Genomic DNA, 55318 nt, shown 5'->3' on the forward strand with positions numbered 1-55318 from the left:
TATCGACACGCAGGGTTCCGTATGAGATCCGGGCCGGAAGCGGGAACAGACGGCGGGGGCCGACCGTTCTTGCTGACAATGCCGTGTGCACTGGCGATGAGGGGGAGGGGGCGTTCATGACCCAAGTGTCCCGCCTGTGCGCCCTGGTCCTCGCCCCGTACCGCCAGGTGCACCTGTACACCCGGGCCCATATCGACCTCCAGCGCGTGGCCGGCGCGCTCTGTTGTTCCTGACCGGATTCTTCGCCGTCGCACCCTCCGCCTGAGGGTCGCTCATCTCGTACGGTCGATCAGGAAGGCACCCTTTCGTGTCCTCGTCTTCTTTGCTGCCCTCTTCAAACTCCGCACTGCACCTCGCCGTTGCCCTCGACGGCGCAGGCTGGCACCCGGCCGCCTGGCGCGAGCAGGTGTCCCGGCCCCGGGAGCTGTTCACCGCCCGCTACTGGACCGACCTCGTCCAGGAGGCCGAGCGCGGGCTGCTCGACTTCGTGACGATCGAGGACGGACTCGGGCCGCAGTCCGCGCACTTCACGGAACCCGACGCCCGCACCGACCAGGTCCGCGGGCGCCTCGACGCCGTGCTCATCGCCGCCCGCGTCGCCCCGCTGACCCGGCACATAGGCCTCGTGCCGACCGTGGTCGCCACACACACGGAGCCGTTCCACATATCCAAGGCGATCGCCACGCTCGACTATGTGAGCTCCGGCCGCGCCGGTCTACGCGTACAGGTGTCGGCACGCCGGAACGAGGCCGCGCACTTCGGACGCCGTACGTTCCCCGCACTGCGCATCGAGGACCTGGACAGCCCGGAGGCGAAAGAGCTGACGGGCGACCTGTTCGACGAGGCCTCCGACTACGTCGAAGCAGTGCGCCGGCTGTGGGACAGCTGGGAGGACGACGCCGAGATCAGGGACGTCGCCACCGGCCGCTTCATCGACCGCGACAAGCTGCACTACATCAACTTCGAGGGCAGGCGCTTCAGCGTCAAGGGCCCCTCGATCACGCCACGTCCGCCCCAGGGACAGCCGGTCGTCAGCGCCCTGGCCCACCGGAGCGTGCCGTTCCAACTCGTCGCACGCTCCACCGACATCGGATACGTGACCCCGCACGACGCGGACCAGGCGCGTGCCATCGTCGACGAGATCCGTACGGCACAGGCCGCGGCCGGACGCTCGGACGAGCCCGTCCATGTCTTCGGAGACCTCGTGGTCTTCCTGGACGACGACCCGGCCGCGGCGGCGACACGGCGCGAACGCCTCGACGGCCTGGCGGGCTACACGTACGCCGGCGACGCACGGATCTTCACGGGCACCCCCGTGCAACTCGCCGATCTGCTCCAGGAGTTGCAGCAGTCTGGCCTCACCGGCTTCCGGCTTCGTCCCGCCGTCGTCGGCCACGATCTACCCGCGATCACCCAGGGACTCGTCCCCGAGCTGCAGCGGCGCGGAGCGTTCCGGAGCGCGTACGAGGCCGACACCCTGCGCGGACTCCTCGGGCTCGCGCGCCCCGCCAACCGCTACGCCACCGCCACCGCCTGAGCCGGAGGGAACACAGACCATGCCCCGCAAGCAGATCCACCTCGCGGCCCACTTCCCGGGCGTCAACAACACCACCGTATGGAGCGACCCCAAGGCCGGCAGCCACGTCGAGTTCAGCTCCTTCGCCCACTTCGCGCAGACGGCCGAGCGGGCCAAGTTCGACTTTCTGTTCCTGGCCGAAGGGCTGCGCCTGCGTGAACAGGCCGGGGAAATCTACGACTTGGACGTCGTGGGGCGGCCCGACACCTTCACGATCCTCACCGCGCTCGCCGCGGTCACCGAGCGCCTCGGCCTGACCGGCACCATCAACTCCACCTTCAACGAGCCCTACGAGGTCGCCCGCCAGTTCGCCAGCCTCGACCACCTCTCGGACGGGCGTGCCGCGTGGAACGTCGTCACCTCCTGGGACGCGTTCACCGGCGAGAACTTCCGGCGCGGCGGGTTCCTGCCGCAGGACGAGCGGTACTCGCGGGCCAAGGAGTTCCTGACCACCGCGAGCGAGCTGTTCGACTCGTGGCACGGCGACGAGATCGTCGCCGACCAGGCGAGCGGCACCTTCCTGCGCGACGCCCAGGCCGGAGCCTTCGTCCACCAGGGACAGCACTTCGACATCAGCGGGCAGTTCAACGTCCCCCGCAGCCCCCAGGGCCGCCCGGTGATCTTCCAGGCAGGCGACTCCGACGAGGGGCGGGAGTTCGCCGCGTCGAGCGCCGACGCGATCTTCAGCCGGTACAGCACCCTCAAGGAGGGTCGGGCGTTCTACACGGACGTCAAGGGCAGACTGGCCCGCCACGGCCGTACGTCCGACCAGCTCCTGATCCTGCCCGCCGCGACGTTCGTACTCGGCGAGAGTGACGCCGAGGCGGCGGAACTGGCCCGAGAGGTACGCCGACAGCAGGTCAGCGGCGCCACCGCGATCAAGCACCTGGAGTTCGTCTGGAACCGTGACCTGTCCGGCTACGACCCGGACGGCCCGCTCCCCGAGATCGACCCCGACCTCGGCGAGCACACCATCGCGCGTGGCCGCGCCCAGGTCCGCATGTACCGCGACCCGCTGGCCACCGCCCGCGAGTGGCGGGAGCGCGCCGCCGCCAACAAGTGGTCGATCCGGGATCTCGTCATCGAGACCGGCAACCGCCAGTCGTTCGTGGGCTCCCCGGCCACGGTCGCCGAGACGATCAACGACTTCGTCCAGGCGGACGCGGCCGACGGCTTCATCCTCGTCCCGCACATCACCCCCGGCGGCCTCGACGTCTTCGCCGACACCGTCGTCCCGCTGCTCCAGGAGCGCGGGGTGTACCGCACGGAGTACGAGGGCACCACCCTGCGCGACCACTTGGGCTTGAGCGAACCGACCGCCGTGGAAGCCGGGACCCGGCGAGCGGCGTCGTAACGACCTGTCCGCCACGCGCTGTCCGCCACGCGCTGTGCGCCCTGGTCGGACCCGGCGGTGAGCTTCCCGCCGCCGGGTCCGGCGCCGCCCGATACTGTGCACCGCGTGATCAACTCATCTGCGAGTTCTGACGATTCCGTGGTCGCGACAGCCGCGGCGAGTGCCGGTGCCGACGTGGTGCGCAGCCTGTACGGGCGACGCCTCACCCGCATCGACAAGGGCGCGGGGGACTTTGCCACCGCCGCCGACGTGGAGGCCGAGAAGGCCATTGTCGACGTCATCCGAGCCGCCCGCCCCGACGACGCGGTGGTCGGTGAGGAAGGGGGGCAGCAAGGCACGGCCGATGCCGTGCGCCAATGGCTGGTGGATCCGTTGTGCGGCACGCTGAACTACGCCGTCGGCAGCATGCTCGTTGCCGTCAACGTGGCGCTGCGCGATGGAGCGGCGGCGGTGGCCGACCCGTTCAGCGGCGAGGTGTTCTTCACGGACGGGACGAGCGCGTGGGTGCGGCGCGACGGGGTGGACGAGCCGCTGGCCCCGACCTCCGCCACCTCGCTCGTGGATGTCAACCTGGACCCGCCGTTCATCGGCCGGCCCGGCTTCCGGGCCGTTGATCTGCTGGCCCATCCCGCGTTCGTCGAGCGGTTCCGGCCGCGGGTCGTGTCGACGACGCTGGCGCTGGCCTGGGTCGCGGCCGGCAAGCGCGCCGCGTACGTCACTGACGGCGGTGACCTCACCGGGAGTGTGCATTTCGCCGCGGGTATCGCACTGTGCCGGGCCGCCGGCTGCGTGGTCACCGGGATCGACGGTGCCCCAACTGGGCCTGCCGGGCGTGGACTTGTGGTGGCCGCCGACACCGAGACGCACGGGCAGCTGATGTCGATGATCCGCGGCTGAAGGTGCCGCGGCGACCGTCGCCCGCCTGTGCAGGGGCGGTTGTGTGTACGGCCGCAAGCCCGCCGCCCCGGTGACTGTGATCACCGGGGCGGCGGGCTTGCGGTGGGGAGGTGGCCCCGGATCGGGCGGGACCGTGGGCTCAGCCGCGTACGGGCTCCAGCTCCCGCTCGTCCTCGGCCGCCGGTGACGACGACGGGGCGAGGGTCTTGTGCAGCTCCTCGCCCTCGACATCCACGTTGGGCAGGATCTTGTCGAGCCAGCGGGGCAGCCACCAGGCAGACTTGCCGAGCAGGGCGAGGACCGCCGGGACGATCGCCATGCGGACGACGAAGGCGTCGAAGAACACCGCGATGGCGAGCCCGAAGCCCATCATCTTGATCATGTCGTTGTTCTCCATGATGAACCCGGAGAAGACGCTGATCATGATGATCGCCGCCGCGCCGACGACCCGGCCGCCGTGCTTGAAGCCGGTCACGACCGCCTCGGCGGGGCGCGCCCCATGGACGTACGCCTCGCGCATCCGCGTCACGAGGAACACCTCGTAGTCCATCGCCAGGCCGAACACCACGCCGATCATGAAGATCGGCATCATGGACATGATGGGGCCCGGCTGGTCGACGCCGACGATGTCCGCGAGCCAGCCCCACTGGAACACGGCGACGACGGCGCCGAGCGCCGCGGCGACCGACAGCAGGAAGCCGAGGGCCGCCTTCAGCGGGACGAGAACCGAGCGGAAGACCAGCATCAGGAGCAGGAAGGCGAGCCCGACGACGAGACCGAGGTAGGGCAGGAGCGCGTCGTTGAGGGTCTGGGAGAAGTCGATGGTCATCGCCGTCTGCCCGGTGACCAGGACGTCGGAGTCGGTGTCCGCCTCCAGGCCGCTCGCGGTGGACCTGATCGTCTTGACGAGTTCCTCGGTCTTGTGGTCGCTCGGTCCGGTGGTCGGGACGACCGTGATGATCGCCGTGTCACCGGCCGGGTTCACCGAGGCGGGGGTGACCGCCGCGACGCCGTCGACCTTGGCGAGGGACGTGCCCACCGTCTTGGCGGCGGCGGCAGCGTCCTTGGCTCCGCCCGTGTCGACGGTGACCATCAGCGGGCCGTTGAAGCCCGCCCCGAACGACTCGGACAGCATGTCGTACGCCTTGCGCTGCGTGGTGTCCGGCGCCGATGTCCCCTCGTCGGGCAGCCCGAGCTCCAGGCTCGTCGCCGGGATGGCGACCGCGCCCAGGCCGAGTACACCGATCAGCAGCACGGTGACGGGGCGGCGCAGCACGAGGCGCGCCCAGCGGGTGCCGAGGTTGGGCCTGGCGTCCTTGGCATCCCTGGCACTGTGCGCGGCGGCCGGCTTCGCGAGGTTCTTACGGTCCTTGCGGCGCAGGGCGCGCTTGCCCGCGAAACCGAGCAGCGCGGGGATCATGGTCAGCGCGATGAGTACGGCGATGGCCACCGTGGCCGCCGCTGCGAGGCCCATCTTGGTGAGCATGGGGATGTTGACGACCGACAGACCCGCGAGAGCCACGATGACGGTCAGTCCGGCGAAGACCACGGCGGAGCCCGCGGTGCCGGTGGCCCGGCCCGCCGCTTCCTCCGGTTCCCGGCCCTCGGCTATCTCGGCGCGGTAGCGGGAGACGATGAAGAGGGCGTAGTCGATCCCGACCGCGAGCCCGATCATCATCGCCAGTGTCGAGGTCGTGCCGGAGAGGTTGAGGACGCTGCCCAGGGCGGCGATGCCGGAGACACCGATTCCGACGCCGATGATGGCGGTCAGCAGCGGAAGGCCGGCGGCGATCAGCGAGCCGAAGGTGATGACGAGGACGACCGCGGAGACGGCGATGCCGATGAGCTCGGCGGAGCCGCCCATCTCCTGCTCGGCCTGGACCGCGTCACCGCCCGTCTCGACCGTGAAGCCCTCGGCGCGGGTCTTGTCGGTGGCGTCGGCCAGCGCGTCGTGCGTCTTGTCCGTGAGCTCCGTCGAGATCACCTTGTAGGTGACGGACGCGTACGCGGTGGTGCCGTCCTTGCTGACGGCGTTCGCCTTGTACGGGTCGGCCACGCCGGCGACCTGCGGCCCCTTGCCGAGCGCTGTGACGAGCTGGTGGACCTCGGCCTTCGCGGTGGGGTCGGTTATCTTCTCGCCCTCCGGCGCCCGGATGACGACGCGGGCGGTCGCGCCCTCCGCGCTGGCGGCGGGGAAGCGCTCGTCGAGCAGGTCGAAGGCCTTCTGGGAGTCCGTGCCCGGCATGGAGAACGAGTCGGCGGGCGGCGCGGGCGCGGCCGAGGACGCGTATCCGATGCCGCCCAGGAGCAGCACCCACAGGAGTGCCACATAGCGGCGCCGCCTGAAGGAGAGGCGCCCTAGTTTGTAAAGGAAGGTAGCCACGGCGAAAGAGACTCCCGTCGGGTGGAGGCGGAGGCAGGGGCGACCGCCCGGCGGTGCCATGGCACGTCAGGGAAGTCAGCAGGATTTCTCCCTCTATCGTCGCCGCATTCCGGAGCCCGGATGTCAGACTCCGGGCCGGACTCCGGCCCACGCCTGCGGTAGTCGGACTCGGTGGCCGGTCATCCCCCGGTATGACCGCAGGACCCCTTTTGTAGAGCCGTGGGTGCAGACGGGAGGTGGAGGCGGGGACCTGGGGACGAGTCCGCATCCGGCGCCGGACCCGGGCAGGGCTCAGGTGTTTGCGCAGGTCACGCGGCCCGTGGCGGTAGGTGGAGGGGGAGGTGAAGGATCATGTCCAGCGACGGCGTGCCGTCCGGTCCGGTGAAGGGGCCGACGAGCTGGAACCCGTTCTTCTCGTAGAAGCGCAGTGCTCGCGCGTTGTCGGCGAGGACGCCGCCCCACAGGATGACCCGCGTCCGCTCGAGCCGTCGTACGGCCTCCATGACGAACGGGATGACGAGCGAGCCCACCCCGCTGCCCTGATACGCGTCGGCCAGAGTGGGGCCGAAGCGGCAGTCGGTCCGCTCGGTGAGGGGGATTCCGGCGACCCGGTAGCGCGCGATGTCGGAGGCGGTGAGCGCGAGGCTCAGCTCGAACAGGCCGACGATCCGCTCCGAGGACTCGTCCTCGAGCACCAGCCGCAGCTTGTCGTAACGGGCGATCGCGTCACACAGTTCGCGGGCCGCCGCGAGGTCGTATCCGTCGAATGTGCTCAGCCGCCTCGACTCCGGGGACAGCCCCGCAAGGAAGTCGGCCAGGCGCTTCACGTCGGCGTGGACGAGAGGGCGCAGCACGGCTCGCGAACCGTCGCGCAGGCGCAGGCGGTGCGTCAGGACGAGCGGGTCCTCGGCGATGTCGGTGAGTGTGAGCATTGAGACATTGTGCTGCCGAGGGGGAGAGCTGCGGCCTGATGCGTGCGCAGGCGATCGGCAGCCGCGTCGGGCCGGTCGAAGCGCGAAGGTCAGGTGGTCGGCTGGAGCTTGCCGATCCGGCTGACGACCTCCGGGTCGCGGTGGTCGAGGAACAGGGACTGGCCTGTGTCCATGGCGTCGACGGACGCCATCTGGCTGTCGGTGAGTTCGAAGTCGAAGATGTCGAGGTTCTCCGCCATGCGGTCGGCGCGGACCGATTTGGGGATCACGACGACCTGCCGCTGAATGAGCCAGCGCAGCACGACCTGCGCAACGGACTTTCCGTGCGCGGTGCCGATCTCGGTGAGCATCGGGTCGGAGAAGAGGTTGTTGCGGCCCTCCGCGAAGGGCCCCCACGACTCGATCTGGACCCCGCGCTCCTGCATGACGTCCTGGTCGACGGTGCGTCGGTTGAACGGGTGGGTCTCGATCTGATTGACCGCCGGCGTGATCTCGTTGTGGTCGATGAAGTCCACGAGCCGGTCGGGGTAGAAGTTCGAGACGCCGATGGCCCGGACGACGCCCTCACGGTGCAGGCGCTCCATGGCACGCCAGGAGCCGTAGACGTCGCCGAAGGGCTGGTGGATCAGGTAGAGGTCGAGGTGGTCGAGGCCAAGCTTGCGCAGCGAGGTGTGGAAGGCGTGCCTGGCCTTCTCCTCGCCGGCGCTGGAGATCCACAGCTTGGTCGTGACGAACAGGTCCTCGCGCGGGATGCCGCTGGCCTTGATCGCACGGCCGACGGCCTCCTCGTTGCCGTAGGCGGCCGCGGTGTCGAGGGACCGGTAGCCGGCGGCGAGAGCGTCGCTGACAGCCTGCTCGGTCTGCTCGGGCGGGATCTGGTAGACGCCGAATCCGAGGATCGGCATCGCGACGCCGTTGTTGAGCAGGACGTTCTGCATGGGGGCGTTCCTTACGTGGGTGGTGTTCCTCTCTTGGCCATTCCCCGGCGCGGTGGGTGCTCGCGCAACCGGAGTGCGGCGCCCGGTGCCGCCCGGGCGGCACCGGACGGGCGGGTACGGCCGTGCCCACGCCGCCGTCCGGGGCGATGACTTCGACATCGAGGTGACTGTGAGTGAGTTCGGCGCGCGTGATCAGCAGAATGCGGTTCGACGGTTTCACCGCCGACCAGCTTTGCTTCCCACCGGAGGAAATTCACGCGCCTTCCCGCGCTGGCCCTGGTGGCCCTGACCGCGGTTGTCGTGCTCAGCCCGAGCGCGTCAGCCGACTCCTTCAGCGGCAGCATTTCCGCGCACCGGCTGGCCCGTATCGCGCCGGGCGGAACCCTCACCCTCTGCGGCACCTACCGGTGCGAGACGTCGTCATCCGCCCGCGCCGTCTTCGTCTCCAGCAACCTGGTCCAGGACAACAAGCGGCTCGGCTTCGGCGGCACCGAGGCCCGGTGCGGCGGACAGGAACACGAGCGGAGCAGCAGCGGGCTGGTGGACGGTCTGATGGATCTCGGCTTCCACGAAGGCCGGGCGGCCGTCGACGCGCACCTGATGACCCTGGAGTCCGACGGCGGACTGCCGAGCCGCGCGCCCCGGCAGGGCAGGAGGAGCCGGTCCGTCTTGTGGACGACCGCACCTGAGAGGCGCATGCCTGTAGGCCCGTGTGCCCGGGCCCGCCACGTACGCGGCGGGCCCGGGCACACAGGCAAACCTTCAGCGGCGATCCGCACGATCACCGAGCGGCGATCACGCAGCCTGTCCCTCCCGGGTCAGGAACTCGTGAGGAAGGATCTCGTCAGGATGACGAGCTGCTGCGTCGCCCGGGTCATCGCTACATAGCGGTCGACCGCTCCTTCGATGCCGTCGCCGAACTCCTCCGGATCGATGAGCACGACCAGATCGAATTCGAGGCCCTTCGACAGCTCCGGGGTCAGGGACCGGACGCGTGACGTCGCCCGGAACGTGGGGTCGCCGATGACGCAGGCGATCCCGTCGTCGTGCGCGGCGAGCCAGGTGCCGAGGATCGAGTCCAGGTCCGTGACCGGTCCGTGGACGACGGGGACGCCGCTGCTGCGGATGGATGTCGGCACGTTGGCGTCGGGGAGCTCGGCCCGGATAACCGGCTCGGCTTCCGTCATGACCTCTTCCGGCGTGCGGTAGTTGATGCTCAGGGAGGCCAGCTTGATCCGGTCGAGCCCGGCCCGCTCCAGGCGCTCCTCCCACGACTCCGTGAACCCGTGCCTCGCCTGAGCACGGTCCCCGACGATGGTGAAACTCCGCGACGGACAGCGAAGGAGCAGCATCTGCCACTCCGCGTCGGTGAGTTCCTGCGCCTCGTCCACGACGATGTGGGCGAACGGTCCCGCGAGCCGGTCCGGGTCGGCCGTGGGCAGCGCGCTCTCGTCGATCAGGCTGTCCTGGAGGTCCTTCCCGCGCAGCATCCGCACCGCGCCCTCGCTGTCGTCGCCGGCCGAGTTGAAGTCGGCTGCCGAGATGATGTCGTCGATGACGAGGGCCATGCGCTCGCGCTCGGCGGCGACGGCGGCGTCGTGCTGCCGCTTGCGCCGCGCCGCCTCCGGGTCACCGAGGCGCTGCCGAGCCGCGTCGAGGAGCGGCAGGTCGGACACCGTCCAGGCCTGGGGGGCGTCCTTGCGTTGCAGCTTCGCCACGTCGTCGCGGTCGAGCCAGGGGGCACACATTCGCAGGTAGGCGGGGACCGTCCAGAGGTCGGAGACGAGGTCGGCGGCCTCGAGCAGCGGCCACGCGCTGTTGAGGGCCGCGACCAGATCCCTGTCCTGCCGCAGCGACCGCAGGAACAGATCGGGCGAGACGCCGTCCTCGTCCTCGTCCATACCCTGCTTGTCCATGAGGATCGTGGCCAGTGCCTCCCAGACCTGCTCGCGCGCCTCGTTGTGCGCAGCGCCCGGACCCGGAGCCTTGAACGCTTCGGCCCAGTCGTCGGCGCTCACCCAGATGTCGGACCAGGCAGTCGTGGCGGTCATGCCCTTGGTGGGCGGCTCCTCGTAGAACCTGACGGCCTTCTCGATCGCCTGCACCATGGCCGCCGACGACTTCAGGCGGGCCACGTCCGGGTCGGTCTCGACCTCCGCCGTCGCGCCCTCGGTGACGAGGTCCTGCAGGATGCAGGTCTGCACGCCCTCCTCCCCGAGGCTCGGCAGGACATCGGCTACGTAGTCCAGGTAGGGCCGGTGCGGACCGACGAACAGCACACCGCCCCGACGGTGGCTGAGGCGCGGGTCGGAGTAGAGGAGGTACGCGGAACGGTGCAGGGCGACGACGGTCTTGCCCGTGCCGGGCCCGCCGTCGACGACGAGCGCTCCGCGCGAACCGGCGCGGATGATGGCGTCCTGGTCGGCCTGGATGGTGCCGAGGACGTCACGCATACGGGCCGAACGGTTGCTGCCCAGGCTGGCGATGAACGCGGACTGGTCGTCGAGCGCGGCCCGCTGTTCCAGGCCGTCGGCGGTGAACACCTCGTCCCAGTAGTCACTGATCCGGCCGCCGGTCCAGCGGTACCGGCGGCGGCTCGCCAGGCGCATCGGGTTGGCGTGCGTCGCCGCGAAGAACGGCTCTGCGGCGGGGGAGCGCCAGTCGACAAGCAGCCGGCGGCCCTCGCTGTCGGTGAGGCCGAGCCGCCCGATGTACAGGGGCTCGGCGTCGTCCGCGCCGACGACACGGCCCAGGCACAGGTCCAGGCCGAAGCGGCGCAGGGCGCGCAGGCGGCCGGTCAGCCGGTGGATCTCCGAGTCCCGGTCCATCGCCTCGCGGCCGATGCCACCGGGGGCCTTGCGCAGGACGTCGAGACGGTCGGAGAGCTCGGTGATCGTCTGGTCGAGGCTGCTCGCGATTGCCGCGAAGTGCTGCTCATCGCCGGCGATCAGCGTCGCATCGGCCTTGGAGGAAAGGCGCTCGGGAAGGTCGAACGCACTGGTGGTCGTGGAGGTCAATGTCATCAGCTCCGATCCGAGGTCACGCCTGCGAAGTCCGACGCGGCGCCCACCGGCACCTCGGCGCCGAGCGCCCGCACCGGCGCGACACCACCGCACGACCCATAAACCGACAGCAGCAAGTGCACTTAGTTGATCTCCCATTTCCGCAGGGTTCGGGCCTCGGCCAGCGATTGTGCGGCAAGGTGGGGGCCTTGCCGCAAGCCCCCCAGTGCGCTATAAATTAAGAGTGGCAAGGAGTGGGAAGTCCTCCTTGCCTTTCTTGCTCTCTGGGGACGGGCGCATCGTGCTCTCTCGGACGAGCACCTCCTTCAAGCGGCGGCGACGCGCCACGCAACGCTCCCACGAGACCGGCCGAAGCTCACCGCAGGGGCTCGCGTACACAGTCGGTCCGGTCCAACTGGCTTGGAACCAGCTCGACTTGATGGACGATCAGGCACAAGGGTGTTCCGGGGACGCGTGCGGTCCCGCGTCCCGCTCCTGACGGATCCCTCGCCGAAGATTGCCGGACATCGGCAGTGCGGCACAACCCACCGCTCATGCATGCTGGTGCCCGTCGGCTGAAACGGGGGGGGGCGTCAGTGGAAGCGAGTACAACCAGCAGCGTGGCGCGTGCGCGCGTGGGATCGGGACTGGCGGTGGCTGTCCTTCTGCTGCCCCTCGCCGGCTACGGACTGGCCCGGACCCGGGCAGTCCCCGAAGGCACACCGATCGTGCTCGGCCTGCTGTGCGCGATGATCGGCTTCCTCCTCCTCACCGAACTGTGCGAGGAACGAGCCCCGTTCCGGCACTCGTCGTCGCACCTGACCGCGCGCACCCTGACCGGCGAACGGTCCGTCGACCTGAACCGGATCGCCACCGTCCGCCTGCTCACGACCTTTTCGTACGGCGGCGCGCACCGCACCCTGGTGGTGTGCGACGCCCATGGTGTGCGCCTGGGCATCACGACGAAGAGATCCCGCGGGAAACTTCGCCGAGCGATCGAGAAGGCCGACGCGAACGCCGCGCGAGGAGTCCCCCGACCCCGGGTGAGCCGTGCGGCACGGGCATACCTGGGCCTTGCCCCGGGACGAGGACTCGCCGTCCACACGGCTCTCGCCTTTCTGCTCACGACGGTATCCGGGAGCCTGTACGTGATCGGCGCGCTCCGACTCGGCGGGCAATGAGTTCGGCCTGCAGCGCCGACGGCTCAGCGTCTACCCACATCCCTGACGTTCCCTACCGCCGGCCGTGCTGATGCGGCGACCGCCCGCGCCTGGTTGTCCGTCAGCGGTGTTGCGAGTCGAATCGCCGCAGGACGTGGACGACGCGCATCACTGCCAGGACGCCGCCGACCACAGTCCCCGTAGCCACCAATGAGTGCTCGACAGTGGGAGGGAGGCGCCAGACGAAGGCAGGGCCGGCGATCGTCGCGAAGACGATGCCTCCGAGGAAGCATGCGCTGAACAGCGCATAGCCGATCTCGACGGTGACCTCGTCCCGCTCGGCCTGGCTGCGCCGCAGTCTTGTCCCCATGAGGGCAGCATCGCAGCCGATCCGCCATCCGGCCACGTGCGTGCACGCACGTGGAGGGACTCCGGGAGAACTTCACCGTCCGGCCCGTGGGCGCGACGGCGGCCCGGGCGAGCCCGGTCAGGTCGGCTCCGGTGTCACGACGCCACGCCCGACCGCCAACCATGCTCGGGGACCGTGCCTACGGCGTGCTGGAAAGCCGGACCGTGACGAGGAGACCGCCGGCGGGGCGGGGGACGAGGTCGAGGGTCCCGTCGTGGGCGCGGACGATGCTGTGGACGATGGCCAGGCCGAGCCCGACGCCGGCGTGCTCGTCGGTGCGTACGCGTTCCGTTCCGCGCTGGAAGGGTTCGGTGAGGGTCGGTACCAGTTCCGGTGGGAGTCGAGGACCTGTGTTCTCGACCCGCAACACGCTCGTGTCGTCGTGCGTCTCGGTGTGGACCGTCACGGTGCCGCCGGCGGGGAGGTTGTGGACGATGGCGTTCTGGACGAGGTTCGTCACCATCCGCAGAAGGAGCTCCGCGGAGCCGCTGGTCCGGGCCGCCCCGCCGGTGACGTCGAGCGTGATGCGGCGCTGTTCGGCGAGGGGGAGCAGCGTTTCGGCGGCTTCTTCGGCGATGAGGGAGAGGTCGACGCTCTCGCGGACGAAGTTTCCGCGCTCGCCACGGCTGAGCAGCAGGAGGGCCTCGGTGAGGTCGATCGCCCGCGTATTGACGGCGTGCAGGCGTTCGATGAGTTCGTCCCGGTCCCGCGTGGGGTCCTTGCGGGCGACGTCGAGGAGCGCCCGCGAGATCGCCAGCGGGGTGCGCAGTTCGTGGGAGGCGTTCGCGGCGAACCTCTGCTGCTCGGCGACGTGGGACCCGAGTTGTTGGAGCATCGAGTCGAACGCGTCGGAGAGTTCACGGAATTCGTCCTGGCGGCCCTTCATGTGGATCCGGTGGGACAGCGACCCGCTCCCGGCCATCCGTGCCGCATCCGTGATCTGTGTGAGCGGTGCGAGCATCCGGCCGGCGAGGATCCATCCTCCGACGAGGCCGAACACGAGCAGGAAGACCATCGCCACGGCCGCGGCGGGCGCGAAGGTGTGCACAAGGAGGTAGCGGTTGGGCGAGATCCCGAGAAGGCCCTTGGGGTTGTCAGGTACGTAGCGCAGCAGGAACACCCACACCACGGCCAGCAGGAGAGCGCCGGCGACGGCGAGGAATCCGGCGTAGCTGAGGGTGAGTTTCAGTCGGGCGCTGAGCCCTGGACGCCTATCCATGCGGCGTACTGCCGGGGGCGGTGGTGTCCGGACCGGTGTCGATCCGGTAGCCGACGCCGGGCATCGTGGCGATGATCCATGGTTCGCCGAGCCGTTTGCGCAGCGCCGAGACGGTGATGCGCACGGCGTTGGTGAGGGGGTCGGCATTCTCGTCCCACGCCCGTTCAAGGAGTTCTTCGGCGCTGACGACCCCGCCCTCGGCGCCGACGAGGACTTCAAGGACGGCGAACTGTTTGCGGGTGAGCGCCACATAGCGTCCGTCGCGGAAGACCTCCCGGCGGAACGGGTCGAGCCGCAGGCCCGCGATCTCGTGGACCGGAGGCCGGGCGTACGCGCGTCTGCGGTCGAGCGCCCTCAGCCGCAGGACGAGCTCCCGCAGCTCGAACGGTTTGGTGAGGTAGTCGTCGGCGCCGAGCCCGAACCCGGAAGCCTTGTCGTCGATCCGGTCGGCGGCGGTGAGCATGAGGATCGGGATGCCGCTGCCGGAGGCGACGATGCGTCGGGCCACCTCGTCGCCGGAGGGACCGGGGATGTCGCGGTCAAGGACCGCGAGGTCGTAGGAGTTGACGCTGAGGAGTTCCAGGGCGGAGTCGCCGTCGCCGGCGATGTCGGCGGCGATCGCCTCAAGGCGTAGACCGTCACGGACGGCTTCGGCCAGGTAGGGCTCGTCCTCCACGATCAGTACGCGCATGTGCGAAGCCTAAGCAGCAGAACATATCGCCGACGTATGCAAAGACGTGTGCAAAGGCCTCTGCAAGGCCGGGCGCAAAGACGTGTGCACACCGGACACGCGGCTCACCCTGTCGGTGCCGGCGCGGGGCGGGGCTGGTCCGACGGTGCCTGCGCCGCAGTGCGCCACCACTGGCGCGACGCCAGCGCGGCCAGTACGGCGCCGGCGGCGTTGACCAGTACGTCGTCCACTGAGGACACCCGGTCAAGGCGCAGGACGTACTGTGCGGTTTCGACCAGGACCGAGCAGCCCGCCCCGAGCGCCAGGATCCGCGGCACGGACGCCAGCGCCGCGAACCGCATCGGTGCGAAGAACCCCAACGAAGCGAAGACCAGCAGGTTGCCGACGATCCCGAGCGTCCCCATTGTGACCAGGTCCCGCAGGGGTACCAGGCTCACCCGGGCGGGGACGATGCCGGCCCCGGCGCCCGGCATCATGGTCAGCCACAGGAACGGCACCGTCCCGTGGACCATGCCCACCTCGGCCAGCGACATCCGCCACGCCGATGTGACGCCGGCGGCACGCCGACGGAGCGTCAGCGCCCACGCCACCAGCGCGGCCAACGGCAGCGCGACCAACGTCATGAGCACCACACCGTTGAACGTGTCGAAGCAGCCGTGCCACCGCCCGGCCATGCACCTCGGAGCGGACATCATGAGCGGCCCGCGCACGACGAACGCGCCGCTCGCCAAGGCGACGATCGCCAGGCCGAGGAACACGATCCTGCGGGTACGGCCGGGCGGTGCCGGCAGGGATGCGTCGTGGTTCATGGCCCCCATTGGAGACGGAGGGCCGTTGCGGTGGCGTATGCGATTTTCGATACGCCCGCGATACACGGAATACCCGGCATCAAGGAACTGGCGCGAGTCGGCAGTGAGATGGTCCCGCCGCGGGTGATCGCGCCGGCGCGTCGGTCACGCTCGATCGGGTGTCCGCTCCTTCTCCTCGGCCGTGTTCACGGCATGCCGGGTGGAGGGGACGGCAGTCCAACCGGCCAGTGGTGCGCGCGCAGTGAGTCCGCCCTCAGTTCGTGGCCGCTGACGCTTCAACGCCTGACGCGGTACGGCCAGGTGCGGTCTCCTCGGATGGCTCGGGGCGTGTGTCCCACGTGGCGAGGTCCACCACCTGTCCGTCCGGGAACAGGGCGCAGGTGCGGTCCTCGGCGACGAAGACGCTGGACGGTTCGGCGCCCAGTACCGACGCGGCGACGAAGGCGCCGACGATGCGCGGGAAGTCGCACACCGCGCCGATGCGGAACAGGGACTGCGAGTCCGTCGTGACCTCGTCGCTTCCGGCGCGCAGGATGATCCGCTGGTCGGGGGCGACGGCCCGGGCCGCGACCGCGACAGCCATGTTCGCCAGACTGTCCGAGCCGACCGCGGCAAGACCGCGGGCCCGCAGGACGGAGAGGCGTTCGAGCAGGAAGCGGTCACCGCCCCGGCCGAGGACGACGGGGATGTTCAGGGAGCGGGCCAGGGGGAGGCACGCCGCCTGGGGGTTGCGCTCCACGGCGACGACCTTGATGCCGAGGTCCTTCAGCCGCGCGGACAGCCGCAGGCCCACCTGCCCGAGGCCGACGACGATGACGTGGCCGCGGCGCGGGATGGACCGGGCGCCCAGGATGCTCGTCATGCGGTGTCCCGTGAACCGGTCGACGACGCTCGCGGTGAAGATGGCCGCCAGCACCAGGACGGCGAGCATCGAGACGGCGGACAGGACCTTGTACCAGCCGGGTCCGTGCTCGGCCGCCGGCGAGGAGCCGATCGTGGTGAGCGCGCGGGCGGCGTTCCACACGGAGTCGGTCCAGTGCTCGTGCAGGACGAGGACGCCGAGCGCGATGTCCACCGAGAAGGCTACCGACAGGGCGGCCAGACTCGCGATGAGCGCCTTCGCGGACGTCCCGAGGGAACGCAGCCAGGCAGGGAAGGACGCGCGGGGGTGAACATGCGCGTGGGCCGCGAGGGCACGTCCGTTCAGATGCTCGACGGACGTGGTCCCGTCCTCCCGCCGGACCGCGATGACGCCCCCGCCGTCGGGCTGGAGCATCGCGTAGCTCGGGGCGAGGCATTCCGCCAGGAGGCTGGGCACGATGGCATCGGTCATGCTCAGGACGGTGCAGTTGGGGACCGTACGGGAGACCTCGTCGGCGACCGTGCGGTCGAAGAGGGTCACGACCAACCGGATACCCGGCTTGAGATGTTCGGCCAGCAAGGCATAGCGCAGGGCGACGATGTCATCGCGGGAGACGACGGCGACGGCGTCGACGGACTGCTCCAGGTGCTCGCGCAGGGTGTCGTCGTCGGGCCGCGGCAGGCGGTGCACCGTGCCGTACCGGCGGCCGATGTGAGCCGCTGCGGAGCGACCCAGGGCCTCGTCGTCCTCGATGATCACAATGCGCTGACCCGAGGCGGGTATGTGGGGAGGTGCCTGATCCTGAAATGTCTGCGGGTTCAAACCGTCGGCCTTTCTGCACGGGTGGGGGCTGCTCTGAGCCGCCTTTTGATCAGTGCGCCCGGCATGCCTGGTCGAGGCTCGGTGCGGGGGCTTCGGCGCGGGCCGGTCTGGCCGGCACGTCTGTCTCGTACGCCGTGTCCGATGAGTGAGGCACGGTCGGGAGGAGCCGAAGACGTGTTCTTTGTACCAGGGTTCCGGCGGTTTGTATCAGGCTCCATGGGGGCGTCGGATCCCCGGCCTGTCCGACATTGTGTACAAGAAGGCGAAGTCCCCTGTGCGGTATGGGAGTCACTGTTGCCCGCGACGGAGACCTCCTGGCGACGAGGCCGGAAACGCGGCGCGGTGGCTTCCGGCGCGGTGGTGCTCCCCAACCGTTCCGGGTCGAGAGGCCCGTGGCTTAACCACCCTTGAGGCGACCCTCAAGCCTGCCTTAAGGATCACTGATGGGTCTCTGACCTGGCTTTTTTCACCCCTCTCGACCCCTACTGTGGCCGCGTGACGACCGAGGCCGCCAGCGAATCCGAACTCTCCAGGTACCCCGCCCTGAACGCGTATCTGCGCCACGTCGAGGGCCCAGGCGCGGAGTACCCGCCCATACCTCCGCGGCCCACCCGCCGCCCCCGCATCGGCCGTCCCGCCGCTCCCCTGCGCATCTCGCCGGGCGCCCTGCGCGTGGGCATCGTCGTGGGCGGCATCGGCGTCAGCGCCCTCTGGGCCGTACAGGCCGAACCGTCGGCGCGGCTCGACGTGCTCTTCGCGACCGGCGCACACCTCACCGGACTGCTCGCCGGATACGGCATCCTCGTCATGCTCTTCCTCATGGCGCGCATCCCCGCCGTCGAGCACGGAGTCGGCGCCGACCGCCTCGCCCGCCGTCACGCCGCCGGTGGACGTCACGTCCTGGTGCTGTGCGCGGCCCATCTGGTCCTCGCCGTGTGCGGATACGCCACCCACGCCGGCACCGACCTCGTCTCCACCGTCGTGGCCCTCCTCGGATACCCGGCCGTCGTGGCCGCGTTCGCCGGTGCGGCCCTGCTCGTCGTCGTCGGTGTGAGCAGCGCTCGTGCGGTACGCCGCCGGGTCACCCACGAGACGTGGCGGGCCCTGCATCTGCTGACCTATCTGGGCGCTGCGCTGGGCTTCGTGCATCAACTCGCGGGCCCGGATGTGGCAAGCGGCGTCGTCACGCGGTGGCTCTGGGCCCTCCTGCACGCGACCGTCGCCGTACTGCTCGTCTGGTATCGGCTGGTCGTGCCCGTCCATCAGGCGCTGCGGCACAGCCTGCGCGTGGTCGCGGTCCATGGCGAGGGGCCCGGCGTCTTCTCCGTCGTCATGCAGGGCATCGGGCTCGACGGACTGCGGGCCGAGCCCGGCCAGTTCTTCCGCTGGCGATTCCTCAGGGCAGGGCTCTGGCACACGTCGCTCCCGTTCTCCCTCTCGGCGCCGGTGCGCGGCGATGAACTGCGTATCACCGTCAAGGCACTCGGCCGGCACACGCGCCGTGTCCGCAGGCTCGCGCCGGGCACGCGCGTCCTGGCCACGGGGCCCTTCGGCGCGCTCACCGCACACCGCCGCACACGGCGCAAGGTGCTGCTCCTGGCGGGCGGCGTCGGCATCACGCCCCTGCGGGCCCTGTTCGAGACGCTGCCCGGAGCGCCGGGCGACCTCACTCTCCTCTACCGCGCGGCCACGGCCGAACAACTCGTCCTGAGCGGGGAGTTGGAGGCCATCGCTCGCAGCAGGCAGGCGGCCCTGCACTATCTGCTCGGCCCGTCGGACGCCTCGTTCGACCCGCTCGCACCGCAGGCCCTGCGCAATCTCGTACCCGAACTCGCCGAGCACGACGTCTACGTGTGCGGGCCGCCCGGCATGACGGCCGCGGCCACCGCGGCGCTGGTGCGGGCAGGGGTGCCCGAAGACCACATCCACGCAGAGTGCTTCACGTTCTGAGCCGGCGCAGATGCCGTACACCACTGACAGAGAGACCCCCATGGGACGCCACCGCAAGCCCGCAGGCCCCACGCCGCTCCCCACCCTCACGGCCCGGCGCCGTCTTGCCGCCGGGCTCGCGGGGGCCAGCGCCCTCGTCGCCACGTTCCTCGTCGTCGCCGTCGACCCGGCGGCCCCGCCCGCCCCCGACCGGACCACGGCGACGGCGCCGTAGCCGCATGACCGGGGGAGGGGGGGAATCAGCTCACCTGCCCATACCGCTCACTGATTGCGGTGCGCAACGCCGGGGCCGAGGCGCCGAGTGCCGACAGTACTGACGGCACGAGGCCGGTGGTCATGGTGATGAGGCTGAGGCTGAGGTGTTCGAGGCCGATGTAACTGTCGTGCCGGGCCTGTGCCTCGCGGACCGTGTTCGCGAGGCTCTCCTTGGCGCGAGGGGAGAACCGGATGTGCCCGCCGGAGCGAGCGCCGGCGGTTTGGTACAGGCCGGTGGGAGCGGGGGCTTGTGCCGTGCGGACGGGGTGTCGGGCGGCTCGCCTCCGGCGCCAGTGGCGGGCGAGGACCGTGGGCACCACGCGACGCGGGCCGCGCCTCGGCGAGCGAGGTCCGTGGTGGACGGCGCTGTCGGCGCGCGCGAGGGCTTCCGGCCCGAAGGACTCCTCGATCCTGGCGCGTACGGCGTCGATGTCGATGCCCACGGACGCGAGGGCGTCCCGGTTGAGGGTGCCGAACAGGTGGGACGCGCCCCCGAGTCCGACCAGACGGACGATCTCCTCCTCCACCCCCTCCGGCGTCACGCCGTGCTCACGCAGTACGGCGCCCGCGGGCTGATCGGTGGAGGCGAGGGCGAGCAGGAGATGCTCGGGGCCGATGTAGTTGTGGCCGAGCCGGCGGGCGTGTTCCTGGGTGTGGACCACCACGGTGCGGGTGTCCGGTGTGAAGCGTTCGAACATCATCGACTCCCTATCAGGCGGCCGTACTTGCGGTGCACGGTCTGCTTGGTGACGCCGAGCCGCTCCGCGATGTCCTGCCAGGACCATCCCAGCTTCCGGGCGTTCTCGACCTGGAGGATCTCCAGGCGTTCGGTGAGTTCTCGTAGGGCGGCCACCGCGCGGAGCCCGGTGTCCGGGTCGCTGCTGGCGGCGCCCTCGGCGATTTCGAGTGTGCTCTCCATGGCCGTCAGCATATGCTGACGGCCGAATGGGTGTCAACATATGCTGACGCGATCCGGGGGTCCGAGAACCGATCGGAGCACCAGATCAGGCCGGGATGCCGCAGGCCTTCCTAGCATCGGCATGTGGAACACCCTGCACCGGAACAGCCGACCGCCCGGCCGCCCGCCGCGGCCTACCGCAACCTGGCCGTGGCCACCATCGGGTTCGCTCTCACGTTCTGGGCCTGGGCCCTCATCGCGCCGCTCGGCAGCGACTTCGGGGAACGCCTGAACCTGAGCTCGTTCAACCAGTCGTTCCTCGTCGCGGTGCCCGTCATCGTGGGCTCCCTCGGCCGCGTTCCCGTCGGCGCGCTGACCGACCGCTACGGCGCCAAGCTGATGTTCCCGCTGATCTCCGCCCTGACGATCATCCCGGTGCTCCTGGTCATCCCCGCCAGGGGCTCCTTCGTCGCCATGCTCGGCGTCGGATTCCTGCTCGGTATCGGCGGCACGACGTTCGCCATCGGTATCCCGCTCGTGAACTCCTGGTTCCCGCCCGCCCACCGCGGGTTCGCGCTCGGAATCTTCGGCATGGGCATGGGTGGTGTGGCCCTGTCGGGCTACTTCACGCCACGCATGGCCAAGCACAGTGAGAACCTCCCCTTCTTCGTGGTGGCCATCGCGCTGGCCGCCTACGCGCTGCTCGCTCTGCTCCTGATCACCGACCGCCCCGACCGGCCGATCCCCACCAGCCCGCTCGCCACCCGGCTCGGGCAGGCGGGACGGCTGAGGGTGACGTGGGAGCTGTCCGGTCTGTACGCGATCGGGTTCGGCGGCATCGTCGCGTTCGGCGTCTACCTGCCCACGTATCTGAAGACCTGGTACGAGCTCGACCCCACCGACGCGGGCACCAAAGCGGCCGGGTTCGCCCTGGTCACCGTCATCTTCCGGCCCATCGGCGGCTGGCTGTCCGACCGGATCCACCCGGCGACCGTCACTGCCTGCGCCTTGGGTGTCGTCGCGCTCTTCGCGATCGTCCAGGCCTTCGACCCGAAGCTGAACCCCGTGGGCACGATCTGCTTCCTGCTGATGGCCGCCGGACTCGGCACGGCCAGCGGCAGCGTCTTCGCGCTCGTCTCCCAGGTCACTCCACAGCCGCAGGTCGGCTCTGTCACCGGCATCGTCGGTGCGATGGGCGGCCTCGGTGGCTTCGTGCCACCGCTCGTCATGGGCGCGGTCTACAGCGCCAAGAGCTCGTACTCCATCGGCTTCATGCTCCTGTCCGACCTGGCTCTCGCCGGCTGCGTCTATGCGTACGGCCGCATGCGGAACATCGGGGCGGAGCGGCCGTAGGGCGTGTTTGCGGCCTCATCATCGGCCGGGCGTGCGTGCCCCGTTGCGCGCCGCCGCCGACCGACACGTCACTCGTGCGCCTTCAACAACGGGCGAAATGCATACAAAACTCCCTATCGTGGGTCGGGTGACTGAGCCACCCGCACCCCCCGCCGCCGCCTCGGACGTGGCCACCGCTCCGGACGCGCCACCGCCCACCGGCGCGGTCGGCGGGCCCCGACCGCGTTCGGTCGCAGGGCGGGCCACGCTCGCCGGCACCATCGTGTCCCTCCTGCTGATCCTGGCCATCGTGTTCGGCAGCCGGATGCTCAAGGACTTCGACTCGGCTCTCCTCCCGTACGCCGTCGCGACTGTGTTCCTCGCCTTCGGTGTCGCCTACCGCTACACCGTGTGGATCTCCGCCCCGGGCGCACGCCGTCTGTTCAAGCAGGGCTGGCGCAGCCTGTTCTCGTCCGACAACTTCCGCAAGGCGCCCACCGCGCTGCCGCAGATGATCGCCACCTACCTCGGCTTCCAGAAGTTCCTCGGGGCCCGCTCGCAGGCCCGCTGGGCCGCCCACCAGCTGATCTTCTGGGGCTGCATCCTGGCCGCCCTGATCACCTTCCCGCTGACCTGGGGGTGGTTCACGTTCACCTCCCCGTCCGGTGCGGGTCCCGGCTACGCGATGCGGATCTGGGGCATCAAGGTCATCGGCTTCGACTCGCTGAACATCCTCGGCTGGCTGATGTTCCACGGCCTGGACATCGCCGCCGTCCTGGTGATCCCCGGCGCCTCGTACTTCCTGTGGCGGCGTATGAAGGACCGCGGCGCCATGACCGGCCAGCGCTTCGCCTACGACCTGGTCCCGCTGATCGCCCTGATCGTCATCTCGGTGACCGGCCTGCTCCTCACCTTCTCTTCGATCTTCCTGCACGGCGGCGGCTACGAGTTCCTGGCGATCCTGCACATGGTGTCGGTGGTCTTCACCCTCATCTACATCCCCTTCGGCAAGTTCTTCCACATCGTCCAGCGGCCGGCCGCCGTCGGCATGCAGCTGTTCAAGTACACGGCCCGCAAGGACGAACAGCTCTTCCACTGCAAGCGCTGCGGTCAGCTGATCGACACCGCCCCGTACGTCGAGAACCTCCAGGGCACCATGCGTGACCTCAAGCTCGACTTCGCCACCTGGACCGAGTACTGCCCCCGCTGCAAGCGGGTGCTGCGCGGTGCCGCATACCTCAGCGACGTGAAGAAGGGCTTCAAGTGACCCAGCAGTACATCCCGCTTGACCCCTCCATCGCACCACCCGGCACCCGCAACTTCCGTGACGCGGGCGGCATCCCGGCCGACCAGTGGCACGCCGACCAGAACGGCGAGACGCTCGTCCCCACCCACTGCTGCTTCTGCGGCGTGCAGTGCGGGATGTATCTGCGCGTCGACAAGGGCGGCAAGGTGTTCGGCGTCGAGCCCCGCAACCACGACATCAACCGCATGCGGCTCTGCCCCAAGGGCATCAACGCCTACCAGCAGATCAACCACCCGGACCGGCTGACCGCCCCCCTCATGCGCCGCTCCCGCGACGAACCCTTCCGGGAGGCGACCTGGGAGGAGGCCCTCGACTTCACGGTCTCCGAGATCCGCCGCATCCAGTCCGCCCACGGCAACGACGCCTTCGGAGTGCTCGGCGGGGCGAGCCTGTTCTCCGAAAAGACATACCTGGTCGGCAAGTTCGCGCGCGTCGCCCTCAAGACGAAGCACGTCGACTACAACGGCCGCCTGTGCATGGTCTCCGCCGCCGGAGCCAACAAGCTGTCCTTCGGCATCGACCGGGCCGGCAACCCCTTCTCCGACATCCTCCTCTCCGACTGCCTGCTGATCGCCGGGTCGAACGTGGGGGAGTGCTTCCCGGTGATGACCCAGTACGTGTGGGGCGCCCGAGACCGGGGCGCCGTCCTCATCGTCGTCGACCCGCGCGAGACGTCCATCGCCCGCACCGCCGACATCCACGTCGCCCTCAAGCCGGGCACCGACTCCGTGTTTTTCAACGCCGTACTGAACGTAGTCATCCGCGAGAACCTCGTCGACGAGGAGTACGTGGCCGCGCACACCACCGGCTGGGACGAGGTCAAGGCCACCGTCGCGACGTACACCCCGGAACGGGCCGCCGAGATCTGCGGGATCCCCGCCGCACAGGTCGTCCAGGTCGCCAGGGCCTTCGCGGGCGCCAACAACGCCATGGCCTGGCACGCCCGGGGCATCGAGCACCACTCCCAGGGCGTCGAGAACTGCCTCACCGTCATCAACCTCTGCGTGGCCACCGGCAACATCGGCAAGCCCGGCGCCGGCTACGGCACCCTCACCGGTCAGGGCAACGGCCAGGGCGGCCGCGAGCACGGCCAGAAGGCCGACCTGCTGCCCGGCGGGCGCTCCATCCTGAACCCCGACCACCGACGGCAGATCTGCGAGATCTGGGGCATCGAGGAGTCCGAACTCCCCGCCGCCGGCACGTCGATGATGGAAATGGTCTGGCAGATGCAGCGCCAGGAGATCCGCGGCCTGATCGGCATCTGCAACAACCCGTTCGTCTCCCTCCCCAACTACGCGACGGTCAAGGAGGGTTACGACACCCTCGAGTTCCACGCCCAGTTCGACTTCTTCCTCTCCGAGACGGCGGACAACGCCCACGTCGTCTTCCCCGTCACCACCTGGGCCGAGGACGAGGGCGTGATGGCCAACGCCGAGGCCAGGGTGGTCAAGCACAACAAGGCGCAGGAGCCGCCGGAGGGCGTACGTACCGACACCTGGGTGATGTGTGAGCTGGCCCGACGCCTCGGTGTGGGAGACAAGTTCGACTATCCCGGCTCCCGCGAAGTCTTCGAGGAGCTGCGCATCGCGTCGGCCGGCACGGTCATCGACTACTACGGAATCACCTACGACCGTCTCGAGGAGACCGGCGGCATCGCCTGGCCGTGCCCCTCCACCGACCACCCCGGCATGCCCCGCCTCTTCGAGGACGGCAAGTCGTACCACCCCGACGGCAAGATCCACCTCCAGGTCGTGGAGTGGCACCCGCCGATGGACCCGTACGACGACGACCACCCCATGTCGCTCACCACCGGCCGCACCGTCGCCCACTTCCTGTCCGGCAACCAGACGCGCCGGCTCGGCGCCCTGGTCGAGCAGACCCCGCGCCCATGGGCGGAGGTCCACCCCTCGCACGGCTTCAAGAACGGCGATCCGGTACGCGTCGTGACGCGCCGGGGCAGCGAGGTCTTCCCCGCTCTGGTCACCGAGGCGATCCGCCCCGACACCGTCTTCGTGCCGTACCACTGGCCGGTCCCCACGGCCGCCAACGCGCTCACCATCGACGCCCTCGACCCCCGTTCCAAGATCCCCGAATACAAGGTCTGCGCCTGCCGCATCGAGCACGCCGAGCAGATCGACGAGGTGCCGGCGCCCCCGACCGCGCCCGGCCAGGTCGCGTACCCGGAAGCCCAGGTGTCCCGTACCGACCCCCTGCCGCCCACGGCCCCGCAGGGCCGTGGCACCGCCGAGAGGAGCTGAGGTCACGCCATGATGGGCAGAACGATCTTCATCGATCCGGGCCGGTGCATCGGCTGCCAGGCGTGCGTGTCCGCCTGCCGGGAATGCGACTCGCACCGGGGCAAGTCCATGATTCACCTCGACTACCCCGACGAGGGCCACTCCGTCGCGTCCCTGCCCACGGTCTGCATGCACTGCGAGGACCCGGTCGCCCCGTGCGCCGAGGTGTGTCCCGCCGACGCGATCCTGGTGACCGCCGACGGTGTCGTGCAGCAGGCCGACACCACCCGCTGCATCGGCTGCGCCAACTGCGTCAACGCCTGCCCCTTCGGCGTACCGAAGATCGACCTCCAGGCCAAGCTGCAGATGAAGTGCAACCTCTGCTACGACCGCACCGCCTACGGACTCGCCCCCATGTGCGCCACGGTCTGCCCCACCGGGGCCCTCTTCTACGGAACGCTCGAGGATCTCCAGGCCGAACGCCCGGGCGTCCAGGTCGCGGACTCCTTCACGTTCGGCGACGTCGTTGTCAACACCGGCGTGGCGATGGTCGTCCCCGCCGACAAGGTCCAGTGGCCGGTGCCCGGAGGGCTGCCGATCGTCCAGGTCAACGGGAAGGACGTGACCCGATGAGCGTCACCGAGCAGCCCCCGGCCCCCGAGCCCGGAACCGACGACGACGCGGCGCAGGCGGCGCTCGAGGACCGCATCTCCGCCGACTCCCTCACCACACGCCGCGACTACCTCCGTATCGTCGCCACCGTCTCCGGCGGCCTGGCCGTCGGAGGCATCGCCGTCGCCGGGGGAGTGCTGCACCGGCACGGCGACACCGACAGCGCACCGGAACCCAAGCGGGTCACCGGGCGCCTCGCACCCGGCGAGTCCATTGCCTTCCGCTTCCCCGGCGAGGACGACCGCGCGGTCGCCGTCCGCCTCACGGACGGCAGCCTCGTCGGTTACTCCGCCGTCTGTACGCACCTGGCGTGCGGCGTGCTGTGGCGCAAGGACCGCGGCAGCGAGGGCGAGTTGTACTGCCCCTGCCACGAAGGCATCTTCGACGCCCGCACCGGCGAGGTCACCGCGGGCCCGCCACCGCGCGGCCTGCCCAAGGTGCTGCTCGTCGAGCAGAGCGACGGCAGCGTCTGGGCGGTCGCCACGGCCCGCTCCGGCGAGAACGCCCAGGACGCGGTGTGCAGGGAGTTCGCCGACGCGCGGCCCGAGGTGCGGGCTCAGCTCGGCTGCCCCGTCGCGAACGACGCCAACGGGGAAAGGAGCCAGCGGACATGAGCACCGAAGAGCCTCAAGCCGTTCCCCCGAGGCCCCAGTACACCCCCGGCAGCGCCCAGCCGCGCCTCAACCGCCCGGTCCAGGAGCGCTACCCGCAGATCCGCCCGACCAGCGGCTACGGCGACCCCCGGATCCAGCACACGGGTCCGGGTCCCGGCGCCGGCACCGACCAGGAGCCGGAACGCTCCTCGAAACTCACGGCCCGCCTCGTCCTGGCGATGACGGTGGTCATCGGCCAGCTATGGGGCCTCAGCGTGGTGGTCAACGAGTGGATGATGGGCGCAACCGGTACGGCCTGGTGGGGCGCGGGATTCCTGTGCCTGTCCTTCCTGGTGGTCCTGGGGCTGTGGCTGCTCGACCCGAAGGATCGCTGAACTCCCGGCCGGACGACGTCACTTACGTCCCGCAGATCCGGCCTGAACTCCGGCGGACCGGCGCCATTCAAGACCCCAAGTAGCGCAGTACGGCCAGCACGCGCCGGTTCGCGTCCTCCGACGCGGGCAGGCCCAGCTTGCCGAAGACGGCCGCGACGTGCTTCTCGACCGTGCCCGCCGACACCACCAGCGCCTGCGCGATCGCGGCGTTCGTCCTGCCCTCGGCCATCAGCGCCAGAACCTCCCGCTCGCGTGCCGTCAGCGACTCCAGGTCGCCACCACGGCGGCTCGCTCCGGCCAACTGCGTGACTACTTCGGCGTCGAGAGCGGTGCCGCCGGCGGCGACGCGGGACAGGGCGTCGGTGAACTCGGCGACGTTCGCGACGCGGTCCTTGAGCAGGTAGCCGACCCCGGCCGAGCCCGCGGCGAGCAGCCTGGTCGCGTACTTGGTCTCGATGTACTGGGAGAACAGCAGCACGCCCGTGCCCGGGTGCTCGCGCCGGATGTCGATCGCGGCTCGCAGGCCCTCGTCGGTGTGTGTCGGCGGCATCCGGATGTCGACGACGGTGACGTCGGGCCGGTGCTCGGCGACGGCTGCGACAAGGGCGTCGGCGTCGGGCACGGCCGCGCACACGTCGTGGCCACGTTCGGTGAGCATCTGGGCAAGCAACTCCCGCAACACGGCGGCATCTTCGGCGATCACGATGCGCATGGGGGCATGCTCTCACGGGTTCGAGCGGGGGAGGGCGGGGGCAGCTGCGCTGCGTGCGGGCCGTCCGTCGTGTCCCTCAGCGCATTGCTTGCGGCGTCAGTCATGCGTGGAGCGGCAGTTCCACCGTCACCGCGGTCGGCCCGCCGCTCGGGCTCGACACGTCAAGGCGTCCGTCCACCGTCCGCACCCGCTGCTGAAGGCCCGTCAGCCCGCTTCCGGCGCCGAGCGCCGCCCCGCCGCGGCCGTCGTCAGTGACCCGCAGCCGCAGGACGCCGTCCTCCTGCGCGACCCACAACACCGCCCGGCGCGCGCCGCTGTGCTTGATGACGTTGGTGAGGAGCTCCGCCGCGCAGAAGTACGCGATCGTCTCGATCGCGGGCGTCGGCCGCCGCGGCACGTCCACCGAGAGCTCCACCGGTACGGAGCTCCGCGCGGCCAGCGTCGACAGCGCGTCGGGCAGGCCGTCGTCCAGGGCCGGGGGATGGATGCCGCGTGCCAGGTCACGCAACTCGGTGAGGGCCTCGGTGGCGTTGCGGTGCGCGATGTCCACGAGTTGCCGTACACGCGCCGGGTCAGCGATCGGTTCGCCCTCCGGGCCGAGCCGTTCCTTCGCCATGTCGAGGCCCATGGCCAGCGCGACGAGCCGGACCTGCGCCCCGTCGTGCAGATCGCGCTCCAGGCGGCGCAGCAGGGCTGCCGAGTCATTGACGGCGAGAGCGCGGCTCTCCTCCAAACTCCTTACGCGTTCCGCGAGTTGGCCCGGACCGAGCAGTGCCCGGATGAGCCAGCGGTCCACGGCGACGACGCCACGTGTGAACCAGGGCGCCGCCAGCAGCGTCACCGCGCCGATCGCCGCCGCCACGAAGGTCCCGGCGAAACTCGTGCTGTGCGGGGCGCCACCGCCGAGGGGGATCGGTGTGATCGTCGGCATTCCCGCCTCGCCCGCCGCGGGGCGCTGGTGGAACGCGGCCCAGCGCAGTGGCGCGGAGAGATTGAGGAGGGCGGTCAGCCACCAGCCGACGGCGTACAGGCCGAAGGCGGCGACGGGCAGCTTCACCAGGACGTATGCCACCGCACGCCACCCCGCCGCATCGCGCAGGCGAGCGTCCAGCCGCGCGAACGCCTTGCCCGTCGGCCGCAGCCGCGGCGGCGCCTCCACCCGCTCGTCCAGCAACCCCTGGGCGAGCCGGCGATGCACGGCGGCGCAGCCGCGCGCGAGGCCGACCGCCCCGACGACCAGCGCAAGGCCGAGGACAGCGCCGACGAGGGAGGCGGTGAGACCGGTGCCGAGGGCGAGCAGGACGAGGAGGAGAACGGCCCCGACGACGGCCAGGGGGAAGCCGACCAGGCAGTACGTGGCCTCGGCCCAGGCACGAGCCGTGAACGGGGCGCGCAGGACGGCGCCCGGGGAGACCTGACGTGAGGGCTCGGCCCGCGCGCCTTCCGGTGGCCGGTCCCCGGCTGACTCGTGCATGGCTCAAGTCTCCTGTACGTACGCATCTGTTGTAGGTGTCTGCCGTCTGCCGTCTGCCGTCTGCCGTCTGCCGTCTGCCGTCTGCCGTCTGCCGTCTGCCGTCTGCTGTCAGGCGTCCCGGCGCGTCAGCAGCCAGCCGCCCGCGCCGAGCGCCGCCACCACGTACAGGCACAGCATCCCGAAGCCGACCCACGGTGAGAGCACGTCGGCCACCGGCTTGGAGACGGCGAGCGAGTTCCCAGCGATCATGGTCGGGAAGTACTTTGCCACCGTGACCCCGGTGAGCCCGGACAGTGCCGCGGGCAGCACGTACAGCAGCCCGACCAGTGCCCCGATGGCCGCGGCCGTGTGCCGGACGACGGCGCCCAGCGCGATGCCGAGCAGCCCGACCATGGCGAGATACGCGCCCGAAAGGACCACCGCGCGGAGCACACCCGGGTCGCCGATGGCGGGCACCGGCACTCCTTCTCCGAGCGCGAGCCGCCCGGCGAAGAACGTGGCGAACGCGACCACTTCACCGACGGCCGACGTCACCGCGCCGAAGACGCCCGCCTTGGCGGCGAGCAGCAGCGGCCGGTTGGGGATCGCGGCGAGCGTGGAGCGAATCGCGCCGGAGGAGTACTCGCCGGTGACCACGAGCACGCCGAGTACGCCGACGACGAGCTGGCCGAGGGCGATCCCGGCGAGCACGTTGTTCACCGGGTCGAACGTGTCGGCCTTGTCCGGGCTGGGGGCATGAGTGTTGGCCATGGTCACGACGCCGATGACGAGCATCCCGACGACGGTGGCCACGAGCGCCCACGGGGTGGAGCGCAGGCTGCGCAGTTTGATCCACTCCATCCACGCGGCGTGGGCGAACCCGTGGCGCCCCGCGGGCAGTGCCCGTGTCGTCTGCGGGGCGGTCACGACCGCCTCCTCGGCTGTGCGGGGGCGGTGCCCCGGTACTCGGCGCTGTCCCCGGTGAGGGCGAAGAACGCCTCCTCGAGAGAACGTCCGTCGGCCGTCAGCTCGGCGACGCTGGTGTCGGCGAGCAGCCGGCCCTGGCCGATCACGATCAAGTGGTCGGCGGTGAGCGCCATTTCGCTGATCAGGTGACTGGACAGCAGCACGGTGCGGCCCTCGGCGGCGAGGGACTTCATCAGGTTGCGGATCCAGCGCACGCCCTGCGGGTCGAGCCCGTTGACGGGCTCGTCGAAGAGCAGCACCCCCGGATCACCGAGCAGGGCGGCGGCGATGCCGAGCCGCTGCGACATGCCCAGCGAGAAACCGCCCGCGCGCTTGTTCGCCACGTCGGCGAGACCGACGGTGTCCAGGACGACGCGGACCCGGGCGCGGGGAATGCCGTTGGCGGCGGCCAGGGCGGCCAGGTGGTTCGCCGCGCTGCGGCCCGGGTGGTACGTACGGGCCTCAAGCAGCGCGCCGACCTCGCGCAACGGCCAGCGCAGCTCGTTGTACGGCGTGCAGTGGATACGGGCGGTGCCCGCATCCGGGCGGTCCAGGCCCATGATCATGCGCATGGTGGTGGACTTCCCGGACCCGTTCGGGCCGAGGAAACCGGTCACCGCGCCCGGGCGGACCTCGAAGCCGAGGCCGTCGACGGCGACGGTGGGGCCGTAACGTTTGGTGAGACTGCGGACCTCGATCAGGGCTGCTCCCAGGTGGCTGCGTTCATGCCCCCGACGCTAGGCGCGCCCGCGCCGCCCCGGAACGAGGCTGGCCTCCGTCTTGAGCTGGGGGGTTTCCCCCAGGGAAGCGGTGCCCCATGCGGCAGGGGCGTCAGCCTTCCCCGTCCGCGCGGCTCAGAAGGATCAGCGTGCGCTCGAGGAGCTTGTCCACGTTCTGAATGCCCAGCTGAAGGTTCCGCTGGTGGACGAAGACGGTGAGGTCGAGGGCGACCTGGGCGAAGCAGTAGGCCAGAACACCGGGTCCGGCCACTCGCTCGCCGGCGTCGCAGAGCATCTCAAGGGCCTCGGGGGTGAAGTCGTGGGCGCTCAGAAGCGTCGCGTAGTCGAAGACTCTGGTTCCGCTGCCCAGTGCCTCGATGTCGATGACGCCACTGACACGGTCCGCGTCGAACAGGACGTTGCCGGGCCGGAAGTCGCCGTGGACAAGGTCCTCGGTGGGCAAGGTGACGGGTCCGTGAGCGGCGAGAAGCCGCTCGCAGGCGTTGACGAGGTCCCGTCCGGTCGCACCGGTCTGCGCCGTCTGCCGCCAGAGCTCCTCACCCGTCATGCGGGTGGTCACGAACTCCGACCAGCATCGCTGCGGGTCGGGGTCGAGACCGGCGTGCAGCTCCAGGACGCCGATCAGCAACCGGGCCTCGCTCGCGGTCACTTGCTGCCTTGTCCGACCAGGTGCGAGTTCCTGGATCTGGTATCCGAAGCCGTCTGTGCTGGTGCCTACGGCGAGCCAGGCGGGGGTCGGATATCCGGCAGCGCGGATCTTGGCGACGCCCGCGGCAGCCCGTTCGATCTGAGGGGCCCAGGAGAGGTCCGGGCTCCACTTCAATACGGCTTGCCGCCCCGTGCCGTCGGTGAGGAGCCAGGCTCCTGACTGGACTCCGTCGTCGAACCGGTGAAGCAGTTGGAACCGTTTGTCATGCGCGTGGTTTGCCTCGCGCAGAACCGCCCGGGCGGTGCGCGTGTCAGCTTCGTCAGACGTGGTGTTCCGGGGCACGGAGCCCTCCTGGGCCAGCCGAATGTCGAACGTGCGCAGGGGACACTACGAGGCGCGGTCCCCGAAGCGCACCTCGTTTACCGGCTGTGGATGCCGCCGGCCGCCCTCAGCGCGGTGACCGCGGATGTGGCGTCTTCGGCGTAGAAGCGGAAGGTGCGCGCTTCGGCGGGCTTGCCCAGGGCGCGTACGTACCGAACCGGTTCGGTGAGTTCGACGGTGATGGTCGTCTGGCCGCCGACGGCCAGGTCGGCGACGCCGTTCTCGTCCACGGCGGCCAGCCTGCTCGTAGGGAACTTACGGTCCCGGCGGACGGAGGCTATGCGGTCGGCCGGGATGCGGATGCCCAGCAGTGCGCCGTAGCGCAGGTGCAGGGAGCCGTCGGATCCGATCACGTGCGGGCGCACTGCGCACGAGGCGTGCAGGGCGATGACGAAGTAGCAGCCCCAGACGTCGAGTACGAGCGTGACGGCGTGCACCAGCGGCCAGGGGATGAGGAACGCGAGGGCGACGGTCTCGACGACACTGACGAAGAAGAAGCCGTACATGAAGGACGTCTGCCCCGGGGCGTAGGGGACGGGCACGTCGCCGTCGCCCACGCCGTGCGGGCCGCGGCGGGCGACCCAGCGCACGAAGCTGGTGGAGAGGGAGATCTCGTGCGCGGTCAGTTTGCGCACGGGCGCCGGTACGGTGTCGGCGACCGCGGCGAGGAAGGCACCGCGGTGATCGAGACCGGTGCGGTGGTGCCGGCGGTGGTCGAGGCCGAGGAGGACGGCCGACGCTGTCATGAGCGCGAGCGCCGCAAGCTCCACTGCTGATCGGACGGCTGGGGGCGGCCGGACCCCGCTTGCCAGGCACAGGACGAGCGCGAGCTCGCCGGGTACGAGTGCGGCGAAGGACCAGCGCACGGCCCTTCTCACTGCCTTCACCGGGCACGCTCCTGAAGCAGTGCGATGGCGCGGCGCACCGCCGCGGCCTGGGCGGGGGCGAAGTCCGAGAAGAGGGCGTCCGCGAAACCGCCGTCCTCACCCACATCGCCGTCGGCAGGGATGTTCATCGCCCGGGCAGCCGCCTCCGGGATGCTGTCGACGATGGCGCGGGCCGCCGCCTCCACGCGCACGTCGTCCTCGGTGGCCTCGGCCAGCTCGTCCAGCTGGGCGTAGACCTCGTAGGCACGTCGCATGGCGTCCGGGTCGGCGTTGAGGGTGTGCATCAGCGCATCGAGCCAGCCGCGGTCGCCGCCCGGCGAACCGGTCTCCAGCAGGGCGAGCAGTTCCCGTTCCTTGGCGGCCATCGCGGGCTCGGGGCCGGGCAGCCGTGCCGAGGCGCGGGCCATGTCGGCGAAGAGCGCGGTCAGTTCGGGCGATACGGGGGCCTCGGCGGGTAGCTGCCCGGTGTGCTCGGCCTGTCCGAGCAGCAGCCGCAGACGGGCGCGACGTCGGCGGATGGCCTCCTCCTGGCGGGCCAGGTCGGCGTCCAGCTCGGTCAGGATCTCGACGAGATCCTTGCCCACATCGTCCGCCAGCACGTCCTTGACCTCGTCGAGGCTCAGGCCCAGCTCGGTCAGCCGACGGATACGCGCCAGCTCCACGGCGTCGCGCAGGGAGTACTCGCGGTACCCGTTGGGCTGCCGGGGAGGCTCGTGCAGGAGCCCGATGCGGTGGTAGTGCCGCACGGCACGGGTGGTGATGCCGGCCATGCCGGCGAGCTCTCCGATTCGCATGGCACCAGTAGAAACGTTGACGTTGCGACAAGGTCAAGCGGCTATCGGTGCAGGGTGGTGGCGTCATCCGTATGGGCGGCTGGGTCCTTGGGGGTGTGGGCCACTGGGCGACTGGGCCGAACTGAGGGTGCTCGTCGGGATGTCGGTCCCGGAGGCGGATCCCCGAAGTCCACGGGCCAGAAGCATGCGGGCGGCACCCCTGGCCGCCCCTGCCGCCGCTGTCCCCGAATACGAGGCGACTCGCTCGTCGGACGTGTTCGAGGCCGAGTGGCGCGGTGGGCCGGGGGAATTCCCCGGCCCACCGGACGCAGGACCCGCGACAGAGGCATGCTCACTACATGACGAACCGTTGGGTCGGAGTGACCGTGGACTGCATCGACGTCGAGCGGGTGTCAGCGTTCTGGAGCGTGCTGCTGGACCGCCCACGGGGACCGTCCGAGCCCGGCTGGGTCTATCTCGGCCATCGCGACGACCCGCAGCCGCGCCTGGTCTTCCAGCCCGTGGCCGAGCCGAGGGCCGGAAAAGTGCGCCTGCACCTGGACGTCTCGGTCGACGACATCGATCAGGGCATCGCCCAAGTCATAGGCCTTGGCGGCCGGTTCACCGGAGAGCGGCACGACTACGACGAGGGCGTGGTCGTCGTGATGGCCGACCCCGAGGGGCACGAGTTCTGCCTGTCCCAGTTCTACTAGCTTCCCGTATCGAGCTGGTGGTCGGCCCACACGTAGGTTTCGGGCAGCAGGTCGGCGACGGGGACGGTTCGGAGCCGGTCGCCCGCACCGACGATGACCTTGAGGTCCGGGAAGTAGTCGAGGAGGACCTGGCGGCACCGGCCGCACGGGGGGACGACTCCGCGGTCGCGGTCGCCCACGGCGACGATCGTGACCAGCTCGTAGGCGCCCTGGCCGGCGGCCGCGCCGATGACGACCAGCTCGGCACAGGGGCCTCCGGTGAAGTGGTAGGCGTTCACCGCGGTGACGATCCGGCCGTCCCGGTCGCGGGCCGCGGCCGCCATGGTGTGGTTGTCGCCCCGGCAGCGGGTGCGCGCGACATGGGCCGCGGCCTCGATGAGTTCGTGGTCGACGTGATCGGTCTGCGTGGTCATCTGCCCTGCCCTCGTGAGGTGTTGGCCCATAGCGCCGTCAGCGAGTCGGTCGGGAGTCAGCCGGGCCCGCCGGTTGCGAGGTTGGTCGTCATGCGGTGCGCCGGGGCGGAACGGCCTTGCTCGCGGTAGAGGGCCAGTGCCGTGGTCCAAGCCTCGCGGGCACGGGCATCTTCGCCGCGCTCGGCGTGGATGTCTCCGAGTTTGGACCAGGTGTCGGCTTCTCGGTTGGCGTTGCCGATGGACTGGAAGTGCGTGAGGGCCTCACCGTAGGAGTGGAGGGCGCGTTCGGTCCTTCCGGTGTGCCGAGCGATGTCGCCCAGGGTGTCCCAGGTGGCGGCCTGGCCCTCACCGTCACCGTGGTGTTGCAGCAGGGGCAGGGCTTGAAGGCAGTGATCCTCTCCTTCGGCGTACCGGCCGAGGCGGGCGAGGGCCCACCCCGTCCCGTTCAGGATGTTGGACTCGCCTACCTGGTTGCCGAGCTTGCGGTATCCGTCGAGCGCCTCGGCGAAATGCGGGATGGCGCCCTCGTAGGCGTTGAGCCGGACGTGAACCTCCGCCAGAGCATGGTGGGTTCGCGTGAGTCCCGATGTGTCGCCTTGTTCGCTGAGTGTCCATGGGCAGGGGTCAGTTGACATCGACGAGCAAGAGAGCGAGGACACATCTTTGCCGAGGGGAGCCGGGGACGATCTCACATGTGACGGAGCGGATGACCACGTCGCCCAAGAGCTCGAAGCCGATGCTCATACGGTCCCCTTGTGCCATGCCCCCTTGCCGACCGGTGTCGGTCCGTCGACTCGGGATTGCGGTGCTGCTCTCCTTGCGATTGCAAGAAAATATCAAGGTCGCTACATGACCCGTAGGAGAGTCTGGAGGCAGAGGGGCGTACGGCAGGGGAAGAGCGGGCGCGCCAAGCGTGCCGTGCTGTGCCGTACGCCATGGGGCTTGGCGGTCCGACCGGGGGCGGGGGCGCCGTCGGAGTCGTGTCCGGCTCTCCGCCCACGGGGGTGGCGGGGAGCCGGGCTGCGGTGCCGCCGCGCTCGTGACCGCGGCGGTTGTCGTCGTGGCGATGAGCGGGCGATCACTGGTTCGTCGACGCCCAGTACACCGACTGCGTGCCGTCAGTCGGACACGATGCGCAGGATTGCCGTGCCGTTCTCACTGGTGACCGCCTGGATCAGCACCGCATCGGGCTGAGGGCTCGGCCGGGCGGCGGCACCCTGGCCACCGCAGGAGTTGCCGCTGCCGTTGCTGCGGAGGACCGTGATGCAACTCTGGCCCGGACCGCTCGCTCCGCCCTGGGACTGGCTGTTGCCCGACTTGATCGTGTACTCCACCTTGTTCGGGCCGACCTCGGTGACGGCCAGGGTTGCCGGACCGGCCGGGCCCTTGAAGCGGAAGGTCACCGGCTCGGCTACCGCGATCTCGCAGTTGCCGTCCGCACAGGCGCCGACATCACGCCCGTCCGCCGCCGACACGGACGGCTGCGCGGACGAGGGCCGCGGGGACGGGGCTTTCGAGGAAGGGGCTTTCGAGGAAGGAGCTTTCGAGGTCTGACGACTGGGTGAAGACTCATGTTCGGCTTTGTCGGTGCTGCCGCAGCCACCCATCGTCAATGTGACCAGCCCGGCGAGCACGATGCCCGCTGCCCGCCGACGCTGCGAACGCCCTGGCAGCAGCCTCCGTGCCGATTCAGTCGCGGCCATGATGTCCCCTGTGTTCCGTACTGCACGGTTCGGTGTTCGGCGGCCAGTCTCCCCCGTTGCCACCGTCGCCATGCCGCACAGGGCCGCAGCGGTCACCCGTCTTCACCCGAACGTCAGCCGGAACACCGCCCCGCCCCCCTGCGCCTGCTCCGCCGTGAGTTCCGCGCCGTGGGCCCGGGCGATCTGGCGGGCCATGGCCAGGCCGAGGCCTGAGCCGGGCAGGGCGCGGGCCGTTTCCGCGCGGTAGAAGCGATCGAAGACGTACGGCAGGTCCGCGGCCCTGATGCCGGGACCGTGGTCGCGGACCGTCAGTTCGAGACGCTCAACCGACCCCGACCCCGACCCCGACCCCGACCCCGACCCCGACCGCCGGGACGAGCTGAGTTCCACCTCCACCGGCAGCCCCTCCGGGCTGAACTTCGCCGCGTTGTCCAGCAAGTTCGTCAGCAGCCGGGTCAGCCGGGCAGGAACCCCCGGCCGTACGGTCTCGGCAGCATCCGGGGCGATGTGCAGGGTGAAGGGGGTGGCGGGCCAGTGTGCGCGGGCCGCACTCACTGCGTGTTCGGCAAGCGCCGCGATCCGTACCTCTTCGAGCAGCGGCGTGGGTTCCTCGTCCCTGGCCAGTTCGATCAAGTCGTTCACCAGGCCCGTCACTTCGCGCAGCTGGCGTGCCAGCGCCCCCGCCGCCCGGTCGCGCTGGGCATCGGTCAACCGGTCGGCGCGGGCCAGAAGTTCCGCGTTCGTGCGCAGCGCGGTGAGAGGTGTGCGCAGCTCGTGCGACGCGTCCGCGACCAGGCGGCGTTGTGCCGTCACAGACTGCTCCAGCTCGCCCAGCATCGTGTTGAAGCTCGCGGCGAGCCGGGTCACCTCGTCCTCACGCCCCGGCGGGCCCGGCGGCAGTTCGATGCGGTGGCGCGGGTCGCGGGTCGACGCGATGCGTTCCGCGGTCGCGGTCAGCCGGGCCACCGGCGCGAGACCGGTCCTGGACACCCAGTAGCCGAGCCCGGCCGCCAGCAGAACGCCAGCAGCGCCGATCACGGCCAGCAGCCCGGCGGCCTGACGCACCCCCTTCTCGACGCTGTCCGAACGGAGCGCGACCTGAAGGGCCTTGTCATCTCCGAGGCGGGTCGTCAGCATCCGCATGGGATTGCCGGAGAGCGTGATGTTGCTGAAATAGGGGGCGCGATCGCCGGTGGCCACTTCGCGCACCGGCGCCGAGACGGGCAGGAGATAGGGGCGGGGAGGGTCCTCGGCCGGGAGGGCCGGCACGATCTGCGCGCACGCCGGCGCCGACAGGTACCGGCACTCGCCCGCCACGACCTGTGGTCCGGCGTCCCGGTTCTCCTGGATCACCCGTGTCGCCGACTGCGTCAGATTCAGGTCGAGCTGGTGGAACATCTCGTACCGGATCACGAAGAACGCCGCCGTGCACACGCCGACGGCGACCAGCGCCACCGCCGCCGAGGCGGCCACGGCGAGTCGGGTACGCAGCGGCCGCTGCCGCCGCCAGCGGCGCCCGAGCCTGCGGACTCCGCTCATGCCACGTCCAGCCGGTAGCCGATGCCGTGGACCGTGTGCACGAGGCGCGTCTCGCCGCCCGCCTCCAGCTTCCGGCGGAGGTAACCCACGTATACCGCAAGGGAGTTGGAGTCAGGGCCGAAGTCGCGGCCCCATACGAGCTCCAGGATCAGCTCGCGCGGCAGGACCTGTCCCGGGTGGCGCATCAGCAGTTCGAGGAGCGCGGCCTCGGTGCGGCTGAACTCCAGCGGGCGCCCGCCTCGTCGTCCCGTACGGGTGTCAGGGTCGAGGACCAGATCCGCGTACGCCAGCCCGCCCTCCGTAGGGGTCGGCGCGGCCCGCCGCAGCAGCGCCCGTACACGCGCCACCAGTTCGTCGAGCGCGAACGGTTTCACCAGATAGTCGTCGGCGCCCGCGTCCAGGCCGTCGACGCGCTCGGTCACCGAGTCGAGTGCCGTGAGGACGAGTACGGGCGTACGGTCGCCCATCGCCCGCAGCTGACGGCACACCCCGAGCCCGTCAAGGACCGGCATCATCACGTCGAGGACGAGCGCGTCGGGCTGCCAGGACGACACCGCCGAGAGCGCTTCGAGGCCGTCGCGCGCGCCGCGCACCTCGTATCCCTCGACGGTCAGTCCGTCCTCGACGGCCGCCCGCACTTCCGGCTCGTCATCGACTACGAGGATCTTGGTCATGCCGTAAAGAGTGCCAAACGGGACTCTTAGAACCCTCTTAAACCGCTCCATGAGTGTGGCCGCCATGCGCACACCACTCTCCGTCGTGATCGGTGCGGGCGGCACCGGCGGCCACATCTACCCAGGGCTCGCGCTCGCCGAAGCGCTGCGCCGGGCCGCCCCGGACGCGGTGATCTCCTTCGTCGGCACCGAGCGGGGCCTGGAGACCAGGCTGATCCCGGGCGCCGGATTCCGCCTGCACACCGTCGACATGATCCCCTTCGACCCGGCCCTCGGCGCCAAGCGCTACCTGCTGCCCGCGGCGCTGATCAGGTCCGGTGCCCAATGCCGCAGCATTCTGCGGGCTCAAGGTGCTCAGGTAGCCGTCGGCATGGGCGGCTATCCGAGCGCCCCCGTCATCGTCGGCGCACGCATGGCCGGGCTGCCGAGCGTGATCCACGAGTCCAACGCGGTGCCGGGCCGGGCCAACCAGTTCGCCGCGCGGCTCACCCCGCACATCACGGTCGCCTTCGACCGCAGCCGCGCGCACCTGTCCGGCGGCAAGGACGCCGACACCGTCGGCATGCCGATCGCCCCACAACTCGCCACCCTCGACCGGACCGCCCTGCGAGCCGAGGCACGGCGCGCCTTCGGCATATCCGACGGCGGGCGCGTCGTGCTCTTCAACGGGGGCAGTCTCGGCGCGGCTCGGCTCACCGAGGCGGCCGTCGGGCTCGCCGCGCGCTGGCGGCATCGCCCCGACGTCCATCTGCTGATCAAGACCGGGCCCGCCGCGCTCGACGAGACGCGGCGGCGGCTCGGGGACTCCCCGGTCGCTCAGGCCGTGCCGTACCTCGACCGGATGGACCTGGCGTACGCCGTCGCCGACCTCGTCGTCTGCCGGGCCGGCTCGGCGACCGTCGCCGAACTCGCCACCACTGGCGTGCCCGCCGTCCTCGTGCCGTATCCGCACGCCCCCGGCGATCACCAGACGCACAACGCCCGCGTGCTGTCCGACGCGGGCGCCGCCCACCTCGTACCCGACGGCGAAACGACCGCCGAGCGGCTCGCCACCCTCGTCGAGCCGCTGCTCGCCGACCCGTCCCGGCTCGCGGCGATGAGCCGCGCCGCGGACCCCGGAAACCACGCCCACGCGGCGGACCTGCTCGCCGCGAAGGTGATCAGTCTCGCCGGGACCCCCAACTCACCTGTCCACGAAATGGAGTTCACCTCATGACCGATCACAGCAACTGGACCGACCGCACCGTCCTCGTCACGGGCGCCGAGGGCTTCATCGGCTCGACACTCGTCGACATGCTCGTGGAGCGAGGGGCGAAGGTGCGCGCGATGGTGCACTACAAGCCGTACGCGGAGAAGGGCTATCTGGCGCGCTACCTGAGCGACTCGCACAGCCCCGTCGAGATGATCGCCGGCGACGTGCGAGACGCGGGCCGCGTGATGGACGCCGTGGCCGGCTGTGACACCGTGTTCCACCTGGCCGCGCTCATCGGCATCCCGTACAGCTACGACTCGCCAGGCGCCTACGTCCAGACGAACGTCGTCGGCACCGAGAACATCGCCGAGGCCTGCCGCCGCCACTCCGTACGCCGACTGCTGCACACCTCCACCAGCGAGGTGTACGGGACCGCGCTGACCGCTCCCATCAGCGAGACGCACCCGCTCCAGCCGCAGTCCCCGTACTCCGCTTCGAAGATCGGCGCGGACATGATGGCGCTGTCGCACTGGCACGCGTTCGAACTGCCGGTGACGGTGGTGCGGCCGTTCAACACCTACGGTCCACGGCAGTCCGCGCGCGCCGTGATACCGACGATCCTGTCCCAACTGCACGCGGGCGCAACGGAGATCAGGCTCGGATCACTCACCCCGACCCGCGACTTCACCTACGTCACCGACACCGCGGCCGGCTTCCTGGCGCTCGCGGACTGCGACCGGGCGCTCGGCGAGTCGGTCAACCTCGGCACCGGGCGGGAGATCTCCGTCGGGGACCTGGCGGCCGCGCTGATCGCCGCGTCGGGCCGGGATGCGAAGGTGGTCGTGGACCCGGCACGCCTGCGGCCGTCCGGCAGCGAGGTGGAGCGGCTCCTCTCCGACAACGCGCGGGCAAGGGAGTGGGCGGGGTGGCAGCCTGAGGTCTCCCTGGAGGACGGGCTGAAGCGGACGTCGCAGTGGGTGGCCGAGAACATCGCGCTGTTCGCGACGGATCGGTACCAGGTCTGAGCCTGGGGTGTCGTGCGGTGCGGTGTGTCAGGTGGCTGGGGGCGGCCAGGTCGTCGGGTGACCCGGCGTGCGCGGTGCGCAAGGCCGTGGTCCCTTGCGCACGAGGCCGTAGAGTGGGGGATCTTCTTGCGTCATAGGCAAGAGCTTATGCGCTGAACGAAATGACACGTACGGTCGATGTCATGACGCACCCCACGCACCAGACGCCTGCGCCGCACGGTTCCCCCGCACACTCCCAGCCGCACGGACATGGGTCCCATGAGGCCGCCCACGACGCCCACAGCCACGGCACACATACGCATGAGCAGGACGGCCTGGCGGAGCTGCTCGACCTCGATGCCGACCTGTTCGCGCCTCAGCTCGCCGCCGCGATGCGTTCCCTCGCGGAGCTGGCCGGGGAGGATGTCGAGCGGATCGTGGACCTTGGTGCCGGAAGCGGCACCGGAACGTTCGCCCTGCTCAAGCAGTTCCCCTCCGCGCAGGTGACGGCCGTGGACAGTTCCTCCCACATGCTGGAGCAGCTGACCCGGACCGCTGCCGCCAAGAACCTGGACGCGCGCGTCCACCTGCTGGAAGCGGACGCCGGTACGGGCCTGCCGGGCGTCACTGACGCGGACCTCGTCTGGGCCTCGGCCTCCATGCACCACATGGACGACCCCGCCGCGACCCTCGACGTCATCTTCAAGGCCCTGCGCCCGGGCGGACTCCTGGCCGTCGCCGAACTGGACGGGATGCCGCGATTCCTCGCCGACGACGCGGTGCCGGAGCGCCCCGGGCTGGAAGGCCGCTTCCGCGAGGCACTCACGACGCTGCACGCCGAAGAGGTACCCCACATGGGAGCCGACTGGGGCGCGCTGCTGGCAACGGCCGGCTTCACCCTTGAGGATGAACGCACAGAGAATCTCGAACTGCGCCCGCCGGCGGGCGGCAGCGCCGGGCTCTACGCGCACGGCACGCTCAGCCGCATCCGCGGCGCCCTGGTCGGCCGCATCGACCCGGCCGACCTGGAAGCGCTCGACACGCTCGTGAACGGCGGTCCGGCGGACGTACGCCACCGTGACGACCTGGTGGTCCGCTCCACGCGCCAGCTCTGGATCGCACGCCGGGCCACGGACAGCGGCTCGTAGCGACCGGCCGAGGAGCGACCGGCCGAGGGGCTGACGCGATGGTTGGTTGAGGGTGTCGATTCACGCGATGCCGCTCCGACGTCTCTACTGGAAGGCGCCATGTCCCATGGGAGCGGGCCTGGCACGGCAGGTGCGAGACATTCGGAGGAATTGCCATGCAGACACTCACCGTCGATGTGTTCGTCTCGGTTGACGGGTATGCCGGCAGCGCGACATCGCCCGCCTACTTCGGCTACTTCGGCCCCATGATCGAGGAGTGGATCCACGAGGAGATGGCAGGGCCGCAGCTGGTGCTCGTGGGGCGGCGCACCTATGAGGCCCTCGCGGGTCTCCCCGGGGAGTCGGGTGGCCCCGGAGCGGACCCGATGCCTGGTGTGGACAAGGTCGTCTTCTCGTCGACGCTGAAGACGGTCGCCTGGCAGAACACGCGCGTGTGCCAGGAGGACCTGATCGCCGAGGTCACCCGGCTCAAGAGCGAAGGTCATGTGCCGCTGCGGACCATGGGCAGTCTGTCCCTGGCCCGGCAGCTCCTCGACGCGGGCCTCGTGGACCGGCTCAGGCTGATGACCTTTCCGCTGCTCGTGGGGAAGTCGGGCCGCGAGCCGTTCTTCGCCGGTGTCGACTCGACAGAACTGGAGCTGGTCGCCCATCACGATCTGGACAACAGGGTGCTGATGATCGAGTACCGGCCCACAGGACGCGCGATTCCGCAGGCCTGAGAGCTGGGCACCCGGCGCCTGGGGAGGCCGTCAGAGGTTGTGCGCCGTTTCGTGGCGTGGTTGGTAGAGCCCCAGCTCGCCACCGCCCGGCAGCCGGATCCCGGTCTTGAGACCCCACCCGGCGTTCGTGACCGGGGCGCACTCGACCCCCTTCGCCGAGAGCTCGTCGACCGTCGCGTTGACGTCGTCGCACATCAGGTACAACTCGTGTGACGGTGCAGCGGCGGGGTGGACCGCTACCTCGGCCGGAGGAAGCTTGAAGATGAGCCAGCCGTCGCCGGCATCGATGTGCGGATACTTCAGAACGTCCCTGAAGAAGGCGCGATCCGCCTCCGCGTCGTGGCTGTAGATGATGACGTGAGCGCCGTTAATCATGCGTGCAGGGTACTGACCGCTGCGGGCGGAGCCCGGATATGACGCCGTGTCCGAGGCTGTGGCCTGGCGACATGAGATGACAAGGAGCGTGAACAGCATGGCTGAGGAGTACGTGAGCGCCACTCTGGCTGTCGCCGTGTCCGCCGCGAGAGCGTTCGAGGTGTTGGCGGATCCGAGGGCACATTCCGCGATCGACGGCACCGGCTGGGTCCAGGAATCCGTTGACCGGGCGCCGCTGACCGAGGTGGGCCAGGATTTCCGGATGGACATGTATCACCCCAACCACCCGAACGGTGACTACCAGGTGGTCAACAGGGTCCAGGTGCTGGACCCGCCGCGCGCCATCGGCTGGCTGACGGGGTATCGCAAGGACGACGGTCAACTGGAGTTCGGCGGCTGGATCTGGCGTTACGACCTGGCGCCGCTCGGTCCGTCCGAGACCGAGGTCACGCTCACCTACGACTGGTCGGCGGTGCCGCAGTCCATCCGGGAGTACATCCAGTTCCCGCCGTTCGGCCCTGAGCACCTCACCGACTCGCTGCACCACCTGGCCGAGCTTGTTACGGGCCGGCGCTGAGGCGGCGAGTCGGGGCCTTCCCGCTGCGCGGGGAATCGGGAATTCCTGCTACGCGGCGCTTCGGGGCCGGCGAGCGACGAGCCCGGTCAGCGAGGACATCGTCGTGCGCGGCGGCTGCCGCAGGTCGCGGTCCGGGCGCAGGACCGTGCGGAACGCGACCCAGGCGAGTGCTCCGAGGACGAACCCGTAGCAGGCGACGAGCCCGTGGCCGTTCTCCTGGGTGAACCACATCGCCAGGCCGAGCACGGGTACCGCGAGCGCGAGCAGGCGGTTCTTCCGGACGGTGTTACTGGGTGAGCTCTCGTCGGCTGAGGCCTCGGCGCCGTCGGAGGCCACGCCTCGGGAATCCCTGTCGGGCGCCTGACCGGCCCCGCCGTGCAGTAGCAGCGCCGCGGCCAGCGTCGCCCCCAGGAAGTAGGTCGCGCCCGAACTGCCCGCGAAATTGCGCGGATCGGTGCTGTGGGAGGTCTGGCCCCACAGCGCGTCGATCCGCTCGGGCAGCAGGATGCCGGCGGCGAACAGGCAGAGCGTCAGTGGCGCTCCCCAGAACCACTCGGCGAAGCCCGCGACGGCGGCGAGGGTCGCGATGTTCCATGCCGCCCCGCCGAAGCCCCCGTTCTGCATGAAGACCGAGGTGACCACGCGCCACCAGCCGGACTTCGCCGGGTCCGCGTCGAGCGCCCCCATCGCCCCCGACCAGCAGAGCTGGAGGACGACCCCGGCGAGCGCGATCCCGGTCAGGACCAATGCCGCCCAGGGAATCCGCCGCCCGCCCAGTGTGGTCTCACCGACCAGAGCCAGACCACCTTTGAACATGAGCACCATCAGTGCCGCCGTGGTCACGTTGAACAGCACGCTGCCCATCGTCACCACCCCCCTTCGTCCCCCGCCGATTTGCTGATCGATCGTGACAGTAGCGCGGCGACGGCCATTTTCAAACAGTGTTTGAAAAGCTGCTCGTGCTCGCTAGACTGCGGCCGTGAAGCTGACCGCAGACCGAATCATCGACGCGGGGATGACCGTATTCGCCGAGACCGGCTACCACGGCTTCTCCATCCGGCAGGTCGCGGAACGGCTCCATGTGCACGCCGGCAGCCTCTACTACCACGTGCCGAACAAGGCCGCGCTGCTCCAGCTGATGGCCGACCGAGTGGCCCGGCAGGCGTACGACGCAGGCACCGCGGCCCTGGCCCAACTGCCGGGGCAGGCAAGCTGGCAGAGGCGGGTCACCGCGCAAGCCGTCGCCGTACGGCAGAGCATCCAGCAGCAACCCGGCGGGGCGATCATGCTCGCCGGCAGCCCCAAGACGCTCAGCCCCGGAGCGCTGTCCCTGATGGAGCGGCTGCTCGACACCCTCGCCGAGGCCGGCGTCCCTGGCGAGGACCGCGGAACCGCTGCCGACGCCGTGCTCAGCCATGTCACCGGCTACGTGCTCCAGGAGCAGAGCGAGCCGCCCGCGATGCCGGTCACCGGTGAGGACATCGCCGCTCTCACCCAGCGCTTTCCCCGGACGTTTGCCGCCGCGGCCGCCCACCACCCGGACGAGAAGTTCACCCGCAGCCTGGACCTGGTCTGCGCCGGTATCGCGACGCTCATCCCGTGAAACCTCGTCGTCGGTGGCCGCTCCCGCAATGCCGGACATGGAGACGCACGTCACATGGGGCCATGTCACAGCGCGCCGAGCCGTTTCGTCATAGGGGTGTAGGCATCGGCAACGACGGAGGAGTTCACGATGAACGCCCGTTTGAACATGTTCGGCAACCCGACGGCCATGAAGGTCTGGAAGCACATCATCGCGGCGAACCAGGTGCTCGCCGAGTCGTCGGTGCCGCACGCGACGCTGGAGCTGGTGAAGATCCGCGCCAGCCAGATCAACGGGTGCGGCGGCTGCCTCGACATGCACACCAAGGACGCCGCTGCCGCCGGTGAGACCTCTACGCGCCTCAACCTCGTCGCGGCGTGGAGGGAGGCCACGGTCTACACCGAGGCCGAGCGCGCGGCGCTGGAGCTGACGGAGCAGGGCACCCGTCTTGCCGACGCGGCCGGTGGTGTCTCGGACGAGGTCTGGGCGAATGCCGCCAAGTACTACGACGAGGATCAGCTCGCCGCCCTGGTCTCACAGATCGCACTCATCAACGCGTTCAACCGCGGGAACGTCATCATCCAGACGCCGGCCGGCGACTACCAGCCCGGCCAGTTCGGATAACTCGTACCCGACGGACGGACGATGAGCCGTGCCTGGCCCGGTGGTGCCGTCCGGACGGCACCACCGGGCCACGGCTGACCTGCCCGTTCAGATGGCCATGCTCGCAGGCCGAATGAGGACATCTGCGAGATGACGCAGGACAGCGTGGTAGAGAGTGTGCGCATGGAGTTCTTCTGCTACCACCGCGATCGTCTCGACTCCCTGGCGCTGCGCCATGAGTTGCTGGAGGACCACTGGTCCTACATGGACCAGTACGGCAAAGAGCTGATCGCTCGCGGCCCGACGCTCAGCAGCGACGGTGAGGAGCCGACGGGGAGTGTCCACATCGTCGACCTGCCGGACACCGCCGCGGCACGCGCGTTCGCGTTCGACGAACCCGGCTATCAGGCCGGCGTGTACCGGGACGTGATGCTGCGCCGTTGGCACAACAAGCTCGGGCGCACCATGTGGGACTACCCCGGTGGCCCCACCGAAGGGAACCGGTACCTGGTGCTCGGCCTCGGCGCGGGGCACACCGCCGACCTCGACGTGCCCTCCGATCAGGACGACTTGATCGCGTACGGGCCTCTGCTGTCCGACGACGGCGCCACCTGGCTGGGCACGGCGGCGCTGGTCCGGGCGCCGGACCCGGACACGGCATGTGCCGTTCTGACCGTGGGTCTCTACGCCGAGATCGAGGTCCACGACTGGCAGTTCGGCGGCAGGCGGTGATGACGGCCGCCACCCCGCCATAAGGGCGGAAGACGAGCGAGCCGTGCAACGATTCCGGCCCGCCGTGCGTCAGTTATCCGAGAGTTCACTTCGATACTCGAGGGACGTAAATGCAACGCGAATGTGTCTTCGGGATCGCCGGGGCCGTGCTGGTGGCCACAGCCGGCATCACCGCCTGTCAGGGCGACGCCTCGGCCGCGCCGTCCGGCGCGGCGCGGGTCGTCAAGGACACCGATGACGAGGCGGTCATCGAACTGTCCGACGGACGCAGGGTCTCCCTGCGCTACCAGGCCGGTACGGGCCTGCTCGAACGGCACCGGAGTACCGTCGGCAAGCCGTGGTCCACGTCGAAGACCGTCTACGCCACCAAGACCGACCCCTGCCGGGGCATCGACCTGAAGGCATACCGCGCCACCGTCACCGTGCGCGCCAACTTCGGACAGTACTGCCGGGACGGCGAGCCTCCGGCGGAGAGCGTCGCCGCCGTCGGCACCGGTGGGCTGGGGAAGTGGGACACCCGCATCGCCAAGGACTGGGACGGCTGGGACCGGGTCGGCATCGCCCGGAACGGGAAGTCGGCGACGTTCTCCTCCAAGTCGTGGGCCAGCACGACGACGCTCGACTGGCGCGCGGGCAAGGGCTTCGGCGAGGTCGCGACCACGTACAAGAAGCTCGGCGAACGGTTCCTTGGCACCTGGCGCGCCGAGGACGGCAGCCACCAGGTGACCTTCCGGCAGAGCAAGCTCAACGTGCCCGCGTCGGTCACCGTCGAGATGCTCAAGGGCCCCACGTGCAGGGTCCGCATGGACCTGATCAACATCTGGGAGGACCGGGTACAGCCCAGGGGAGCCAAGGTCCTGGAGGGCGAGAAAACCACGTACTGCCCACCCGAGGAGTTCAATTCCGAGTACGTGGTGGCGACTGCCGACGGGCCGATGGAGCTCAGGAACCTTGGTGACGCCACGCCACTGGTGACGTACCGGAAGTCCTGACGACGGGGCCAACGGTGTCGTCCGTTTCCTGGCCCACTGCCGGGCTTGCGTACCGGTGAGCGGGGAGGCGAGGATCGTCGGCATGATCAAAGGTGTGATGTTCGACTTTTCCGGGACCCTCTTCCGTATCGAGTCGGTTTCGGAATGGCTGGGAGCGGTTGTCGCCGAGGCCGGACTCGGTACCGGTGAGGACGAACTCGCCGCGTGCACCGGCCGGTTGACCGAGGCGGGGGCTCTGCCCGGCGGAGCTCCACCTCGCGCTCTGCCGTCGCATCTCGATGGGCTGTGGCGTGCACGGGACCTCAGTGCCGAGCAACACCGTGCTGCGTTCACCGCTCTTGCCCGCGAGGCGTCCCTCCCGTCGGCGGACCTGGCCGAGGCCCTGTACGACCGGCATCGCACCTCGGCCGCATGGCGCCCCTATCCCGACACCGAGGCGACTCTTCGTGCTCTGCGGGGGCGGGGCGTCTCGGTCGCCGTGGTGAGCAATATCGGCTGGGACCTGCGGCCCGTCTTCCGTGACCACGGTGTCGACAGCCTCGTCGACGCGTACGTCCTCTCCTTCGAGCAAGGCGTGCAGAAGCCGGATCCGGGGCTCTTCCAAGCGGCCTGCGACAAGCTCGGACTGCCGCCCGGCGAGGTCCTCATGGTCGGCGACGATCGCGTCGCGGACGCCGGGGCCGCCGCGCTCGGGTGCCCGGTCCATCTGGTCGACCACCTGCCCGTCGACCGACGCCCGAACGCGCTACGGCCGGTTCTTGACCTCGTCCAAATCCTCTAGCTCGTCTAGCTCGTATCGCTCCTATGGCCCGTCTGGAGAGAGGAGTTGTGGTGTCTTCTTCGAAGGAGGTCGCGGCGGTTGCGGGGCTGCGACTCCCGATCTGTCGCACGTGCGGTGTGCAGTACGGGGCACAGCGCGCTGACTGCCCGGTCTGTCTGGACGAGCGGCAGTACGTGGGCTGGGAGGGTCAGCGGTGGACATCACTCGGTGAGTTGCGCGCCGGTGGCCGACGCGGACGGCTCGTTGAGGAAGGGCCCGGTGTCATCGGAGTGGGCGCGGAGCCGTCGGTGGCTGTCGGCCAGCGTGCACTGCTGATCCGATCGCCGCACGGGAACGTGTTGTGGGATTGCGTGGGCTACCTCGACGACGAACTCGCCGCCAAGATCGAGGATTTGGGCGGGGTCGACGCGATCGCCGTCAGCCATCCGCACTTCTACGGCGTGATGACCGAGTGGGGAAAGGTCTTCGACGCGCCGGTGTACGTCCATGCCGCGGACCGTGAGTGGGTGGGGCGGCCCGATCCGGTGATCGAGTACTGGACCGGCGACACCCACGAAATCGCGCCCGGCATGACGCTGGTCAACGCGGGCACGCACTTCGCCGGAGGCACGGTGCTGCACTGGGCCGACGATCCGGAGGGCGACGGCGCGCTGTTCAGCGGTGACATCTTCATGGTCGTGATGGACCGGCGCTGGGTCAGCTTCATGTACAGCATCCCCAACTTCATTCCGGAGCGCCCGAGTACGATCCGCCGCGCGCTCGCGCTGGTCGAACCCTTCGCATTCGAGCGTATCTACGGGGCGTTCTGGGGCCGTGTGGTCAGAAGCGACGGGGCGGCCGCGGTCCGGCGCTCCGCGGATCGGTATCTGCGTTTCGTGCGCGATGACGGGTCGTAGCGGTGAGAGTGGCCCAGGATCACCGGATTCCTCCGAGGATGCCCCGGGCCCCGGCCTTCAGGCCGGGGAGGAATCGGACTCCTGCGGAGCAGGGCAGGAGAAGCCGATTCGCCGGCAGGGCGGTTCGGCGTCCACCCGTCGTGGTGGTTGCGTTTCGTGCTCGGCGAGATCACCGCGGAGTTCGAGATCGAGCTGGTGCGTACGCGAAACGGTGGCGGGGCGCTGCGGTTCGGCGTCGTGGAGGCCAACGGCCGCCAGGAGCGGTCGACTCGGTCCGCCCAGCGCGTGACCCTGCGCCTGAACCCGGAGCGCCGCGGTGGCCTCAGGCGCTGTCCCGGCTGGACTCCCTGTGGCGCGCCTGGGAGACGCTGCGCTGGGACGGCGCCCTCGGCATGTCGAACTGGTGGTCCACCACGTCGATCCGCATCTGAGCGTCCTGCTGGACCCGGTCACGGGGCCGTTCGCCCGGTGCGCACAAGGCCACCAGATGGACGAGCCGCTGCCGATCGAACCGGTGCCGGACGGGGTGTTCGATCACCTCACGCGGCCACCGGTGAAGGCCCCGTTCGCCTTCGAAGGACCGGGCCCGTCAAGTGCCCCGCCGCGGACTCTCATCCGCCCGGCGACGGAGACGTCGGACGCCATGAAACGGACGAACTGCCGTCAGCATCAAGGGCGTGCGCGACTACGCTCGTATGTCGTGAACGCCTACTTCACGACGGAACAGTGCCCGAGCTGCGGCTGCCACACCGACGGCCTCTCCAACAGATTCGCCTGCACTTCCTGCGACACGGTATGGACCTCGGGAGATCCGGACTCGGTCGTGAGCCCGCGCTCGAGAGTCATGTGACCGTCGGGCAGCGCCGGCCGACCGCGTCGAACGGTCCGGGTCAGCCCAGGCGGGCAGGGCGGCTTTTGTCGAGCTGGTCGGCAAGGTGCCTTCGCGGCCGAACTAGGCAGTACCTTCGCCGGCGTTGGTGAGCGGGCCGATAGGTTGGGCTGATGTCTGAGCCGCGATCGATCCTTTTGCTGTCCGGAAGCCTGCGGACCGATTCCTCCAACGAGGCCGTGCTGCGCACCGTGCAGGCCCTGGCCACCCCGCCGGTGCGCACGGTCATGTACGACGGGTTGGCGGCCCTTCCGCATTTCAACCCGGATGACGACGCGGATCCGTTGCCGACTCCCGTGGCTGGATTGCGCACGGCGATCGCGGAGGCGACCGCGATCTTGATCTGCACGCCGGAGTACGCGGGCACGCTGCCGGGTTCGTTCAAGAACCTGCTGGACTGGACAGTGGGTGGCACCGAGATCTGCGACAAGCCCGTGGCCTTCGTGAACGCGGCCGCCCCCGGCCGGGGCGGGGGCGCGGCGGCGACGCTGCGCACGGTGCTCGGCTACACCGGCGCCGACATCGTGGAATCGGCCTGCTCGAGGATCCCGGTGGAGCGCCGGATGATCGGCACGGACGGAGTGATCACGGACCCGGCGGCGCGCGGGCGACTCGGCGAGGTGCTTGGTCTGCTGGCAGGTTTCCATGCACCGGCCGCGGAGCCCGACGAGACGTAGCCCCATCCCGTGGCCCCGCACACGGCGGGTCGGGCGTCTACTGCGGCTCCGTCGCGATCTGGATCAGGTTGCCGCAGGTGTCGTCGAAGACAGCGGTGGTGACGGGGCCCATCTCCAGGGGGTCCTGGGTGAAGGTGACGCCGAGGTTGCTCAGGCGCTCGTACTCCGCCTGCACGTCGTCGACCGCGAACTGGGCGAGCGGAATGCCGTCCGCGACGAGCGCGTCGCGGAAGGGCTTGACGGCCGGGTGGCCGGCGGGCTCCAGGAGGAGTTCGGTGCCGCCGAGCTCGTCCGGTGAGACGACGGTCAGCCACCGGTGCTTCTCGCCCACCGGGACGTCGTGCTTCTTCACGAAGCCGAGGATCTCGGTGTAGAAGCGCTCGGCCTTGGCCTGGTCGTCGACGAGGACGCTGGTCAGGTGGATCTTCATGGGGTGCTCTCCTCCGGTCCGGATGTGTGGGGCGCGGGCACGGGCCATCGCTCGGCGATGTGCCGCAGTGGCTCCGTGTTCAGCTCGTGGAACTTGTAGCGGCCTTCACGCCTGGTCTCGACGAGCCCGGCTGCCTCCAGCACGGCAAGGTGCTGGGAGACCCCCTGGCGCGAGATGCCGAGCTGGTGCTTCATGCTCAGCCGCCCGCAGATCTCGAACAGTGTCTGTCCGGACTTCTCCGTGAGCTCGTCGAGGATGGTGCGGCGGGTGGGGTCGGCCAAGGCTTTGAAGAGATCGTCGGCCATGGCCGAATGATAGGCAACTCCTCGCTTGCCTATCAAGTCGAGGCGCCCGAGGCGGCGAGTTCCGCCGTGTTCCACCTATTGCATTAGCGCTGTTATATTAGCGCTGTGACGTCTTCCGACCCCACCGCGCTGCCCGACCCCTGGCACTCGCTGCACGAGCTGCTGGCCGCTATGGATGCCGAGATCGAGCAGGTCTACGTCGAGCGCGGCATCAAAGGGGTGCGGCCGCGGTTCGCGTACCCGCTGATCCGGCTCGCCCACACCGGACCGCTCACCATCCGCGAGCTCGCGGAGTCCCTGAACCGCTCGCACTCCGCGATCAGCCAGACGATCGCCGCCATGCGCAAGGAGGATCTGGTCACCTCCGAACCGGGGCCCGACGCCCGCACCCGGCGGATCAACCTGACCGAGCGCGGGCGGTCGCTGGTGCCGTTCCTGGAGGCCGAGTGGCGGGCCACCCACGCGACGGTCGCCGAACTGGACGGTGAGACCCCGCACGCGATGACCGCTGCAGTTGAGGAGGTGCGGCGGGCGCTCGAGCAACGGTCGATGCGCGAGCGCATCCTCCACCACCTGGCCGAGCCGCCGCAGTGAAAGCGCGGGCGCGGTTCCTCGACACCCGCCCGCTGCGTGGCAGCCGACCGTTCCGACACCTGTGGATCGGCACCTCAGCCTCCCAACTCGGCGGCCAGATAATGACCGTGGCGGTGCTCGCCCAGGTCTGGGACCTGACCGGCAGCACAGTGGGCACCGGCGCCATCGGGCTCGCCACCGGCCTGCCGATGGTGCTGTTCGGGCTGATCGGCGGCACGCTGGCCGACAGTGTCGACCGCCGGGCGCTGGTGCGGGCCACTACGGCAGGCCAACTGCTGGTCGCCGCAGGGCTGTCGGCTCAGGCACTGGCGGGCAACCGGAACGTGTTCCTGCTGCTCGCCCTGGTCGCTGCCGGGACCGCCTGCGGCGCGCTCGGCGCCCCGGCCCGGCGCACGTTCCCGGTCCGGCTGCTGCCGGCCGACCAGGTCGCGGCCGGTCTCGCGCTGACCAACATCTCCTTCCAGGCGGCGATGTTGGCCGGGCCCGCGCTGGCCGGGCTGATCATCGCCCGCTGGGACCTCCCTGCCGCGTACGCCGCTCAGGCGGTGGCCACGGTGGTCTCGATCCTCGCGGTGATCCGCCTTCCGGCCATGAGGCCCGAGGGTGCGGATGCAGCTGTCGCCAAGCGGCGTCCGGAGCGCGGCGGTTGGCGGATCGTTCTGCGTCGCCCGACACTGTGGGGCTCGATGGTCACCGACCTGTCCGCGACGCTCCTCGCCATGCCGATCGCGCTGTTCCCGCTGGTGAACGAGATCCGCTTCGGCGGCAACCCGCAGACCCTCGGCCTGTTCCTCTCGGCCGTCGCGGTAGGCGGGATCACGGCCGGCCTCCTCTCCGGCACGGTGACACGCCGGCGCCGGGGCGGCCTGGTCCAGCTGGGTGCGGCTGCCGTCTGGGGCCTGGCGCTGGCCGGCTTCGGCCTCTCCGGGCCGCTGTGGCCGGCCCTCGTCTGCCTGGCCGTGGCAGGTGCCGCCGACACCGTCTCCGTGGTCACCCGCAGTGCGCTGGTTCAGTTGGAGACCCCGGACGCGTACCGGGGGAGAGTCTCCTCCGTGGAACATGTCATCGGTGTCGCGGGCCCCGAACTCGGCAATTTCCGGGGCGGGTTGATGGCATCGGCGACCTCCGCCCCCTTCGCCCTGGTCGCCGGCGGCCTGTCCGCCACGCTGGCGGTCGCGACGGTGGCAGCGACCAACGCCTCCCTCCGCGCCTACCGCACGCCGCGCACCCCCAACAATCGTCACAGCGAAGAGCCTTGCGGAGGTCCGTCCTCCGGAACTGCAGACGTCGCGCTCAAGTGTGACGGCTCAGAGACACGATGAGGCCAATGAGTGAACCCGAGTTGGACCGCCACTGAAGAAAGAATTGGCCAATCATTGATCGCCTTACCGGTAGCCGCAGTTCATGGCCGTCTCCGACGTCTTTGACGAACCGGTGAGGCGCATTTCCTGCCAACCGGCAACGCATCCAAGCGAATAGCGCGGGAGTCACATGTAGCTGTTAGAGGCACATACTCCTCATGGAGGCAATGCAATGCATTCTCGTCCCATAAGCCGCCGTACGATGCGCGCCGCGTCGGCGGTGATGCTGGCTGTCGGTGCGGGGCTTACCGGTCCCGTCCTGCTGGCCGGTACGGCCGGTGCCGCGACGTCGCCGGCCACCGCCGCGATCGACGGCCGTGCGGTCGCCTACACCGCCGCCCCCGGTCAGACCAACGACGTGACCGTCACAGCGTCGAAGGACGGAGCTGACATCACGTACGTCATCGACGACGTGGTCACGATCAGCGCGGGCGACGGCTGCTCGTACCCGAGCAGCACGGACCAGACCCAGGTCACCTGCACAATCACCACGGTGGACAGCCAGGACCCGTACGCCTCCCTCGAGTTGTCCCTCGGTGATGGCAACGATGTCCTCACCTACGACAACCAGACCGACGAGACGTACAACTTCGCCTCGATCGACATGGGCGACGGCAAGGACACCCTGACCGAGACGGGCGGCGTCCAGGGCAATGGCGTCACTGGTGGAGCGGGCGACGACAACCTCTCCGTGGGTCCGGTCACGGTGGTGCTCGGCGGTGACGGCAACGACACGATCGACGCCGCCGACGGGACCATCGCGCAGGGCGGCATCGGCAACGACACCATCCACTCCAGGGGCGAGGACAGCGCCGTCGACGGCGGTGCCGGCCGCGACCTGATCTACGGGGGTGCGGACAGGCAGAGCCTGTCCGGCGGCGACGACAACGACACGATCCGCGGCGGCGACGGGAGCGACCACCTGTACGGCGGCAAGGGCGACGACGTTCTGTACGGCGAAGCCGGCGACGACACGATCTACGGGAACAGCGGTAACGACAAGCTGTACGGGGGAGCCGGCACGGACACCCTCTCGGGCGGACCCGGCACGAACGTCGTCCACCAGGACTGACGTCCCCTTCGCCGGCCCGGGAACTGCCGATGCCCGGGCCGGCGCCGGCTGCCCTCACTGACGTGACTCCGATGAAACTCACAGCCCCTCACGCGGACAGCCGCAAAGAGTCACGTCCCTGGCCTTCGCCCCGGACGGCCGCTCCGTGGCCGGCGGCGGCCACGACGGCGTGATCCACCTCTGGGACACGGCCACCGGAGACCGGCGACTCGCCCTGGCCGGGCACGTCGGGCCGGTGATCTGCGTGGCGTTCGGCCCCGACGGACACACCCTTGCCGGCGGTGGCCAGGACCGGGTGCTCCGGCTCTGGGACGTACGGATTCGTTAGACGGGGCTTGTTGCCGGTCGGGAACGGCCGGCCGAAGCGGACTCGCGGTTCAGCCCCGCGCGAGCTCGGTCAGCGCGTCGAGACGGGTGGGTGTCCAGCCGAGTTCGCGCCGGGCACGGGCGCCGGTGAACTGCTGGTCGAGGGCGAAGGCCTCGGCGACCGGGCCCATCCGCCGCACGGCCTCCTCAAGCGTCAGCGAGTCGATACTGCCCGGACACCCGACGGCCCGGCTGAGGGCTCGGGTGATGTCCGCCAGCGGGACGTTCTGGTCGCTGACCCCGGCGTAGACAGAACCGGCCGGGGCATTCAGAGCCAGTACGTACAGCTCGGCGAGGTCGTCCACGTGGACCAGGGCCCAGTGGTTGGCGCCGTCCCCGATGCAGGGCACGGCGCCGGCGGCGCGTCCCGGCTCGGCGAAGAACGACTGCACAAGGCCGCCGGAGTGGCCGTAGACGAGTCCAGGCATCACCACCACCGGGCGCTCCCCGGTGGCGGCCCGCGCGAGCACGCGCTTCTCGTTCTCCAGGCGCCACGAGGTGATGCGCGGCGGGCTGAGAGGGGCGGTCTCATCGACGACTCCGTCGGTGTTGCCGTATACCCAGACCCCGCCTGTGTGTACATACGGGTGGCTTGCCGCGCCGTCCTGCAGGGCCTCCGCCGCGACGCGGTCGACGTCTGCGGTTCCCTCGGCGTAGTCCACCCCCAGGTGGATCACTCCGTCGGCCCGGCGGGCCGCCTCACGAAGGACGTCGGTGTCGGTGAGCGC

60 protein-coding genes and 2 pseudogenes (1 of these 62 only partly in view) are annotated in these 55318 nt (G+C 70.0%); 34 read left to right on the top strand and 28 right to left on the bottom strand.

Annotated features, from left to right (window positions below):
* Positions 1-116 precede the first annotated feature (116 nt).
* From OG574_RS43175 to OG574_RS43190, 4 genes are all read left to right on the top strand, one after another.
* A complete protein-coding gene (locus tag OG574_RS43175) occupies positions 117-233 on the top strand; it encodes a putative leader peptide (protein WP_324903494.1) in 117 nt (38 codons plus the stop codon).
* 74 nt (positions 234-307) lie between these two features.
* Positions 308-1537, top strand: a complete 1230-nt coding sequence (locus tag OG574_RS43180) for an LLM class flavin-dependent oxidoreductase (RefSeq protein WP_442816889.1) — start codon at positions 308-310, stop codon at positions 1535-1537.
* Between the two features lie 19 nt (positions 1538-1556).
* Positions 1557-2930 carry an NtaA/DmoA family FMN-dependent monooxygenase gene (locus OG574_RS43185; protein WP_326777686.1) on the top strand — a complete coding sequence of 458 codons (1374 nt, stop codon included), beginning with the start codon at positions 1557-1559 and terminating at the stop codon, positions 2928-2930.
* Between the two features lie 105 nt (positions 2931-3035).
* On the top strand, positions 3036-3827 hold the full coding sequence (locus tag OG574_RS43190; protein ID WP_326777687.1) for an inositol monophosphatase family protein: 792 nt from the start codon (positions 3036-3038) through the stop codon (positions 3825-3827).
* 139 nt (positions 3828-3966) lie between these two features.
* Here the strand turns inward: OG574_RS43190 and OG574_RS43195 are convergent, their stop codons facing one another.
* The 3 genes from OG574_RS43195 to OG574_RS43205 form a co-directional block, all read right to left on the bottom strand.
* Entirely contained in the window at positions 3967-6210 is a 2244-nt protein-coding gene (locus OG574_RS43195; protein WP_326777688.1) for an MMPL family transporter, read from the bottom strand.
* A gap of 308 nt (positions 6211-6518) precedes the next feature.
* On the bottom strand, positions 6519-7142 hold the full coding sequence (locus OG574_RS43200; RefSeq protein ID WP_326777689.1) for a GNAT family N-acetyltransferase: 624 nt from the start codon (positions 7140-7142) through the stop codon (positions 6519-6521).
* An 89-nt stretch (positions 7143-7231) separates the two neighbouring features.
* Positions 7232-8080 carry an aldo/keto reductase gene (locus OG574_RS43205; protein WP_326777690.1) on the bottom strand — a complete coding sequence of 283 codons (849 nt, stop codon included), beginning with the start codon at positions 8078-8080 and terminating at the stop codon, positions 7232-7234.
* A 279-nt stretch (positions 8081-8359) separates the two neighbouring features.
* On the opposite strand from OG574_RS43205, the gene OG574_RS43210 reads away from it, so the two are divergent.
* On the top strand, positions 8360-8968 hold the full coding sequence (locus OG574_RS43210) for a DUF6299 family protein (protein WP_326777691.1): 609 nt from the start codon (positions 8360-8362) through the stop codon (positions 8966-8968).
* On the opposite strand, the gene helR is transcribed toward OG574_RS43210, so the two are convergent.
* Positions 8899-11103, bottom strand: coding sequence for an RNA polymerase recycling motor ATPase HelR (gene helR / locus OG574_RS43215; RefSeq protein WP_442816890.1), 2205 nt, complete (start codon positions 11101-11103; stop codon positions 8899-8901). The two genes, OG574_RS43210 and helR, sit on opposite strands and share 70 nt — an antisense overlap.
* A gap of 632 nt (positions 11104-11735) precedes the next feature.
* On the opposite strand from helR, the gene OG574_RS43220 reads away from it, so the two are divergent.
* Entirely contained in the window at positions 11736-12263 is a 528-nt protein-coding gene (locus OG574_RS43220; protein WP_326777692.1) for a hypothetical protein, read from the top strand.
* A 100-nt stretch (positions 12264-12363) separates the two neighbouring features.
* Here OG574_RS43220 and OG574_RS43225 read toward each other — a convergent pair whose 3' ends face one another.
* The 5 genes from OG574_RS43225 to OG574_RS43245 form a co-directional block, all read right to left on the bottom strand.
* The gene (locus OG574_RS43225; protein ID WP_326777693.1) at positions 12364-12612 is read right to left on the bottom strand and encodes a DUF6332 family protein; all 249 of its coding nucleotides are present in this window, start codon (positions 12610-12612) and stop codon (positions 12364-12366) included.
* A 178-nt stretch (positions 12613-12790) separates the two neighbouring features.
* Positions 12791-13870: a sensor histidine kinase gene (locus OG574_RS43230; RefSeq protein WP_326777694.1), complete on the bottom strand. Its 1080-nt coding sequence runs from the start codon at positions 13868-13870 to the stop codon at positions 12791-12793.
* Positions 13863-14561: a response regulator transcription factor gene (locus OG574_RS43235; protein ID WP_326777695.1), complete on the bottom strand. Its 699-nt coding sequence runs from the start codon at positions 14559-14561 to the stop codon at positions 13863-13865. Before OG574_RS43235 ends, OG574_RS43230 begins: the two co-directional genes overlap by 8 nt.
* Before the next feature lie 104 nt (positions 14562-14665).
* Positions 14666-15370, bottom strand: a complete 705-nt coding sequence (locus OG574_RS43240) for a VanZ family protein (protein WP_326777696.1) — start codon at positions 15368-15370, stop codon at positions 14666-14668.
* A 253-nt stretch (positions 15371-15623) separates the two neighbouring features.
* Positions 15624-16991 carry an NAD-binding protein gene (locus OG574_RS43245; protein WP_326777697.1) on the bottom strand — a complete coding sequence of 456 codons (1368 nt, stop codon included), beginning with the start codon at positions 16989-16991 and terminating at the stop codon, positions 15624-15626.
* A 558-nt stretch (positions 16992-17549) separates the two neighbouring features.
* Here OG574_RS43245 and OG574_RS43250 point away from each other — a divergent pair.
* Positions 17550-19004 (top strand): ferredoxin reductase family protein, encoded by a 1455-nt coding sequence (locus tag OG574_RS43250; protein WP_326777698.1) that lies wholly within the window; start codon positions 17550-17552, stop codon positions 19002-19004.
* Positions 19005-19044: 40 nt separating this feature from the next.
* Positions 19045-19218, top strand: coding sequence for a hypothetical protein (locus tag OG574_RS43255; protein WP_159032472.1), 174 nt, complete (start codon positions 19045-19047; stop codon positions 19216-19218).
* Positions 19219-19243: 25 nt separating this feature from the next.
* On the opposite strand, the gene OG574_RS43260 is transcribed toward OG574_RS43255, so the two are convergent.
* Positions 19244-19960, bottom strand: a complete 717-nt coding sequence (locus OG574_RS43260; RefSeq protein WP_326777699.1) for a Clp protease N-terminal domain-containing protein — start codon at positions 19958-19960, stop codon at positions 19244-19246.
* The gene (locus OG574_RS43265) at positions 19957-20178 is read right to left on the bottom strand and encodes a helix-turn-helix domain-containing protein (protein ID WP_100594665.1); all 222 of its coding nucleotides are present in this window, start codon (positions 20176-20178) and stop codon (positions 19957-19959) included. Before OG574_RS43265 ends, OG574_RS43260 begins: the two co-directional genes overlap by 4 nt.
* A gap of 123 nt (positions 20179-20301) precedes the next feature.
* On the opposite strand from OG574_RS43265, the gene OG574_RS43270 reads away from it, so the two are divergent.
* The 6 genes from OG574_RS43270 (at position 20302) to OG574_RS43295 (ending at position 26692) form a co-directional block, all read left to right on the top strand.
* Complete coding sequence (locus tag OG574_RS43270) at positions 20302-21510, top strand: nitrate/nitrite transporter (RefSeq protein ID WP_326777700.1); 1209 nt, start codon at positions 20302-20304, stop codon at positions 21508-21510.
* Between the two features lie 127 nt (positions 21511-21637).
* Positions 21638-22756, top strand: a complete 1119-nt coding sequence (locus tag OG574_RS43275; RefSeq protein ID WP_326777701.1) for an MFS transporter — start codon at positions 21638-21640, stop codon at positions 22754-22756.
* Entirely contained in the window at positions 22753-25053 is a 2301-nt protein-coding gene (locus tag OG574_RS43280; RefSeq protein WP_326777702.1) for a molybdopterin oxidoreductase family protein, read from the top strand. The genes OG574_RS43275 and OG574_RS43280 overlap by 4 nt, the downstream gene beginning before the upstream one ends.
* A 9-nt stretch (positions 25054-25062) precedes the next feature.
* On the top strand, positions 25063-25665 hold the full coding sequence (locus OG574_RS43285; RefSeq protein ID WP_100594407.1) for a 4Fe-4S dicluster domain-containing protein: 603 nt from the start codon (positions 25063-25065) through the stop codon (positions 25663-25665).
* Positions 25662-26318 carry a QcrA and Rieske domain-containing protein gene (locus OG574_RS43290; RefSeq protein ID WP_326777703.1) on the top strand — a complete coding sequence of 219 codons (657 nt, stop codon included), beginning with the start codon at positions 25662-25664 and terminating at the stop codon, positions 26316-26318. The genes OG574_RS43285 and OG574_RS43290 overlap by 4 nt, the downstream gene beginning before the upstream one ends.
* Complete coding sequence (locus OG574_RS43295; RefSeq protein ID WP_326777704.1) at positions 26315-26692, top strand: hypothetical protein; 378 nt, start codon at positions 26315-26317, stop codon at positions 26690-26692. The genes OG574_RS43290 and OG574_RS43295 overlap by 4 nt, the downstream gene beginning before the upstream one ends.
* Before the next feature lie 67 nt (positions 26693-26759).
* On the opposite strand, the gene OG574_RS43300 is transcribed toward OG574_RS43295, so the two are convergent.
* From OG574_RS43300 to OG574_RS43330, 7 genes are all read right to left on the bottom strand, one after another.
* Positions 26760-27404: a response regulator transcription factor gene (locus OG574_RS43300; protein WP_326777705.1), complete on the bottom strand. Its 645-nt coding sequence runs from the start codon at positions 27402-27404 to the stop codon at positions 26760-26762.
* Positions 27405-27504: 100 nt separating this feature from the next.
* Complete coding sequence (locus OG574_RS43305) at positions 27505-28878, bottom strand: sensor histidine kinase (RefSeq protein ID WP_326777706.1); 1374 nt, start codon at positions 28876-28878, stop codon at positions 27505-27507.
* A 108-nt stretch (positions 28879-28986) separates the two neighbouring features.
* Positions 28987-29784, bottom strand: coding sequence for an ABC transporter permease (locus OG574_RS43310; RefSeq protein WP_326777707.1), 798 nt, complete (start codon positions 29782-29784; stop codon positions 28987-28989).
* The gene (locus tag OG574_RS43315; protein WP_326778798.1) at positions 29781-30524 is read right to left on the bottom strand and encodes an ABC transporter ATP-binding protein; all 744 of its coding nucleotides are present in this window, start codon (positions 30522-30524) and stop codon (positions 29781-29783) included. Before OG574_RS43315 ends, OG574_RS43310 begins: the two co-directional genes overlap by 4 nt.
* 130 nt (positions 30525-30654) lie before the next feature.
* Positions 30655-31554: a phosphotransferase family protein gene (locus OG574_RS43320; RefSeq protein ID WP_326777708.1), complete on the bottom strand. Its 900-nt coding sequence runs from the start codon at positions 31552-31554 to the stop codon at positions 30655-30657.
* A 77-nt stretch (positions 31555-31631) separates the two neighbouring features.
* Positions 31632-32480 (bottom strand): hypothetical protein, encoded by an 849-nt coding sequence (locus tag OG574_RS43325; protein ID WP_326777709.1) that lies wholly within the window; start codon positions 32478-32480, stop codon positions 31632-31634.
* Complete coding sequence (locus OG574_RS43330) at positions 32477-33274, bottom strand: MerR family transcriptional regulator (protein ID WP_326777710.1); 798 nt, start codon at positions 33272-33274, stop codon at positions 32477-32479. Before OG574_RS43330 ends, OG574_RS43325 begins: the two co-directional genes overlap by 4 nt.
* Positions 33275-33612: 338 nt before the next feature.
* Between OG574_RS43330 and OG574_RS43335 the strand changes: the two genes are divergently transcribed.
* Entirely contained in the window at positions 33613-33966 is a 354-nt protein-coding gene (locus OG574_RS43335; protein WP_326777711.1) for a VOC family protein, read from the top strand.
* Here the strand turns inward: OG574_RS43335 and OG574_RS43340 are convergent.
* From OG574_RS43340 to OG574_RS43360, 5 genes are all read right to left on the bottom strand, one after another.
* Complete coding sequence (locus OG574_RS43340; RefSeq protein ID WP_326777712.1) at positions 33963-34379, bottom strand: cytidine deaminase family protein; 417 nt, start codon at positions 34377-34379, stop codon at positions 33963-33965. The two genes, OG574_RS43335 and OG574_RS43340, sit on opposite strands and share 4 nt — an antisense overlap.
* Positions 34380-34435: 56 nt before the next feature.
* Complete coding sequence (locus OG574_RS43345; RefSeq protein ID WP_326777713.1) at positions 34436-35014, bottom strand: tetratricopeptide repeat protein; 579 nt, start codon at positions 35012-35014, stop codon at positions 34436-34438.
* Positions 35015-35497: 483 nt separating this feature from the next.
* Positions 35498-36013 carry a hypothetical protein gene (locus OG574_RS43350; protein ID WP_326777714.1) on the bottom strand — a complete coding sequence of 172 codons (516 nt, stop codon included), beginning with the start codon at positions 36011-36013 and terminating at the stop codon, positions 35498-35500.
* 171 nt (positions 36014-36184) lie between these two features.
* Complete coding sequence (locus OG574_RS43355; protein ID WP_326777715.1) at positions 36185-37621, bottom strand: HAMP domain-containing sensor histidine kinase; 1437 nt, start codon at positions 37619-37621, stop codon at positions 36185-36187.
* Positions 37618-38295 carry a response regulator transcription factor gene (locus OG574_RS43360; protein WP_326777716.1) on the bottom strand — a complete coding sequence of 226 codons (678 nt, stop codon included), beginning with the start codon at positions 38293-38295 and terminating at the stop codon, positions 37618-37620. The genes OG574_RS43355 and OG574_RS43360 overlap by 4 nt, the downstream gene beginning before the upstream one ends.
* Before the next feature lie 64 nt (positions 38296-38359).
* On the opposite strand from OG574_RS43360, the gene OG574_RS43365 reads away from it, so the two are divergent.
* From OG574_RS43365 to OG574_RS43380, 4 genes are all read left to right on the top strand, one after another.
* A complete protein-coding gene (locus tag OG574_RS43365; protein WP_326777717.1) occupies positions 38360-39511 on the top strand; it encodes a UDP-N-acetylglucosamine--N-acetylmuramyl-(pentapeptide) pyrophosphoryl-undecaprenol N-acetylglucosamine transferase in 1152 nt (383 codons plus the stop codon).
* Positions 39508-40512 (top strand): GDP-mannose 4,6-dehydratase, encoded by a 1005-nt coding sequence (locus OG574_RS43370; RefSeq protein WP_326777718.1) that lies wholly within the window; start codon positions 39508-39510, stop codon positions 40510-40512. Before OG574_RS43365 ends, OG574_RS43370 begins: the two co-directional genes overlap by 4 nt.
* Before the next feature lie 182 nt (positions 40513-40694).
* Positions 40695-41639 (top strand): methyltransferase, encoded by a 945-nt coding sequence (locus OG574_RS43375; protein ID WP_326777719.1) that lies wholly within the window; start codon positions 40695-40697, stop codon positions 41637-41639.
* Positions 41640-41794: 155 nt separating this feature from the next.
* The gene (locus tag OG574_RS43380; protein WP_326777720.1) at positions 41795-42358 is read left to right on the top strand and encodes a dihydrofolate reductase family protein; all 564 of its coding nucleotides are present in this window, start codon (positions 41795-41797) and stop codon (positions 42356-42358) included.
* A 30-nt stretch (positions 42359-42388) separates the two neighbouring features.
* Here OG574_RS43380 and OG574_RS43385 read toward each other — a convergent pair whose 3' ends face one another.
* The gene (locus OG574_RS43385; RefSeq protein WP_326777721.1) at positions 42389-42733 is read right to left on the bottom strand and encodes a VOC family protein; all 345 of its coding nucleotides are present in this window, start codon (positions 42731-42733) and stop codon (positions 42389-42391) included.
* Between the two features lie 97 nt (positions 42734-42830).
* On the opposite strand from OG574_RS43385, the gene OG574_RS43390 reads away from it, so the two are divergent.
* Positions 42831-43310 (top strand): polyketide cyclase, encoded by a 480-nt coding sequence (locus tag OG574_RS43390; RefSeq protein WP_326777722.1) that lies wholly within the window; start codon positions 42831-42833, stop codon positions 43308-43310.
* Positions 43311-43358: 48 nt separating this feature from the next.
* On the opposite strand, the gene OG574_RS43395 is transcribed toward OG574_RS43390, so the two are convergent.
* Entirely contained in the window at positions 43359-44174 is an 816-nt protein-coding gene (locus tag OG574_RS43395) for a hypothetical protein (protein WP_326777723.1), read from the bottom strand.
* Between the two features lie 115 nt (positions 44175-44289).
* On the opposite strand from OG574_RS43395, the gene OG574_RS43400 reads away from it, so the two are divergent.
* The 9 genes and pseudogenes from OG574_RS43400 (at position 44290) to OG574_RS43440 (ending at position 50462) form a co-directional block, all read left to right on the top strand.
* Positions 44290-44913 carry a TetR/AcrR family transcriptional regulator gene (locus OG574_RS43400; protein ID WP_326777724.1) on the top strand — a complete coding sequence of 208 codons (624 nt, stop codon included), beginning with the start codon at positions 44290-44292 and terminating at the stop codon, positions 44911-44913.
* Between the two features lie 129 nt (positions 44914-45042).
* A complete protein-coding gene (locus OG574_RS43405) occupies positions 45043-45516 on the top strand; it encodes a carboxymuconolactone decarboxylase family protein (protein ID WP_100594389.1) in 474 nt (157 codons plus the stop codon).
* A 162-nt stretch (positions 45517-45678) separates the two neighbouring features.
* A complete protein-coding gene (locus OG574_RS43410; RefSeq protein ID WP_326778799.1) occupies positions 45679-46227 on the top strand; it encodes a YciI family protein in 549 nt (182 codons plus the stop codon).
* A 110-nt stretch (positions 46228-46337) separates the two neighbouring features.
* Positions 46338-47219, top strand: coding sequence for a hypothetical protein (locus OG574_RS43415; protein WP_326777725.1), 882 nt, complete (start codon positions 46338-46340; stop codon positions 47217-47219).
* 82 nt (positions 47220-47301) lie between these two features.
* Positions 47302-48000 carry an HAD family hydrolase gene (locus OG574_RS43420; RefSeq protein WP_326777726.1) on the top strand — a complete coding sequence of 233 codons (699 nt, stop codon included), beginning with the start codon at positions 47302-47304 and terminating at the stop codon, positions 47998-48000.
* Between the two features lie 287 nt (positions 48001-48287).
* Positions 48288-48896, top strand: coding sequence for an MBL fold metallo-hydrolase (locus tag OG574_RS43425; protein ID WP_326777727.1), 609 nt, complete (start codon positions 48288-48290; stop codon positions 48894-48896).
* A gap of 156 nt (positions 48897-49052) precedes the next feature.
* Positions 49053-49190 (top strand): annotated as a pseudogene (locus OG574_RS43430) (trypco2 family protein); the annotation flags it as partial.
* Positions 49191-49243: 53 nt separating this feature from the next.
* Entirely contained in the window at positions 49244-49327 is an 84-nt protein-coding gene (locus tag OG574_RS52875; RefSeq protein WP_442816950.1) for a hypothetical protein, read from the top strand.
* A gap of 571 nt (positions 49328-49898) precedes the next feature.
* Positions 49899-50462, top strand: a complete 564-nt coding sequence (locus tag OG574_RS43440; protein ID WP_326777728.1) for an NADPH-dependent FMN reductase — start codon at positions 49899-49901, stop codon at positions 50460-50462.
* Between the two features lie 37 nt (positions 50463-50499).
* On the opposite strand, the gene OG574_RS43445 is transcribed toward OG574_RS43440, so the two are convergent.
* Together OG574_RS43445 and OG574_RS43450 are read right to left on the bottom strand one after the other, a co-directional pair.
* A complete protein-coding gene (locus OG574_RS43445) occupies positions 50500-50892 on the bottom strand; it encodes a VOC family protein (protein WP_100594385.1) in 393 nt (130 codons plus the stop codon).
* Positions 50889-51197: an ArsR/SmtB family transcription factor gene (locus tag OG574_RS43450; RefSeq protein WP_100594384.1), complete on the bottom strand. Its 309-nt coding sequence runs from the start codon at positions 51195-51197 to the stop codon at positions 50889-50891. The genes OG574_RS43445 and OG574_RS43450 overlap by 4 nt, the downstream gene beginning before the upstream one ends.
* Before the next feature lie 105 nt (positions 51198-51302).
* Between OG574_RS43450 and OG574_RS43455 the strand changes: the two genes are divergently transcribed.
* The 5 genes and pseudogenes from OG574_RS43455 (at position 51303) to OG574_RS43475 (ending at position 54552) form a co-directional block, all read left to right on the top strand.
* Complete coding sequence (locus tag OG574_RS43455; protein WP_326777729.1) at positions 51303-51791, top strand: MarR family winged helix-turn-helix transcriptional regulator; 489 nt, start codon at positions 51303-51305, stop codon at positions 51789-51791.
* Positions 51788-53113, top strand: coding sequence for an MFS transporter (locus OG574_RS43460; protein ID WP_326777730.1), 1326 nt, complete (start codon positions 51788-51790; stop codon positions 53111-53113). Before OG574_RS43455 ends, OG574_RS43460 begins: the two co-directional genes overlap by 4 nt.
* A gap of 211 nt (positions 53114-53324) precedes the next feature.
* Positions 53325-54224: a calcium-binding protein gene (locus OG574_RS43465; protein WP_326777731.1), complete on the top strand. Its 900-nt coding sequence runs from the start codon at positions 53325-53327 to the stop codon at positions 54222-54224.
* Positions 54225-54330: 106 nt separating this feature from the next.
* A pseudogene (locus tag OG574_RS43470) lies at positions 54331-54399 on the top strand (WD40 repeat domain-containing protein); the annotation flags it as partial.
* Entirely contained in the window at positions 54394-54552 is a 159-nt protein-coding gene (locus OG574_RS43475; protein ID WP_326778800.1) for a WD40 repeat domain-containing protein, read from the top strand. The pseudogene OG574_RS43470 and the gene OG574_RS43475, both read left to right, overlap by 6 nt.
* A 49-nt stretch (positions 54553-54601) precedes the next feature.
* Here the strand turns inward: OG574_RS43475 and OG574_RS43480 are convergent, their stop codons facing one another.
* A protein-coding gene (locus OG574_RS43480) for an NAD-dependent epimerase/dehydratase family protein (protein ID WP_326777732.1) crosses the window boundary here: on the bottom strand, positions 54602-55318 show its 3' portion. The gene runs 150 nt beyond the window's last position; the window shows 717 of its 867 coding nt (coding positions 151-867); the start codon falls outside the window, past its right edge; it ends in the stop codon at positions 54602-54604.

This window comes from Streptomyces sp. NBC_01445 (assembly GCF_035918235.1).
Classification (GTDB): domain Bacteria; phylum Actinomycetota; class Actinomycetes; order Streptomycetales; family Streptomycetaceae; genus Streptomyces.

Bases quoted from the DNA above. Each gene is read 5' to 3' on its own strand.
- OG574_RS43175 (WP_324903494.1), top strand. From the start codon at position 117: ATGACCCAAGTGTCCCGCCTGTGCGCCCTGGTCCTCGCCCCGTACCGC.
- OG574_RS43185 (WP_326777686.1), top strand. From the start codon at position 1,557: ATGCCCCGCAAGCAGATCCACCTCGCGGCCCACTTCCCGGGCGTCAAC.
- OG574_RS43200 (WP_326777689.1), bottom strand. From the start codon at position 7,142: ATGCTCACACTCACCGACATCGCCGAGGACCCGCTCGTCCTGACGCAC.
- OG574_RS43205 (WP_326777690.1), bottom strand. From the start codon at position 8,080: ATGCAGAACGTCCTGCTCAACAACGGCGTCGCGATGCCGATCCTCGGA.
- helR (WP_442816890.1), bottom strand. From the start codon at position 11,103: ATGACATTGACCTCCACGACCACCAGTGCGTTCGACCTTCCCGAGCGC.
- OG574_RS43225 (WP_326777693.1), bottom strand. From the start codon at position 12,612: ATGGGGACAAGACTGCGGCGCAGCCAGGCCGAGCGGGACGAGGTCACC.
- OG574_RS43230 (WP_326777694.1), bottom strand. From the start codon at position 13,870: ATGGATAGGCGTCCAGGGCTCAGCGCCCGACTGAAACTCACCCTCAGC.
- OG574_RS43235 (WP_326777695.1), bottom strand. From the start codon at position 14,561: ATGCGCGTACTGATCGTGGAGGACGAGCCCTACCTGGCCGAAGCCGTC.
- OG574_RS43240 (WP_326777696.1), bottom strand. From the start codon at position 15,370: ATGAACCACGACGCATCCCTGCCGGCACCGCCCGGCCGTACCCGCAGG.
- OG574_RS43255 (WP_159032472.1), top strand. From the start codon at position 19,045: ATGGGACGCCACCGCAAGCCCGCAGGCCCCACGCCGCTCCCCACCCTC.
- OG574_RS43260 (WP_326777699.1), bottom strand. From the start codon at position 19,960: ATGATGTTCGAACGCTTCACACCGGACACCCGCACCGTGGTGGTCCAC.
- OG574_RS43265 (WP_100594665.1), bottom strand. From the start codon at position 20,178: ATGGAGAGCACACTCGAAATCGCCGAGGGCGCCGCCAGCAGCGACCCG.
- OG574_RS43285 (WP_100594407.1), top strand. From the start codon at position 25,063: ATGATGGGCAGAACGATCTTCATCGATCCGGGCCGGTGCATCGGCTGC.
- OG574_RS43290 (WP_326777703.1), top strand. From the start codon at position 25,662: ATGAGCGTCACCGAGCAGCCCCCGGCCCCCGAGCCCGGAACCGACGAC.
- OG574_RS43295 (WP_326777704.1), top strand. From the start codon at position 26,315: ATGAGCACCGAAGAGCCTCAAGCCGTTCCCCCGAGGCCCCAGTACACC.
- OG574_RS43300 (WP_326777705.1), bottom strand. From the start codon at position 27,404: ATGCGCATCGTGATCGCCGAAGATGCCGCCGTGTTGCGGGAGTTGCTT.
- OG574_RS43305 (WP_326777706.1), bottom strand. From the start codon at position 28,878: ATGCACGAGTCAGCCGGGGACCGGCCACCGGAAGGCGCGCGGGCCGAG.
- OG574_RS43330 (WP_326777710.1), bottom strand. From the start codon at position 33,274: ATGCGAATCGGAGAGCTCGCCGGCATGGCCGGCATCACCACCCGTGCC.
- OG574_RS43335 (WP_326777711.1), top strand. From the start codon at position 33,613: ATGACGAACCGTTGGGTCGGAGTGACCGTGGACTGCATCGACGTCGAG.
- OG574_RS43340 (WP_326777712.1), bottom strand. From the start codon at position 34,379: ATGACCACGCAGACCGATCACGTCGACCACGAACTCATCGAGGCCGCG.
- OG574_RS43345 (WP_326777713.1), bottom strand. From the start codon at position 35,014: ATGTCAACTGACCCCTGCCCATGGACACTCAGCGAACAAGGCGACACA.
- OG574_RS43355 (WP_326777715.1), bottom strand. From the start codon at position 37,621: ATGAGCGGAGTCCGCAGGCTCGGGCGCCGCTGGCGGCGGCAGCGGCCG.
- OG574_RS43360 (WP_326777716.1), bottom strand. From the start codon at position 38,295: ATGACCAAGATCCTCGTAGTCGATGACGAGCCGGAAGTGCGGGCGGCC.
- OG574_RS43365 (WP_326777717.1), top strand. From the start codon at position 38,360: ATGCGCACACCACTCTCCGTCGTGATCGGTGCGGGCGGCACCGGCGGC.
- OG574_RS43370 (WP_326777718.1), top strand. From the start codon at position 39,508: ATGACCGATCACAGCAACTGGACCGACCGCACCGTCCTCGTCACGGGC.
- OG574_RS43375 (WP_326777719.1), top strand. From the start codon at position 40,695: ATGACGCACCCCACGCACCAGACGCCTGCGCCGCACGGTTCCCCCGCA.
- OG574_RS43380 (WP_326777720.1), top strand. From the start codon at position 41,795: ATGCAGACACTCACCGTCGATGTGTTCGTCTCGGTTGACGGGTATGCC.
- OG574_RS43385 (WP_326777721.1), bottom strand. From the start codon at position 42,733: ATGATTAACGGCGCTCACGTCATCATCTACAGCCACGACGCGGAGGCG.
- OG574_RS43390 (WP_326777722.1), top strand. From the start codon at position 42,831: ATGGCTGAGGAGTACGTGAGCGCCACTCTGGCTGTCGCCGTGTCCGCC.
- OG574_RS43395 (WP_326777723.1), bottom strand. From the start codon at position 44,174: ATGGGCAGCGTGCTGTTCAACGTGACCACGGCGGCACTGATGGTGCTC.
- OG574_RS43405 (WP_100594389.1), top strand. From the start codon at position 45,043: ATGAACGCCCGTTTGAACATGTTCGGCAACCCGACGGCCATGAAGGTC.
- OG574_RS43410 (WP_326778799.1), top strand. From the start codon at position 45,679: ATGGAGTTCTTCTGCTACCACCGCGATCGTCTCGACTCCCTGGCGCTG.
- OG574_RS43415 (WP_326777725.1), top strand. From the start codon at position 46,338: ATGCAACGCGAATGTGTCTTCGGGATCGCCGGGGCCGTGCTGGTGGCC.
- OG574_RS43420 (WP_326777726.1), top strand. From the start codon at position 47,302: ATGATCAAAGGTGTGATGTTCGACTTTTCCGGGACCCTCTTCCGTATC.
- OG574_RS43440 (WP_326777728.1), top strand. From the start codon at position 49,899: ATGTCTGAGCCGCGATCGATCCTTTTGCTGTCCGGAAGCCTGCGGACC.
- OG574_RS43445 (WP_100594385.1), bottom strand. From the start codon at position 50,892: ATGAAGATCCACCTGACCAGCGTCCTCGTCGACGACCAGGCCAAGGCC.
- OG574_RS43450 (WP_100594384.1), bottom strand. From the start codon at position 51,197: ATGGCCGACGATCTCTTCAAAGCCTTGGCCGACCCCACCCGCCGCACC.
- OG574_RS43465 (WP_326777731.1), top strand. From the start codon at position 53,325: ATGCATTCTCGTCCCATAAGCCGCCGTACGATGCGCGCCGCGTCGGCG.